Genomic DNA, 56,480 nt, shown 5'->3' with positions numbered 1-56,480 from the left:
AGCCTTCACAAGAGGAGGACTGAATCTGCTGGAATTCCTGCACGTAGCTCACGGCCTTGGCCTGGTCGGTGCTCTTATAAATATCCGCCAGCCTCAGATAAGGGCGGCCGTATTTGACGCGGGGGTTCAGCTCAAGCGCGCGCAGGATGTGCTGCTCACCCTCCTGGATGCGCCCGAGCTTGAGCTTGACGGTACCGAGGTCATCCCAATATTCGGCGGAATCCTCAGACTGGGTTTCGATGGATTCCAGCAGGCGGAGCGCCTCAGGATACTTTTTCCGTTCGATCAGCAGGCGGGCGAGCTCGTGCTTGGAGGAGACATCGCTGGGGCTCATCGTCACGTGGGCTCTCAGCTTGGATATCCGGTTCATCCGTTTAAAGGGCTTGGTCACGCTCGGAAAAATGCCCACAAATTTTCTGTCCAGCAAGTAGACGATGATCAGCAGGACAAGGATGGCCAGGAAGGGGTTTCCGAGCAGCCGGGCCAGTATGAAAAACAGGGCGATTTTAATAAACATAAAGCCTCCTTATGAAAAACGCCGGGCCAGGCTGCAGCGAGCAGCCTATTGGCTCGACAGTGCGCTTCGTACGCTTAAAATGTATTTCGATTGATCCAGCGGATTGACGCCCCGTCTCTGGCGGGCGGCATTGGTTTCCGGCGGGGCTTCCTGATATCCGGCAAAAGAGGAAGCCATCACGCCGCGGCCGCCGGTCATAGACCGCAGCTTCACCGGAAATTCGAGCGAAGTCGCTGCCGGAATGATGCCTTCGACCATAAAGCGTCCGTGCAGGATGGAAGGCGGCTCAAATTCCGCGCGCATCTGCACCAGGTCGCTGAGGATTTTGCCCCCGTATTCCTCAGGGGTGGTGATGCGGAACCGAAGCATCGGCTCCAGCAGGGTCGTGCCCGTCGCGGCCAAGCCGTTCATGATGCCCATCGGCGTGGCGACGACAAAATCGAGCGGGTGCGTATGCCATACATGATGCTCTCCTTCAACGAGGGTTACCCTGAGGTCGGTGACCTCCCAACCCAGCAGCCCCTGCTGCAGGGCCTCCGGCACACGCCGTTCCACCTCGTTCTGGTAGCTCGTCAGCAGATCTTCGCTCCGTACCTGGGAGCTGTATACGAGGCCGCTCCCGCGGGGGAGCGGTTCGATCGTGAACCGGAGCACGGCCCAGCACGGCTTGGGCATCGTATAGGCGATAAAGCCTTCACCGGCTCGGCTCGGCGTTTCCTTATAAATTACGGAAGGCTGACCAAACCGGACCTTCAGGCCGAAACGGCTCTCCAGCTGGCTGGACAAAATTTCGAGCTGGATGGAGCCCATCACTTTAAGATGGAGCTCCCGCTCGCTCGGAAGCCACTGCAGATCAAGCAGCGGATCCTCGTCGGTGAGCTCCTGTAGCGCCTCTACCAAGTCCTGATAGCGCGCTTCTTCCTCGGGCTGCACCTGAACGGTTAGCAGCGGTACGGCGATGGAAGGGGAAGGGGGGATGAGCTCGCTGCTGCCCAGAATATCGCCGATCTTGGATTGGGACAGGCCGTATACCGCGGCGATATCTCCGGCATGAAGCTCTCCCAAATCTGCGAATTTGCGCCCGTCCATTTTCCGGATTTGGGTTACCTTTTCCTGAACGTCCTGCGTCAGATTACGGACGGCGTCTCTGTTTTTCAGAGTGCCGTTATAGAGCCGGACGTAGGCGGCGCGTCCCATCGTTTTGTCCCGTTCGATTTTGAACACGACGCCCGACAGCTCGCCTTCATTATCGCCGGTTGGCCCGGGCAAATATGCTGCGGCATGATCAAGCAGCTCCCGGATGCCGATGCCCCTCTGTGATGAGCCGAAGAGGACGGGGAATAACCGGCCCTGACGGGTCAGCCGGGCGAGCATGCTCCGCAGCTCTTCCGGTGCAACCGGCTCCCCTTCGATAACCCGCAAAAGCAGCTCTTCATCCACATCTGCGCAGGCCTCCACCAACTGTACGTACTCCGGACGTTCAAGCTCCCCATCCTTGGCGGGGTCCAGAATGGAATGCATGCCGGCAAAGTCCTCTGCTTCACCTATCGGAATTTGAAGCGGGACGGCGTGAGGAGAGAGGAGCCGTTTGATTTCATCCAGGACGGAAGCGGCGGACACGCCGGTCCGGTCCATTTTGTTTACGTAAATTAACGTCGGGATGTTTAAGGATTGGAGCGCATGCCACACCGTTTCCGTCTGGGATTGAACGCCCTCGGCCGCAGATACGATGAGGATGGCCCCATCCATAACGCGCATCGACCGCTCCACCTCGGATAGAAAATCGACGTGGCCCGGCGTGTCGATGACGTTGATATGTATGCCTTTCCAATGGAGCGTGGTCGCGGCGGCACGCACGGAGATGCCCCGCTCCCGCTCGACTTCGAGCGAATCGGTCAGCGCCGTTCCTTGATCCACGCTGCCCAATGTGCGGATCGTGCCGCTCTCAAAGAGCATATGCTCGGTCGTGGTCGTTTTACCCGCGTCGATATGGGCAAAAATGCCGATGTTTCTCGTTTCTTTGGTCGTCATAGCGCTGATGCCACCCCGTATGCTTCGGATTATAGTGACTCTATTATAGCATGGGGGGACGATCCGCAGCCTTTTTCGTACGAATTCAAGGACTCCGAAAGATTGCAAACCGTTTTATTTTTTCGAGAGTTGAAAGGTGAATTTCCATACGGCCTGGTTTCCCGAATATCGGCCCCGGTTCTCCGTGACCGTCACTTTCATCTCCACCAGCTGGGTTTTCTTTGTCAGCGTGCTGACTTTAATCGATTTCTGAGCTTTGCCTTCGTCCGGGATCTTGTCCTGTTCTTCGGCGTAGGCGTACAGGTTGATCGAACTCACGTTTTTGACGGTGACGGAACTGCCCTCCTCCACTTCCTTATCGTTCACAGAAGCCGTGTAATACCACTCATTGCCAACATGCTCGTTCTTAACCAACTGAACGCTCACCAGTTTGACATTCCAGCCGGAAGCGGATGCAGCCAAGGCAGGTGTGGCGCCGGCAACCACGATCAACAGAACGGCAGTGATCCATAAGCCTAATTTTTTGATAAATGAATCCATTGTGTACCGCCTTTCGCACTAGTCCATATAGAACTTCTTTTAATAGGTAGACCCCTATCGTACTATAACCTCTTTTGTTAAATTGTTCCATATGCAATTTGGGAAATCAGCGGATAACGGTTTACACGCTGTTTCGTTATAGGCCGCCCTGGTTGGGGTAAGCATAAAAGGATGGAATTCTGCTGCCGCGAGTATGGCATTGGCGGTGTATATGCAAAATGGGAGGAGTGACGAATATGGAACGCACGTGGTGGAAAGAAGCCGTCGTGTATCAGATCTATCCCCGCAGCTTTAAAGACAGTGACGGCGACGGGGTCGGCGATATTCAAGGGATCGTGTCGAAGCTGGACTATTTGCAGGAGCTCGGGGTAGACGTCATCTGGCTCTCTCCGGTCTACAAGTCGCCGAATGACGATAACGGTTATGATATCAGCGACTACTTCGAGATCATGGACGAATTCGGCACGATGCAGGATTGGACGCAGCTGCTGGACGGCTTGCACGAACGCGGAATGAAGCTGCTTATGGATCTGGTCGTCAACCATACCTCGGATGAGCATGCCTGGTTTGCGGAGTCCCGCTCATCCCGGGACAACCCATACCGCGACTATTATATCTGGCGCCCAGGTAAAGGCGGGAATATGCCGCCGAACAACTGGAGGTCCTTTTTCAGCGGGTCGGCCTGGAAATATGATGACACGACCGGAGAATACTATTTGCACCTGTTTTCAAAGAAACAGCCCGACCTGAACTGGGACAATCCGAAGCTCAGGCAGTCGGTGTACGAGATGATGACCTTTTGGCTGGATAAAGGCGTGGATGGCTTCCGCATGGACGTCATCAACCTGATTTCCAAAGTTCCGGGACTTCCAGACGACGGGGAGGACGGACTTGGAGACGGCAGCCCTTATTTTATGAACGGCCCGTATGTGCATGACTATTTGCGGGAGATGAACGAGCAGGTGCTGTCGAAATACGATGTGATGACGGTTGGAGAGACACCGGGCGTATCGGTGGAAGAAGCTCTGAAATATACCGGAGCGGACAGGAAAGAGCTGCAAATGGTGTTTCAATTTGAGCATATGGACGTCGATGCGGGCGACGGCGACAAATGGACCGTGGTCCCATGGACGCTGCAGAAGCTGCGCGGCGTGCTGCATAAATGGCAGACCGGGCTGGCGGAGGACGGGTGGAACAGCTTGTATCTCAACAATCATGACCAGCCGCGGATGGTGTCGAGATTCGGCAATGACGGTGAACACCGGGTTCCATCGGCTAAAATGCTCGCTACGCTGCTGCACACCCTTAAAGGCACGCCTTACATTTATCAAGGTGAGGAGCTCGGCATGACGAACATCCAATTTTCCAGCATTGAAGACTACCGGGATATTGAAATTTTGAACATGTACGAGGAGCGGGTCACGCAGGGGAATGCGGATCCGGGAACGATCATGGAGGCAATCCATGTCAAGGGAAGGGACAATGCGAGAACGCCGATGCAGTGGAACGCCGGGCCCAATGCGGGGTTTACGACAGGTATGCCTTGGATCCGGATTAATCCCAATTACAAGGAAATTAACGCGGAAGCGTCGATGAGCGATCCGGATTCGGTCTTCCGCTATTATCAGCGGCTGATCGCTTTGCGCAAGCAGAATCCCGTGATGGTATACGGGGATTACCGGCTCCTGCTGCAGGATCACGAGCAGATTTATGCGTATACCCGTACTTTGGGCGAGGTGATATGGCTTATCGCTTTGAATTTTTCGGAATCGGCTGCGATCCTTGAACTTGACGACAGGTACAGCGGCATGAAACGGGAGCTGATCATCGGCAACTATCCCGAGGACGGAATGGAACCCGAGCAGCTGCGCCCTTATGAGGCAAGAGTCTACCGGATGTTCACGTAATGTCCGGCTGCTCAAAGAACAGACTTCTCAAAGAACAGACTTCTCAGAACGTACTCTCGCGATGAAGGAAAGCGTCCCGGCCATGGCCGGGAATTTTTTTGTTTAGGGGAGAAAAGAAATGCCGGGGATGCCCGAATTGTGTCCGTTTTGTCATGGGCTGCTGGATATGATATGTTCGTCCTAACGTATAGGAGGTTGTTATTCATGAATGAACGTTTGAACCGGCAGATCGAGTTTATCAGGGAAATCGACAAGCTGAAGACGATCTACCGCCAGTCGTACCTGATGGACAAATCCCGGCACGAAAATGATGCGGAGCACACCTGGCATATTACGCTCATGGCCTGGCTGCTCGAGGAACATCTGGATCAGCGGAAGGTAAATCTGCTTCGCGTCATGAAAATGCTCCTGGTGCACGATTTGGTTGAAATCGATGCAGGTGACACCTTCGCTTATGATGAGAAGGGCCAGGAGGGGAAATTCGAGCGGGAAATGGCTGCGGCCAAGCGGATTTTCGGGCTTCTGCCCGTCGATCAGCGTGATGAAATGCTGGCCCTGTGGCTCGAATTCGAGCAGCGGGAAACCTTGGAATCGCGCTATGCGGCGGCCATGGACCGGATTCAGCCATTGCTTCACAATTATTTTACCGGGGGAAAAGCGTGGCAGGAACACGGAGTTGCGGCAGACCGCGTCCGGGCGCGGATCGTTTTTTTGCAGGAGGACCTCCCGGACCTGTATTCGCTGGTTCAGCACTTGATCGACGACGCGGTCAAACAGGGGTATCTCCGCCCCTGATACCGAACAGAATCAGGGACTTTTCAGTATAGACGGTCCCCGCCAATGTGATAGAATGATAGTAACTGCTAAGCGAACTGCGATCTACATATTACTTGCCTGAACGCAAAAAGGAGAGGGACTAAAGCGATGAAGCTGAGCCAAAATGATACATTACTCTTTATTGGGGATTCCATTACGGATTGCGGCCGCGTCCGGCCGGTCGGGGAAGGCGGCTTCGGCCAGCTGGGCAGCGGTTACGTCGCACAAGTCGACGCGCTGCTGAGCGCGGTATACCCGCAGCTTAACATCCGGGTGCTGAATACGGGAATCAGCGGAAATACCGTCCGCCATTTGAAGGAGCGCTGGGAGAGCGACGTGCTCGACCTGAAGCCGGACTGGCTTTCGATCATGATCGGAACCAACGATGTGTGGCGCCAATTCGACCGTCCGCAGAATCCGGATCAGCATGTGTATTTGGACGAATATGAAGCGACGCTGCGGGAACTGGTACAAGCGACACGGCCGAAGCTGAAGGGGCTCGTTTTGATGACTCCATATTACCTCGATCCGAATGTGAATGACCCGATGCGGGCAACGATGGACGTCTATGGGGCCGTTGTGAAAAAGGTCGCCGAGGAATTCGACGCTATCTTTGTCGATACGCAGGCTGCTTTCGACGCGTTGTCGGAGCATGTCTACCTGTCTTCGCTCGCTACGAACTGGGACCGTGTCCACCCGGCATCCCGCGGACATATGACGCTGGCGAGGGAATTTTTGAAAGCGGTCGGCTTCAGCTGGTAAGTTAATATTGAAAAAGTTGCCCTGCCTTCCGATATATAGGTTGAGGTGATACGGATGGCCAAGAAGGGGCAAGTTTTTAGCTCATACAGCCTGGATACCAAACGGAAGGCCGTACATATGCGTCTTCAGGGGATGACCAAAAAAGAAGTGGCTGCCGCATTAGGCATCGCCGACATCGGCCGGTTAAAGGTATGGATGAGGAAATACCGCGAGCACGGGGAATCCGGGCTCATGGATCAACGAGGCCGCTCAAGGGAAACGCTGACGATCGATCGGCCCTTGGCGGAACCGGTTCAGCATTAAATTTCGGGGAAGAAGCTCTGATTTGACGGGCTTCTTCTTTTTTTTCGCGGGAAGAGGCCGGGCCGGAGCACATTTTGCAAATGGGTCTGGATTGTCCAACCGTTTGTGCATTTATGACATATGGATAAAATAACCTTACAATCAGCACTATATGCCGCAAAGGTAATCCGAATGGAGGTGTTGTCAGTGCAAAGCCGGAGCGCAACCCACGCCAAAGGCATCGATGTGTCGCATTGGCAGGGCATCATCGATTGGAAGAAGGTCCGCGGCGCGGGATATTCGTTTGCCTTTCTTAAAGCGACAGAGGGATCCCGGATCGTAGACGACCGCTTCCGGGCCAACGCGCAGGACGCCAAAAACGCGGGGCTTCTTGTCGGGGCATACCATTTTACCCGTGCGGCCTCACCGGATGATGTCAAGAACGAAGTGGATCATTTCCTTCAGGTGATTGAAAGCGCCGGGGGGCTGTCCGCGTTCAAGCTGCCGTTTGTGCTGGATATCGAAACGAAGGAAGGCCAGACCAAGGCGCGGATCAGCCAGATTGTGAATACGTGGGGAACCCAATTCAAGCAGCGGACTGGTCGTACCCTGATGATCTATACGTTTCCAAGCTTTATCGATTCTTACCTGGATTCGTCGCTCGGCTCTTACCCGCTGTGGTATGCCTATTACGCCAGCGGTACGCCGGCCAACAAGGCCGGCTGGAAAGCTTGGGAATTTATCCAGTATACCAACAAGGGCAAAGTGCCGGGGATCAGCGGCGACGTTGACCTGAACGAGTATAAAGGAAGCGAGGCGGAATTAATGGCAGCATACAGCAATCCAGCGCCGAACACCAGCGAAACTGCTCCGCAGTGGAAGGAGTCGGGAAGACAATGGCTGATCGACCAGGTGGGAATCAGTCCCGACTGGAAGGCCGAAGATCCGGTTGATATCGGGACGCTGGGCAGCATTTTGCTCAAGTATACCCAGAATGTCCTGGGCAAGAAGCAATCCTGATTGGCTTAACGTACCTTTCGCGCAAAATAGGCTGTGCTCTCGCCATGAAAATTGGGTCTTTGACCAGACCATGAGGAGCGGGCTTTCATACCATAAGAGTATGAACCCGGAGGGAGGGAATGAAATGAGCGGAGTCGTTGGAGGTTATGGCTGCGGCGTAAATCCTTTCGCATCGACAGGTGCAATTTTGGTCCTCTTTATTTTGTTGGTCATCATTACCCGTTCTTTCTGGATATAACGACTACAGAAATATAGTTTGCTCACCTGTTTTCGGCGTCCTGCCGGGGACAGGTGGCTTTCTTTGGATGCTATAGCCTGTACATACTTTCGGGCGTGATTCATTTTTGAGCAGCCGGGTATTTGTACTCCAAGAGGTGATGAAACATGGCCAAGGAGTACAAGGACCGGCAGGAGCCCGTGAATCGTGATGAAAACGAAAAACATGCAAGCATGGATCATCCGGAACAGTATGCCACCGAGCGCGAAAGCCTGTTCGACCGCTATGAAAGCGAACGCAACGTGGATCCGATCCCCGTGGAGGATTTAACCGAAAATATGAAGGACGAGCAGAATAAAGAGCACACCAAAGATTCCTCCTCCAGCGAAAAGAAATATCGACCGTAACAGCCCGGCTTTCCTTACGGACAGGATCAGGAAAAGAAAAAGCGCAGGTTTCTCCCTATATGGGACAAGCCTGCGCTTTGCTATGCTCTCGGCTGCAGTCATTTGCTCATGGTGCCTGGTGTTGGCTGATCTGGCTTTTATTTTTTAGTAAGAAGAAACAAGAACTTAAGTTGATTGTAACAAGGGCTGTTCTAAGGTACGCTGATCCGCCGCTTTTCTGCTTCGGGTTTAATCTTTGGCTCCCATCGTGATCAAATTGAGAAGCACCGTTACGGCACCAAGAATAATACTGGTCCATAATGCGCTTGTATCTACGGAATAAACGAAAGGGAATACGATGAACCAAACTCCGGCAAGAAGCGAAATCCAATTTTGCCAGGAGCCCCATCCCGAACTGGAGAACGCCCACAATGAGACGATCAGCTGAACGGCACCGATAATGACGCTGGTCCACAATGCGCCGTTATCGTCAGAGAACCCGAAAATCCAGGGAGCGATAATAAACCAAATGCCAATCAGAGCGACAATCGTGTTGTCTACGCTTCTGAGCTTCATACACACACCTCCGGTTATAAATTGCCAACATCAGGATACGTAAAAATCATATGCAAATAATTCCAGTTCATGACCTGCTGCACAAATTAACATCTGGAGTCAGTTGGATCCTAGAAAAGCGTATCCTCGCCCCGGACTCCGTCATTGGCTGAAAGGCGGGATGAAGTATTCGCCGTCATCCTGCACACTGCCGAATGGTTCGCGATGGCCGCCAGGTCCCCCGCCGTGTCCTCCACCGGGGCTGCCATAACCTCCGCCACCGTGATAACCTCCATGACCTCCAATGCCCGGGTAGCCTCCATGGCCGCCATGCCCGTATCCGCCGTATCCCCCGTATCCGCCAAAATAGGGATATCCGGCATAAGGATAGGGATATGGATAAGGAGAGTAGTATGGATAAGGATAATAAGGATAATAGGGATAGGGATAAGGATAGGGATAAGGATAATAGGAATAAGGGGATCCAGTAGTTAAAGACATTCTAACGCCTCCCATTTTCAACTATGGAAACAGCGTATGCCGGAAGGCGAAAATCGTGATAAGTGCCCTGTAAAAATGGGCGCATGCCCCGTAACCAAACAGACATCAAAAATTAATACTGGCATAATGCTGTTTTAATGTTTCATTCACAATTGGTTTGTATATTTATATATATAACCCCCTTTGATATATATAGTACGGAATGGACCCTGACGGCCTTGGCGCTGTGACAGGGTCATTTTTTTGCGTAAAACGGGAAATACAAAAATATTCCATGGGATGAAATAGATACGGGCTGCGGACTGCATAGGTGATATCTCATTTGGGAAACTTACGATTGAAGTCTTATACCTGGAGGTGAAAATGATGAAGAAGCGTATCGCTGCAGCCCTGCTCACAGCTTGCATTTCCATGAGTGTTGCCGTACCTGCATTTGCGTATGGCAATGGTACTGGTACCGGCACTACAGGAACATACAACACCAACAACACGAACGGAACCTATGGCACCAACGGTATGAACAATACTTACGGCACCTACGGTACCAACAACGGATATAACAACACGATCCGTACCAACGCAGCAAATGACAACAACGACGTGGACTGGGGATGGCTTGGACTTCTTGGCCTGCTTGGATTGATTGGACTCCGCGGAAGAAACCGCGAGCACTCCTAAGCGACTCGGTATCCCATAATCAAGCAAAAGCACCCTTTCGGATTCTGTGATCTGAAGGGTGCTTTTTTTATGATTAGGAACAAACCGTACAAGTGCAGCGCGTTCTGATACAAATACAATCGGATGATAACGAAATAAAATTGGGCGCCCCTTGCGGGACGCCCTCATGGGAGAGGAGAAACCGGACGAAGAGCTTATGGGGAAACGTAAGCTTACTCCGCGGTTGTCTACGACATTCGTTTGATGTCGATAATTTAAGCATTCCCAGGCAGAGATGTTTTATACATTGCTTTTCCAAAAAAGATGAAAAATCCCTCAAGGGCCATTTTTCAAACTTGCGGGGATTGTGGTACGATATCGTCATAATTTCGTATTCCGCAAAATTCGATATCCCTCGCGAAATTTGGGCATGATATGACGCCATAGGATGAAGAATAACGGAATACGGACAGATCAAGTGAAACTGCGGTTTCATCGATAGAATGGGTGAAAAGCAAGTGAGAGTTGTTTCGGGAAGCGCAAAGGGCAGACCGCTGAAGGCGGTGCCGGGCATGGGTACCCGCCCGACGACCGACAAGGTCAAGGAAGCGATTTTCAGCATGATCGGGCCTTATTTTGACGGAGGGACCGTTCTCGATTTATTTGCGGGAACCGGGGGACTGGCGATCGAGGCGCTCAGCCGGGGCATGGAACGGGCGGTGCTCGTCGACATGGACCCGAAGAGCATTGAGACGATTCGGGCGAATCTCAAGGCGACCAAGATGGAGGGACAAGCGGAAGTGTACCGGAACGATGCGGTCCGGGCGCTGAAGGCGTTGGAAAAGCGGGGGCTGGTCCTGGACGCTGTTTTTCTGGATCCGCCGTACCGGATGAAGAACGGTGACGAGCTCATGCTCCTTATGCAGGACAAGCATATGCTGCGGCAAGGCGCGGTCATTGTTCTGGAGCATGAGTCAGGCTACGAATACCCCGCCGAGTTCGGCTCGTTTACCTGCGTCCGGCATGCGGTGTACGGTGAAACGGCCGTATCGATCTATAGATACGAAGAACATACAGCGGATTCGTCAGACGACGATCCGCGGGCAGGAGGGCAAGATGAGCGAAACGAATAGCAAGCAGCGCATTGCCGTATATCCGGGCAGCTTCGATCCGGTAACCATGGGGCATCTCGACATCATCCAGCGGGCTGCGAAGCAGTTTGACGTGCTGATCGTTGCTGTACTCAACAACCGGAGCAAAAACCCGCTGTTTACGGTAGAAGAGCGGATGGATTTGATCCGGCAGGTAACCGGGCATATCCCGAATATCGAAGTGGACAGCTTCCGCGACCTGACGGCCAACTATGTGCGGCAGAAAAATGCCCAGGCTATCATGCGCGGCATTCGCTCCGTCACCGATTTTGAATACGAGATGCAGATGGCGTCGACCAATCATAAGCTGAACCCGGAGGCGGAGACCGTCTTTATGATGACGAATCCGAAGTACTCCTATCTCAGCTCAAGCATCGTCAAGGAGATCGCCGCCTATCACGGAGACGTGACGGATCTGGTTCCGCCGGAAGTGGAGAAGGCGCTGCGCAGTAAATTTTAACGCCGGACCGTTTTGGCGCGACGGGGAACCACAATCAGAAGGACGATCAAGGCGCCGAGGATGGAGGCGAGCAAGAGTCCCTGCCACTTCAGCACCTGGGGCATCAGTACCCACAGATCCTCTATCGGGCCGCGGCTGCCGCTGAACGGGCCGTTCTCGGAATAAACGGGATGAATACGGCCCAACAATGCGGCGAGCGGAGCCCAGGTCAACCATGTCAGGGCAAAGGCATACGCCCCATGAAGAATCCGGGTCCAGACCATGGGCATAAGCGGAGCCCCGGTTTTGCGGATCAGGGACATGGACTGCAGCAGGGCGCTGATGCCGCTGAATCCGAGGAGAGCAGACAGAACGGACCACTGCAGCCCCCCGGAAGCAAACGCGGCGGCACTGATGTCCCGGGCGCCCAAATGAACCTCGAAGAGGCTTGATAATGCGTAATCTGGAATCGGAAGCTGGGCGGTCGTCACCCGGCCGGCAATTTGGATGACAACGGAGAAAATAATGATGTAGCCGCCGATCATCATCAGCACCTGGACGGCATGCGTGACGGAGTCGCCAAGCAGCCGGCCGAAGCTGCGTCCGTCTTTGGCGCGCGCTTCCTCCGCCGCTTGAAGAACGCGGGCAGGCAGCGGGGCAGGCTTGCCCTCCAACCGCTGCTGCCGAGGCTTGTCTGACGCAGGGGCGGCTCCTTTCGTTCTGATGCGCCGGTGGACGGTCAGATAGGCCAGGATGCCGGCGATCCAATGAACGGCGATCAAGCCGTAGCCCAGGGCCGGATCGTGCATCAGACCGGTGGCTACCACGACGAGAATCATCACCGGGTTGCAGAAGTGGGATAAGGCCGCGAGCTTGCCCGCTTCTTCGGCCTGAAGACTGCCCTGGGCATGAAGCTGCTGGACCGCCTGGGCACCGCCCGGAAAACCGGTGGTCAGCCCCATGGCCATGACCCATCCGCCGGTGCCGGGCAGCCGGAACAGCTTCTTCATCAGCGGCTCCAGAAAAGCTCCCAGGGCGCTCACCCAGCCGTACGCGATCAGAATTTCCGACAGGACGAGAAAAGGCAAAAGCCCGGGAAACACGATTTTCCACCATAGGTTCAGGCCTTGAAGGGAAGCCTGAAAAGCGGGGGCAGGGGAACTGACGATACCGGCCACGAGAGCTGCTGCGCACGCTCCCAGCATAAGCGTCATGGCTTTGGGAGAAGGACGCTGCGTCGTTTTTTTCATGATTTTCACCTCTTAAGAGTAAACATAGCTAGTACCCAATCTATGCGGGGAAGACAACCATAAGACCAGGGAGCAGGGATGGGAATGAAAGATGGCAACAATATGAGACGGCCGCGCAGAAGAGAGGGCTTGCGCCTTCTGCTGTACATTTTCGTGGTGGCGGTCATGGTGTACGTGTGCGTATATATGCCGACACCATACATTATTTATCAGCCGGGCAGCGCCAACGAGGTGAAGCCGATGCTGTCGATTGCCAAAGGGGATACGGAGGAGCGCGGAACCTTCATGATGACGACGGTGGCGGCAAGTTACGCCAATATCGCCATGCTCGTCATGTCGGTGTTCAACCCGAACGATGAGGTCGCCAAGAAGCAGGCGAGACTCGGGGATATGAGCGAGGATGAGTATGCGGCGGAGCAGGTCTACATGATGAGCGACTCCCAGTCCTCCGCGATGGAGGCGGCTTACCGGGAAGCCAAAGTGCCGTTCAGCATCGTTCCTGAGTATTTGTTTGTGTTCTCGACGCCGGACGATTCGGTGAACAACAAATACTTCAAGCCCGGCGACCGCATTGAGGAAGTCAACGGCAAGCCGGTCCCGGACAATACGGCGCTCGCCGGCATTCTGAAACCGATGAACGTGGGCGATGAGGTCACCGTCAAGCTGCTTCGGAGCGGCAAAACGCTGGAGCAGAAGCTGAAGCTGATTCCGATCAAGGATCAGAAAACGGGAAGCACCCGGGCCGGCCTCGGGGTCACCATAGCGACGATGCAGGCGGTCAAGACGAAAGATCCGGGCCATCAGGTCCAGTTCAAGGATACGCGGATCGGAGGGCCTTCCGCCGGCCTTATGTTCTCGATGGAAATCGTCAACCAGCTGACGCCCGGGGATCTGACCAAGGGCTACCGGGTTGCAGGCACAGGCACGATCGACAAGAACGGTACGGTCGGGGCGATCGGAGGCGTCCAGCATAAGATTGTGGCGGCGGATCGGGAGAATGCTGATATTTTCTTCGTTCCGAAGGATAACTATAACGAGGCGAAAGCCAAAGCGGATCAGATTAAAACGAAAATGAAGCTGGTTCAGGTCAGCACCCTCGAGCAGGCGATGGACTATATGAACCAGCTGCAGGCTAAATCATGACCGGCGGCTGCATATAGTCGCGGTACCAATCGTCCGGCGACGGCGCGTCGTACGCGTTCGCATATGCCGCCGCCGCCCGGAGGTCCAGGTCCAGCTGGTCATGGGAGAAGGCGGACGGCTTCATTACCACCGGTAAGGAGGCCGTCTTTTTCATCTGCTTGAGCAGAGCCTGTCCCGTCTTGTTGAATCCCAGGATCCTTAAATAGCCGGGGCCTTCCGCAAGACGCGCAGGAGCGAGCTGCTCCTTTGAGTGCCGAAGCAAAATATGCACCAGCATCCGCTGCAGCTTCGTATGAGTATAGCGCTTTGTCTTTAAGGCGTCGAGCAGGCCGGCCACATCGGCTCCCGTGAGGGCCGGCAGCAGCTTGCCCAGGCGATACTCGAGCCCTTCCGTCACTTCGTGCAGGGCCGCGAGCTGCTCGGGAGGCGTGGTGAGCAGCAGGTGCAGAAGCGGCTGCCGGAACGATTCCCAGGTAATCGGCCCGCGTCCGGCGGCAAATTCCCGCTTCAAAATCGCGAGCGTCGTGGCCGGCACATACGGAGCCGCCTCGTCAGGGGCCGGGCCGAGCAGCATGCGGCGCACCGCGGTGGCGCTGGCTATATTCGTATGCCCAGGCACTTCATCGTGATATCCCGCGTGGATGCGCGGGATGGTGTAGGGGCGCATACGGCTGCCAAGGCGCTCGAGCGCGATCAAATAATGCAGGCCGAGCGTATGGTTCGGCTTATGGAGCAGCTGGAGAATATCCTCCTTCCAGCCGCCGCTTCCCGCCAGAGCCTCGGCGGCTGCCGCGTAGGCGGAAGGGTAGCTCATCCCCTGGCCCAAATAGTGCGCGATATGGCCTTGAAGCTCTTCGCTTTCATGAGCCAGCATGCGGGCCAGCGGCTGCAGCACTTCCAGCGTCCCGCTTTCGGTTCCGAAGCAGACGCTGTCGACGACACCGGTGGCGTTCAGCAGCGCGACGGCGCCGTAGGCAAACCATTCGGCAGGCTGAACGGCATATGCGGCCGGCAGCTCGATTACCAGGTCGGCACCCATGGCCAGCGCCATTTCGGCGCGGGCGTATTTGCTGACAAGCCCCGGCTCGCCCCGCTGCAGGAACGGCCCGCTCAGCACCGCGACGGCATGCTCGGCACCCGTCACTTCCTTGGCTCTGGTATAATGGTGGACGTGGCCGTTATGTAAAGGATTATATTCGACAATCAGGCCGACTGCGGACATGGTCTTCAGCTCCATCGTTTCATTTTGGGCACCCGTGGTTAACGGCTGTTATAAAATATATCATAAAACGAATGGCATCCAGTCACAATAAGGGGGAACGTAAAGTCAAGGTGAAACTATTGACAAAGTTCCCCGGAAATCGGTATAATAATTTTTGTTTGTTTGGAGTGATGTATATGCACTTTCAATTCAGGAAAATGGCAGCCAGCAGCGAGCCGCTGCAGCTCCGTCAGCAAGTGGATGTAAGTCCGCTGCTTAAAGGACTGGGTGACATCAAGGCCGACGGACCGCTCACAGCGGAACTTACAGCCTCGTATGTCGGTCCCGATACAGTGGATGTTCAAGGCGAGTTATCCGTACAGCTGGACATGTCCTGTTCACGCTGTCTGACACCGGTGCATGAGCATTTGGATATTCCATTCCACGAGCAGTTCAAGCTTAAGAAGCAGCCTGAGGAAGCCGAGGACGAAGAAGATGAAACCATATATGTGGACAACGAGACTGTGGAGCTCGTCCCTTACGTGGAGGAATCCTTTATCCTGAATCTTCCGATGACCGTCGTGTGCAAGGAATCCTGCAAAGGCCTGTGCCCTACGTGCGGAAGAGACTTGAACGAAGGTGCCTGCGGCTGTAACAATGAAGTGGTAGATCCACGGCTTGCAGCGCTAAAAGACTTTTTCAAATGAGCATGAATGCATTCCTCCGGGCCCTTCGGGACCCCGGTTGATTGAAATAAGGAGGTGGGAACATGGCAGTACCTCAACGGAGAACGTCCAAGACACGTCGTGACAAGCGTCGTACTCACTTTAAACTGGCAGTGCCGGGCATGGTGAAATGTGAACAATGCGGAGAATTGAAGCTTGCTCACCACGTATGCAAAGTGTGCGGAACGTATAAATCAAGAGAAATCATTTCGCAGTAATGCCAAAAACAATCAAGTAGTACTTCATCTTTGGTGAGGTGCTATTTTTTTTGTCACTTTCTTTTTGACCCGTCATGCTTTATACTACATTAGTACCAGGTTCTAATGAAAACTGTCCGGATTGATTCTTTTTTCCTGTGAATTCTATTGACGAACTTCATAGACTGTTTGTGTTCCACATTCATGGACGGACAAGACATGACAGGGAGGTGCCTCACATCGAACGGTTGCCCAAGAAGCAGCGGCATCAGCAGCTTTTGAAGATTATCGAACAAAATCCGTTTGTGACCGACCGCGAACTGACGCGGGAGCTGAAGGTCAGCATTCAGACGATCCGGCTTGACCGGATGGAGCTAGGCATCCCGGAACTGCGGGAACGAATGAAGCAGATGGCAGAGCACTCCTATGATCAAGTTCGCTCCTTGCAGCTTGATGAGGTTGTCGGGGATGTCGTGGATCTGCAGCTGGACAAGAGCGGCATTTCCATTTTTGAAATACGGGAAGAACATGTGTTCACCCGAAACCATATCGCCCGCGGACATTATGTGTTCGCCCAGGCCAACTCGCTGGCAGTTGCTCTCATTAACGACGAGATTGCCTTGACCGCATCGGCAGACATCCGGTTTCTGCGGCAGGTTCATCTGGGAGAGAAGTGCATCGCCAAAGCCTATGTCCGGTCTATGGCCGGCCAGAAGGGGAAGGCCAAGGTTGAGGTGTTCACGTATGTGGGCGAGGAAATGGTGTTCCAGGGGAACTTTCTGATATACAGATCGACGGGCGAGGATAACAGCGAAGGAGGAGTACAGTATGCGGATCGCCATTGATGCCATGGGCGGTGACCATGCGCCGGAGTGCAACGTGGAAGGAGCTTTGGCTGCCGCCGCCGAATGGAAAGATACGCAGATCGTTCTGGTCGGGGACGAGCAGCGGTTGCTGCCGCTCCTGAAGCAAGGCGGAGGGACGGTTCCCTCCAATCTGACGGTCCATCATGCGGGTGAAGTAATCGAAGCCGAGGATGAACCGGTCAAAGCCGTCCGGCGCAAAAAGGATGCTTCCATGGTCGTGGCGGGACGGATGCTGAAGGAGAAGCAGGCGGAAGCCATGATTTCGGCAGGCAACACGGGAGCGCTGATGACGACCGGATTGCTGGTTGTCGGACGGATGGAAGGGATTGAGCGTCCGGCTCTGGCTCCCATGATCCCGACGCTTGACGAAGCCGGCGTGCTGGCCCTGGATCTGGGCGCGAATATGGACGCAAAGCCCGAGCATTTGGCGCAGTATGCGCTGATGGGCAGCCTTTATCGCGAGAAGGTGATGGGCGTGAAGAATCCACGGGTCGGCCTGTTGAACGTGGGCACCGAGCCAGGGAAGGGGAACGAGCTCACCAAGCTGGCGTTCCCGCTCCTGCAGGAGCTTCCGATCAACTTCATCGGCAACGTGGAAGCCCGGGATATTATGCTCGGGAACTGCGACGTCCTCGTGTGCGACGGATTTGCCGGCAACATCTTGCTGAAGGCCGTGGAAGGAACGGCCGGCGCGATGTTCAAGCTGCTGAAGGAGCAGTTCACCCAGAATATGCGCAGCAAGCTTGGGGCCGCCCTGCTTATGCCTCAGCTGCGTAATTTGAAAGGCAAGCTGGACTACAAGGAGCACGGTGGCGCTCCTCTGCTCGGCCTGAGCGGACTTGTCGTCAAAAGTCACGGCTCGGCGGACGGCAACGCCATCAAGAACGCGGTCCGGCAGGCCCGCGTTGCACTGCAGAATCAACTGGTTGAGAGTATATCCAAGGAAATCAGCGGGAAGTGAGTGACAAGAGAATGGAAAAATTACGTTCAGTAGGCATCATCGGCACAGGCAAATACGTTCCTGAGAAAATATTAACCAACAGCGATCTGGAAAAGATGGTAGAGACGAACGACGAATGGATCGTCTCCCGCACCGGGATCCGCGAGCGGCATATCGCTTCTCCGGAACAAGCGACTTCGGACCTGTGTTATGAAGCGGCCCTGAAGGCGCTCGAGTCCGCCGGGATGTCGGCTGAAGAGCTGGACCTGATCGTTGTCGCAACCATCACCCCGGATACGTTCTTTCCGTCAACGGCCTGCATTCTGCAGGACAAGCTCGGCGCCAAGCAAGCCGCCGCGTTCGACCTGTCTGCTGCCTGCTCCGGCTTCGTCTACGGCCTTGCGACGGCGAGCAATTTTATCAAGACCGGCATGTACAACAACGCTTTGGTCATCGGCGCCGACACGCTGTCGCGGATTACGGATTATACCGACCGCAACACCTGCGTGCTGTTCGGTGACGGCGCGGGAGCCGTCATCCTGGGCGAAGTTCCCGAAGGCCGGGGATTTCAGTCCTTTGACCTCGGAGCCGAAGGGGCCGGCGGTACGCTGCTGAAACTGGAAGCTGGCGGTTCCAGACTGCCGGCGTCCCAGGAAACGCTCGAGGGCAAGAAGCACTACATTTATATGAACGGGCGCGAAGTGTTCAAATTTGCGGTCCGCGTCATGAATACGGCCACGGAAGACGTCCTGCGCAAGGCCGGCAAAACGAAGGCCGATATCGACCTGTTCGTGCCGCACCAGGCGAACATCCGTATCATTCAGTCCGCCATGGAGCGCCTGGACCTTTCGCCGGATAAATGCGTCATCAACGTAGATAAGTACGCCAATACGTCGGCGGCTTCCATTCCGCTCGCGCTGGTGGAAGCGGCGGAGGAAGGCCGGATGAAGGAAGGCGACTGCGTGCTGATGGTCGGCTTCGGCGGAGGATTGACCTGGGGCGCATCGGTGCTGATCTGGTAATCATATGATTCATCTTATGTGAATGATCAATCGATAGCTTACGAAGTGAATTGGCTTATTCAAGCAATACAATAGAAGCTTTGCATCAAGAAGTATACGAGAGGAGCCTGAGCAATGGGGAAAGTTGCGTTTGTGTTTCCCGGACAAGGGGCCCAATCCGTCGGAATGGGTAAAGATTTCTATGATGCGGTTCCCGCTTCCCGTCGCATTTTCGAAAGTGCGGACGAGGTGCTGGGATTCCCGATGACGAATATGATTTTTGAAGGTCCGGACAGTGAGCTGAAGAAGACCTTCAATACGCAGCCTGCGCTCCTGACGGCCAGCGTTGCGGCATTCGAGGCGGTTCGCGAACAAGGCGTTACTCCTGACTTTGTCGCCGGACACAGCCTGGGCGAATACAGCGCCCTGGTGGCTTCCGGCGTGCTGAGCTTTGAGGATGCGGTAGGAACGGTCCGGGCGCGCGGCGAATTTATGGAGCAGGCGGTTCCGGGCGGACAAGGGGCCATGGCCGCCGTGCTCGGTGCCGAACGCGAAGCGCTGGCCGAGCTGTGCCGCAGCATCACGGCCGAAGGACATCTCGTGGAGCTGGCCAACCTGAACTGCCCGGGGCAGATCGTCGTCTCCGGCTCGAAGGAGGGCGTCGCTCTTGTGGGTGAGCGCGTGAAAGAAGCCGGAGGAAAAAGAGCGATCCCGCTTGAGGTAAGCGGACCTTTCCATTCCTCGCTGATGAAATCGGCTGCCGAGAAGCTGGGCGGGAAGCTGCAGCCGCTTCACTTCGATGAACCGGCTATTCCCGTGATTGCGAACGTGACGGCCCGTCCGGCCGCGTCTGCGGAGGAAATCCGCGGATTGCTGGTGGAGCAGGTATACTCTCCCGTGCTGTGGGAGGATACGGTGACCTATCTCATCTCCCAAGGGGTGGATACGTTTGTCGAGATCGGTCCCGGAAACGTGCTGACCGGCTTGATCAAAAAGACGGATAAATCCGTCAAGCTGATTAACGTAAGCAGCCTGGACAGCCTGGAGACGCTCAAGGCCAGTCTTGAACAATGATTACGCAGGAATCTTTGGGTATACTCTAGGAAAGGAGGAATGGGCATGTCTAAGCCTTTACAGGGACAGACAGCACTCGTTACCGGCGGCTCCCGCGGGATCGGCCGCAGCATCGCGCTTGCGCTGGCCGAAGCCGGGGCTAACGTAGCCGTCAACTATTCAGGCAGCGAAGCCGCCGCCAAGGAGGTCGCGGAGCAGATCCGTGCGCTTGGCGTGGAGGCGATCACCGTTCAAGGCAATGTCGGTAAAAGCGAACAGGCCGAAGATCTCGTTAAAGAGGTCGTTGCAGCGTGGGGCAAAATCGATATTTTGGTCAACAATGCGGGGATTACCCGGGATAACTTGCTGATGCGCATGAAAGAGGAAGAATTCGATCAGGTGATCGAAACGAATCTGAAGGGCGTGTTCAACTGCCTCAAAGCAGTCAGCCGTCCGATGATGAAGCAGCGCTACGGCCGGATCATCAACATTTCATCGGTCGTCGGTGTTCTGGGCAACGCCGGGCAGGCCAATTACGTCGCCGCCAAAGCGGGGGTAATTGGCCTAACCAAATCGTCTGCGCGTGAGCTCGCCTCGCGTGGCATCACCGTTAACTGTGTCGCACCAGGTTTTATTGATACCGATATGACACGAGAGCTGCCTGAGGATCTCCGGGCGAAGATGCTGGAAGACATTCCGCTCGCCCGCCTCGGACAGCCTGAAGAAATTGCCAAAGTCGTGGTTTTCCTAGCGACGGAAGGGGCATCCTACATGACAGGGCAGACGCTTCATGTGGATGGCGGTATGTACATGTAATACCGGAAATCTAGGAAAAACAGCGAGATAACCGTTTTCATTGCGTCTATGGCATTTTGAAAACTTTTCTCGTATAATACCAAAGAGGAGGTGAACCGGATGTCCGATGTATTGGAGCGTGTAAAACGCATTGTCGTCGATCGCTTGGGTGCTGACGAAGCCGAGGTTACACTGGAAGCATCTTTTAAAGATGATCTTGGTGCTGATTCTCTCGACGTTGTTGAACTGGTGATGGAATTGGAAGATGAATTCGATCTGGAAATCTCTGATGAAGATGCAGAGAAAATTACGACCGTAGGTGAAGTTGTAAACTACATACAATCTCATACCTAAGTCATTTGATAAGTCCCGTACTGCTCTTACAGGCGGGACTTCTCCTCATTTTCCAAGTGAATCGGCTTTACAAATAGGATAATTGATTTTGCAGATGCTGTTTATATAGAGGTGAACTTATTGATGCACAGAGTGGTTGTTACCGGGATGGGTGTTGTTACGTCACTGGGCCACGATTTGGACACTTTCTGGAATAACCTGATGGAAGGCAAATCCGGTGTGTCTCAGATCGAATCCTTTGATGTCAGCGACTACCCTACACAGATTGCCGCTTCGGTGAAAGACTTTAATCCCGAGGCGTTTATGGACCGGAAGGATGCGCGCAAGATGGACCGATTCGTCCAATTTGCCGTTGTCGCCGGCAAAGCGGCCCTTGAGCACAGCGGGCTGGATATTCAGAAGCACTCCGATCCGAACCGGGTGGGCGTATCCATCGGTTCCGGCATCGGCGGCCTCGGAACATGGGAAGACCAGCATAACGTTTTGCTGGAGAAGGGACCGAAGCGGGTCAGCCCGTTCTTCATCCCGATGATGATTGCGAACATGGCCTCCGGCCAATTGTCGATTATGCTGGGCGCCAAAGGCCCGAACACGACGCCTGTGACGGCATGTGCGACCGGATCGCACGCTATCGGCGACTCGTACAAGCTGATCCAGCGCGGCGATGCCGACGTGATGATCTGCGGCGGAGCTGAAGCGACCATCCGGCCGACGGGAATGGCCGGCTTTTGCGCTATGCGCGCCATGTCCACCCGCAATGACGAACCGGAGAAAGCGAGCCGTCCGTTTGACACCGGCCGTGACGGATTCGTCATGGGTGAAGGTGCAGGGATTCTCGTTCTGGAATCGCTGGAGCACGCGCAAAAACGCGGGGCCAACATTATCGCCGAAGTGATCGGCTATGGGCTGAGCGGCGACGCTCACCACATGACCGAGCCCGATCCGGACGGACCGGCGCGCTGCATGTCTATGGCGATGCGCGATGCGGGCATTCAGCCGGAGGACGTGGACTACATCAACGCGCATGGCACGTCGACGCCGGTTGGAGACCGTTCCGAGACGATCGCGATCAAGAAAGCGCTGGGAGACCATGCATACAAGGTTGCGGTAAGCTCGACGAAATCGATGACGGGTCACCTGCTGGGAGCCGCTGGCGGCGTTGAAGCGGTCATTTGCGGCCTGTCGCTGCAGAACCAGATGCTGGCGCCAACCATTAACTTGGACAACCCGGATCCGGAATGCGATCTGGATTATGTTCCGAACGTTGCACGAAAGGCTGATTTGGACGTTGTCATGTCTAACTCTTTTGGATTCGGCGGCCACAACGCCACTGTAATCCTGAAGAAATTCGAGCAGTAAGGGGACGATTTGTTGAGTGGAGATCTGAAGCAGTTACAACAGAAACTTCAAATCCAATTTCACAATCGGCTGCTGTTGAAGCAGGCTTTTACCCACGCTTCCTACGTCAATGAGCACCGTTTCAGCCAGCAGCAGGATAACGAGCGCCTGGAATTTCTGGGCGACGCCGTGCTGGAGCTGACGGTTTCCGAGTATTTGTACAATCTGTTTCCGAACCGGCCCGAAGGAGAGCTGACCAAGCTGCGTGCGGCGATCGTCTGTGAACCGTCGCTGGTGAAATTTGCCGAGCAGCTGGAGTTCGGGCAGTACGTTCTGCTGGGAAAAGGTGAAGAGCTGACCGGCGGGAGAACCCGCCCGGCCCTGCTTGCGGATGTGTTTGAATCGTTTGTAGGAGCGCTGTACCTTGACCAAGGCCTGGAAGCGGCGCGGGCGTTTCTGGACCGCTACGTGTTTCCGCTGCTGGAAGAGGGCGGCAAAGTGCACATGAGCGATTTCAAGACAGAGCTGCAGGAGCTGACGCAGCACCATAACATGGGCGTTCTGGAATACCGGATTGTGGAGGAACGCGGTCCGGCGCATGAACGCGAGTTTGTCTCCGAGGTGTATATGGGGAATGAGCGTGTGGGAAGAGGATCGGGCCGCTCGAAGAAAGAGGCGGAGCAGCAGGCTGCGGCCGAAGCGCTGAAGCAGCTGAAGCTGGCCGGTAACGGCTCCCTGTAAAGCATGGACAAACAAAGAGCAAAGAGCAGTCGCCTTTCGGATGGATGGCAGGAAGAGCCTTCAGACTGCTTTTTGCTCTTTATTCATTGGGAATATGCTTGTCCTCGCAAGCTGCAATGTTGTGGTATTATTAGGTTTAGAGGTGATTGAGGGAATATGTTTTTAAAACGGATCGAATTAGCCGGTTTCAAATCGTTTGCCGACAAAACGGAAATGGAATTTGTCCGCGGAATTACGGCTGTCGTCGGTCCCAACGGCAGTGGCAAGAGCAACATTTCCGACGGCATCCGCTGGGTGCTCGGGGAACAGAGTGCCAAGTCGCTGCGCGGGGGCAAGATGGAGGATATTATCTTTGCGGGAAGCGATGCGCGCAAAGCCGTCAATTTCGGCGAGGTGTCGCTGACCCTGGATAACGAGGATCATGCCCTGTCCCTCGATTTTAACGAGGTGACTGTGACGCGCCGTGTGCACCGCAGCGGAGACAGCGAATATTTTATCAACAAGCAGTCCTGCCGCCTGAAGGACATCACGGAGCTGTTCATGGACACAGGCATCGGCAAAGAGGCATATTCCATTATCGGTCAGGGCCGGATCGAGGAGATTTTGAGCACCCGGTCCGAAGACCGCAGAGGTATTTTTGAAGAGGCATCGGGCATCGTTAAATATAAATCCCGTAAAAAGGACGCCGTCCGCAAGCTGGATGAGACCGAGCAGAATCTGGTTCGGATCCACGACCTGGTCGTTGAGCTGGAGGATCAGATCGGTCCGCTGAAGGAGCAGTCCGAGAAGGCGATCCACTATAAACAGCTGCGAGAGCAGCTGAAGCATAAGGAAATTTCGCTCTACGTGTACCAGATCGAGCAGATTCACGCCTCCTGGAGCGAAGCGAATGCCAAGCTCGCCGTGCTGCAGGAAGAACAGCTTCAGCTGTCCACCGTCGTGTCGGCGCATGACGCCAAGCTCGAGAGCGACCGCGCCCAGCTCCGCAAGCTGGAGGAAGAAGTGGAGACGCTGCAGGGTGAGCTGCTTCAGTACAGCGAAGCTTATGAGAAAAGCGAAGGCTATGCAGAGGTGCTCCGCGAACGCAAGCGGAACCTGGAAGCGAACCGGGAGCAGCTGGCCGGGTCGCTGACAGCAGGGGACGAGAGATTCGAAGACCGCAAAGCGGAAATCGACCTGCTGAAGTCCAAGCTGGATGCTTCGCGGGACGAGCTGAAGGCGCTTCGGGATCAGCTGTCGGCCGAAGAATCGAAGCTGGCCGGCGTGACTGGAGGCATCAGCCAGCAGCAGGAAGAAACGTTAAAGGGGACGCTGCTGGAGCTGATGAACCAGATGGCGCAGACCCGCAACGAGATCCGCTATGCGGATCAGCAGCAGGAGGCGCTCTCCCGCCGGATGAACCGCGCCGCGGAGGAAACCGGCAAGTGGGAAACCCAGAAGGAGGAGCTGCTGAAGCGCAAGCAGCAGCTGGATTCGGCCATCGAGAAGCTGGGCGGGGAAATCCGCGAGCTGCGCGGCGGGTACATAAGCGAGAGCGAGCGGTATCAATCGCTGCAGCGGCTTCTGGACGAGAGCCAGGGCACGCTCCGCAAATGGGAGCAGAAGCGCGAAGCTCAGGTATCCCGCCGGGATACGATGAAAGAGATGGCCGATGATTTTGACGGCTTTATGCTGGGCGTCAAGGAAGTGCTGAAAGCGTCCCGGCGCTCCATCCTGTCCGGCGTGCACGGGGCTGTGGCCGAGCTGATCCGCGTGCCGGAGAAGCTGGAGCTGGCGATGGAAACTGCGCTCGGCGCATCCCTTCAGCATATCGTCATGGATAATGAAGCGGTCTCGCGCCAGGCGATTTCCTTCCTGAAGCAGCGGCAGCTCGGCCGCGCGACCTTCCTGCCGCTCGACGTCATCCGGCCCCGCAACATTTCGGCGGGTGACCGCTCGATGGTGGAAGGCGTGGAAGGCTTCGTCGGCATCGGGGCCGACCTGGTGCAGTTCGACGGCCGGTATGCGCCGGTCGTCGGCAGCCTGCTCGGCAACGTTATCATCGCGGAAAGCCTGGAAGTGGCGAACCGGATTGCCGCCAGATGCCAATACCGCTACCGGGTCGTCACGCTGGAAGGCGACGTCGTCAATGCCGGCGGTTCGATGACAGGCGGCAGCCAGCATAAGAAGAACAGCAGCCTGCTCGGCCGCAAGCGCCAGCTGGACCAGCTCGATCAGGAGATCAACGATACGGAGGTTCAGCTGCGCAAGCTCCGCCAGAGCATTCAGGAGGTCAAGGTTCAGCTGACCGAAACGCAGGCCAAGCTGGACGAGCTGCGCCAGTCCGGCGACGAGAAGCGCATCGAGGAACAGCGCTTGTCCAGCGACCTGAAGCAGCTGGAGCATGAGCTGCGGCATGTGCTGGAGCAGGTGGAAGTGGCCGATCAGGAGAAGACCGGCTTTAACGAGGAGAACAAGGAGCTTGAGGAAGCCCGGGCGAATGCTGTCAAGAAGCTGGCTGAGCTGGAGGAAGAAGAAAAGGCGACGCATCAAGCCATCCAAGCTGCCGAATTTGCCCGCAAAGCGAGCGAATCGGCGAAGGAGGAGCTGCAGAGCCAGCTTACCCAGCTTAAAGTCAGGGAAGGCAAGCTGGATCAGGAATGCTTCTCCTTGGAGGAGCAGTTAAAACGAATGCAGAGCGAATTCAATTCGCATGATAAAGAGCTGCGCCAGACGAAGACGCTGCTCGCTTCGATCGAGGCGGATCTGGAGACCAACGCGAAGGAATCCATTCAGCAGATCGAAGATTTGAACCGGTATCGGCTCAAGAAGGAGCAGGCATCCGAGCAGCTGGACTTCAAGCGGGCGGCCCGGACGCAGCTGTCGAAGAAGCTGGAGCTGGAAGAGAGCGAAACGAAAGAGCAGCGGACGCGCCTCAAGGCGGTGGAGGATCAGCTGCGCCAGACCGAAATCGGCGTGAACCGGCTTGACGTGGAGCTGGAGAACATTCTGAAGAAGCTCAGCGACGATTATGAGCTGAGCTATGAGCTGGCCAAGCAGCGCTATCCGATTCCGGATGACGTGCCTGCGGTTCAGACCGAGGTGCGCGAGCTCAAGCGGGGCATCACCGCGCTGGGCGACGTCAACCTCGGTGCGATCGAGGAATACCAGCGGGTCAACGAGCGGTACGAATTCCTGAATGAGCAGAAGCAGGACCTGGTGGAAGCGAAGACGACGCTCTATGAGGTCATCCGCGAGATGGACGACGAAATGTCGAAGCGGTTCAAGCATACATTTGACGCCATCCGCCGCGAGTTCGGTACGGTCTTCGTGAAGCTGTTTGGCGGCGGCCGGGCGGATCTGGTGCTGCTGGATCCGGAGCATCTGCTCGAGACCGGCATCGACATCGTGGCCCAGCCCCCGGGCAAAAAGCTGCAGAACCTGCAGCTGCTCTCCGGCGGAGAGAGGGCGTTGACGGCGATGGCGCTGCTGTTTGCGATTTTGCAGGTCAAGCCGGTGCCGTTCTGCGTGCTGGACGAGGTCGAAGCCGCGCTCGACGAAGCGAACGTGACACGGTTCGCGCAGTATCTCCGTGAGTTTTCCGAGCAGACCCAGTTTATCGTCGTGACCCACCGCAAGGGAACGATGGAAGAAGCCGACGTCCTGTACGGGGTTACGATGGAAGAGGGCGGCGTATCGAAGCTGGTGTCTGTGCGGCTGGAAGACGACGAAGCGGAAATTGCTTAAGCATATTCAACCTTAGAGATGGAGGAGACCTATGAGCTTTTTCAGAAAGCTGAGAGAGAGCATTTCAAGCAAGACTGAATCCGTAACGAAGCAGTTCCGGGACGGATTGGAAAAAACGCGCAAAGGATTCGTGGAACGGGTCACCGACCTGATGACGCGCCGCAAAAAGATCGACGAGGAGTTCTATGAGGAGCTCGAGGAAATTCTGATCGGCGCGGACGTGGGCGTGAACACGGTCATGGAGCTGATCGACGATCTGCGTACCGAAGTGAAGAAGCAGCGGATTGAGGATGCGGTGGAGCTGCAGCCGATCCTTTCGCAGAAATTGATGGAGCTGCTGCGCGGCGATGACGACAACGCGCTCCGTATGAACGAAGATGGCATTACCGTCATCCTGTTTGTCGGGGTCAACGGCGTCGGCAAGACGACGACGATCGGCAAGCTCGCCCACCGCTTCAAGCAGGAAGGCAAAAAGGTGCTTCTTGCCGCCGGCGATACTTTCCGTGCCGGGGCGATCGAGCAGCTCGAAGTGTGGGGCGAACGCGCAGGCGTAGAGGTCATCAAGCAGCATGCCGGCTCCGATCCGGCCGCGGTCATGTTTGACGCGGTTCAGGCTGCCAAGCAGCGCCAGGCGGATGTGCTGATCTGCGACACGGCGGGACGCCTGCAGAACAAAACGAACCTGATGGAGGAGCTGAACAAAATTTTCCGCGTCATTCAGCGGGAAATTCCGGGCGCTCCGCATGAGGTGCTGATGGTGCTTGACGCAACGACGGGACAGAACGCGCTCAGCCAAGCCAAGCTGTTCGGGGAGAAGAGCGGGGTCACCGGCCTTGTTCTGACGAAGCTTGACGGTACGGCGAAAGGCGGTATCGTCGTGGCGATCCGCCAGGAACTCAACCTTCCGGTGAAGCTCGTAGGCCTTGGTGAGAAAATGGAGGATTTGCAGCCGTTTGATTCCCAGCAGTTTGTTCATGCCCTGTTCGCCGGACTGATCCAGGAGCAGGAGGCGGAAGGCGCAGCGCAGGATGAAACGCAGCACTGATCCGTGTAGGAAGGGATACTTGCATAAAAAACAAACAAAAAGAAGGATGGCATGCAGCCACCCTTCTTTTTTGCGTTGGGCCGAGCAAAATGCCTCCAGCCTCGCCGCATTTTTGGCTTCAAACAGAAGCAATCAGACATCCTAGAGGTCTGACCGTGAAGTGAATCGACGAGCTGCGGGTCGCTGTTCGAACCCGACAAACCCGTCAAACCTGTCATATCCGTTAATCCGTCAGCACTCTGACAAACTCGACCGACCGGAGCGGCACGATGGCCACATCCCCCGGAGGACCGTACATAACCGGCGGAACCTTCAGCATCAATGAAGCGTCGTTAACTGAGATGAGCGTGCCGGTGATCATATCGCCGGGCGTCATGACTTCGACTTCCGAGTTTATGAAGCCGCGAACCAATTCTTTGAAATCCATGGTTGTTCTCCTTTCGAGTGGGATTGATTGTCATTGGTTACTGAACCGAAGTAATCCGGCTGAACGGAATGATCAGCAGGTCACCGCCGCTCTCGCGGAGTTCGACCGCGTCTTCGGCTACCGTCAGCACGACACCCTGCAGGGTAGCACTGGCCGTATCCACCCGGACCTCGCTGCCGATCTTGCCTGCAAAGTAGGCGTGCAGCTCGGGATTGTCCGTAATGCCCGTCATAACTTCTTCTTCCAGTCTCGCAACGCGGTCCGCCAGCGACTCCAACTCCTCGATCCGTCGGGCCAGCCGTCTGATTTCCTCCTTAAGCTCCTTCCATTCCCACAAGTGCTCATTCAGCTTTGTTTCAATCTGACGCACGTCATCCTTCACATGATGCAGCTCATGGCTCAGATGCAGGATCTGATCATGCAGCTGTCGGATCCGGATTTTCCAATGCTTATGATTCCAGAAAAACGTCATGGCTCCCATTCTCCTCCTTTAATTCATTGGCAGTTGCTTTCCCGAAAGGGACTATGATCGGTAAGACTCGATTTCTTCCTTAAGCCGACGCAGCTGATGCAGGCTTTCACGCTCCGCGCGGCGGATCGCCTTTTCCTGCAGCTTTATTTCTTTGGGACTTTCCTCCAGAAACGCGTCGACCCTGTTTTGCAGATCTTCGTAAGGCAGCTTGTAATCGCAGTAGTATTTTTTCATCCCGAACGCATCCAGCAGGCTCTCAACCTTGCGCATCTGGCTCAGGGCGAATACCGGTTTCCCGGCGCGCAGGGCGACCAGGGCGGGGTGGAGCTTGTAGGTGATCAAATAATCGACCGACTGGATATAGCTGTACGTCAGGTCTAATTCCATCAGCATAGGCAGCGTTTCGGCGGATGCCCCCGGGAGGGCCTCCTTGATCCGGGAGAGCATTTGCTGGCAGACCGTAAGGTCCGAGTAAATATTAGTGGGGTGGTTGATCACGGGGATAAACACAAGGTGGTAACCCTGCCGGATCAGGTGGAGCGACAGCTGCAGCATATTTTCAAACGGGAACGAAGGGTAAGCAAACAGGCACAGGCCGATGGTCGGCCGGCTGGAGAATCGTTTGACTGGGTAGTCAGGCTGCCTGTACGCAAATACGATATCGTGGGCCTGCTGAACATGCTGATGGAATCCGGCTCTTTGGGCGATATCGGCCGAACGGCTGTCCCGGAATACGGCCATTTGCGCCGTGCGGATATAATTCCTGTATTTCGCAACCTGGTCCGCAGGCCAGCTGGATTCCGGGTAGTTGTCCACGATGCCGACGCCGTACAGCCATTTGGGGTGGTTCTTGAGCGCATCCGGAAAATAATAAGGGTTAAACGAATACGGCGTGATCAAGTCTCCGCCCCCGATAATGACGTGGTCGGTTTGTGCCGGATCGAGACGGCTGGTCCACGGATACACCACATGGCCTTCGAATACCTGCTGCAGCGTTCTCAGAAAAAGATCGTCACCGAAGTTGCCCATGCCGTAATAACCGCATACTCCAATGTTCAACGATAAACGCCTCCTTTCATTCAGACTTCGGCCCGCTCTTGCGCCGCAGCGTGTCCAAAATGACCTGGTGCGCGGCTTCGCCCCGGTCTTCCCAGCGGTTGCTCCGCGCATATTCGATCCGAGCCAGCCGCTGTTCATGGGAGTCGGGCTCTTCCAGCATCCGGCCCAGCTTGGCGATAAAATCGTCGTGTGTGGTTGCCGTCGTGACATGGGGTTCCATGCGGATGCATTCCGGAAGCGCTGTGGACAGTACAGGCACACCTGATGCCATATATTCATAAGCTTTTACAGGATTGGTTGCCAGGGTAATGGGGTGATACTGAAAAGGGATTAACGCGACGTCGATATGCTGAAGATATTTTTTGAGCTCGGTGTGAGGCTTCTCGCCCAGCACATGAACATTCGGAAGCCTCGCATAGTCGGGGATATCGCCGTAGGCGGCACCGATGGACACGAAATGTACGTCCGGGTAGTACGACGCCATCTTCGCGAACAGATCGTGATCGAGCCAGTAGGCCCAGGCGCCGATATAGGCGGCGACTTTCCCCTGCGGCAGGTCTTGAGGGCGCTGGGACGGGGCGGGATCGAAGAAGGAAGCATCAGCTCCGTTCGGGATCAGCGTTACCGGTTTATTAGGATAGGCCAGCTCCAGGCGCATCCGGATGGATTCGGCTGTGCAGACCAAATGGTCGGAAGCATCCACCATCTTGACTTCATACTTGGCCCAGTGCGGAAACTCATCACAGCAATCATAGATGATGGCATCCGGACGGTAGAGGGAAGTCAGACGTGTGCGCTGTTTGGCCCAGGTGGTCCAGCCCACGACCGCATGGTCTTCGCGAAGCTTCTTCAGCTTCTTCATAAATGCGTGATGGTCGGTGAACAAAAACACGTTCGGCTCCACTTCTATGAATTCACGGTCCAGCGGCGCCAGGTTTTCAAAGAATACGAGGTGGCCCCTGGCCCCTAGCTGAGTCATGAGCTGCTGCGGCCGCTGCTTCATGTACTTCCAGTTCATCGTTTTCGGATAAATAATGATTGCCATAGTTTACATACCTCCTTTCAACCAGCCGCTTACAATATATGCTTTGATAGCTTTATAGAATTGGATGAAAGGACCAATTACAGCCGAAATGGGGAAAGAGCCCGGCCGACACGGATAGCATGTCAGTCCATCATGAGCCCCGCCATGGGATAAGCCCAGGGAAAGTGGAAATGCGGGCGGCTTGGAGGTTATAATGGTGAAAATAAAAGGATTGATGAAGGGGTTGTTTATGGCTAATACACACACTTACACCCGGAAGGAAGAAGTGGCGAACGCCATTACCCACGGCATCGGGGCACTGCTCAGCGTTGCCGCATTGGTGGTGCTGATCGTATTTTCCACCATGAAGGGGACGGCATGGCATATCGCCAGCTTTTCGATCTACGGGACGACGATGCTGATTTTGTACATCAACTCCACCTTGGTACACAGCTTTAAGGAGGGCAGGGTCAAGGATCTGTTCGAAATTTTTGACCATTCCTCGATTTACTTGTTCATTGCGGGCTCGTATACGCCGTTTATGCTGGTTGCGATCCGGGGACCGCTGGGGTGGTCGCTGTTCGCTACCGTATGGGGGATTGCACTGCTCGGCTGCGTGTTCAAGGCATTTTTTACGAAGCGATTTCTGTTTATGTCCACGATTTTCTACATTATTATGGGGTGGATGGTCGTGGTTGCCTGGGGGCCTCTGACGGCTGCCGTGGCTTCGGGAGGCATCTGGCTGCTGGCTGCCGGCGGGATCCTGTACACGCTTGGTACCGTTTTTTACGTGTGGAGGGGCTTTCCGTATCACCATGCGATCTGGCATTTGTTCGTGCTTGGCGGGAGCGTGATGCATTTCTTTGCGGTGCTGATCTATCTGCTTCCTTGGTCGTAGAGATAGAAACAAGAAACTTTTCAAGATGACAAGGATATTTGCTTGACATCTTTCTTTGTTTTCTGTATGATAAGGAACGTTAAAGAACTGTAAAGTGTTTTTCCTTGACGAAGGGAGTGTCCCTCAGTGAGTCAGGAGAATCGGCTCGAGAAGACGAATCGAATCAACCTTTTGTTTGATTTCTATGAACAGCTGCTGACAGAGAAGCAGCAGACGTTCCTTAAATATTACTTTCATGACGATTTCTCCCTCGGGGAGATTGCAGCCGAGTTCGACATCAGCCGTCAGGCCGTCTATGAGCATATCAAGCGGGCTGAGCAGGTGCTGGACATGTATGAAGAGAAGCTGGGACTGCTGCAGAAGCATGAGCAGCGCAGCCAAGAACTTGAGCGGCTGCAGAGCATTACGGAGTCCAGCAGCATGTCTGAATCCGATAAAACGAGAATATATCAAATCATAAATCAATTGCAGCAATTGGAATAAAGCGTTAGAAGGAGGTGGCGGTTCATGGCATTTGAAGGATTGACGAGCCGGCTGCAGAACGTGTTCAGCAAGCTGCGCGGCAAAGGCAAGGTGTCCGAGGATGACGTTAACGAAGCGATGCGCGAGGTGCGTCTTGCGCTCCTGGAAGCTGACGTTAACTTTAAGGTCGTCAAGGATTTCGTCGCCAAGGTGAAAGAGAAGGCCATCGGCACCGAAGTGATGGAGAGCTTCACGCCGGGCATGGTCATCATCGACATCGTTAATAAAGAACTGACCGAGCTGATGGGCGGAAGCCAGGCGAAGCTGGCGAAGGCGAACAAGCCTCCGACCGTCATTATGATGGTAGGTTTGCAAGGGGCCGGTAAGACGACGACTTCAGGCAAGCTGGCGAAGATGCTGCAGAAGCAGAACCACCGTCCGCTGATGGCGGCGGGCGATATTTACCGCCCTGCGGCGATCAAGCAGCTTCAGGTGCTGGGTGACCAGATCGGCGTACCGGTATTTACACTCGGCGACAAGACAAGCCCGGTGGAAATCGCGAAGCAGGCTTATCAGCATGCCAAGGATAACGGGAACGATTATCTGATCATCGATACGGCGGGCCGCCTGCACATCGATGAAGAGCTGATGGAAGAGCTGCGCCAAATCCACAGCGAGGTGAAGCCGGACGAGGTGCTGCTGGTTGTGGACGCGATGACAGGCCAGGATGCCGTCAACGTCGCGGATCATTTCAACAAGCAGCTGGATCTGACGGGCGTCGTGCTGACCAAGCTCGACGGCGATACCCGCGGCGGTGCCGCGCTGTCCGTTAAGGCCGTAACCGGCTGTCCGATCAAGTTTGCGGCGCTCGGCGAGAAGATCGATGCGCTGGAGCCGTTCCATCCGGAACGGATGGCTTCCCGGATCCTCGGCATGGGCGACATGCTCTCGCTGATCGAGAAAGCCCAGTCGAATATCGACACGGAGAAAGCCAAGGAAATGGAACGTAAAATGCGCAACGCCGAGTTTACGTTCGACGATTTCCTGGAGCAGATGGAGCAGGTGAAGAAGCTTGGCCCGATCGACCAGATCATGGACATGATCCCGGGGATGGGCAAGCTGAAGCAGACCAAGGATCTGAAGGTCGACGAGAAGCAGATGGGCCGCATTGAGGCGATCGTCTTTTCGATGACGAAGGCCGAGAAACAGAATCCGGATATCATCAACCACAACCGCCGCAAGCGGATTGCGACCGGCAGCGGCACATCGCTCGCCGAGGTCAACCGGCTGATCAAACAGTTTGACGAGATGCGCCGGATGATGAAGCAGTTCTCGGATATGATGGGTCCGAAGGGTCCGAAGGGCAAGGCTTTAAAGCAGCTGAAAGGATTGGCCGGCAAAGGCGGCATGAAGTTTCCTTTCCGTTAATCACTGCATTTCTATATAGACAGCTTTCCCTCCGCTAAGGCGGGAGACTGTCCCCACTCTTATTTTGTTGAAGGAGGTGAATTTCGTGGCAGTACGTATTCGTCTGAAACGCATGGGTGCTCATAAAGCTCCTTTCTACCGTATCGTGGTATCGGATTCCCGTTCCCCACGTGACGGCCGTTTTATCGAAGAAATCGGTTACTACAATCCGGTCAACCAACCGGCTGACGTAAGAATCGATGAAGATAAAGCACTGGCGTGGCTGCAAAACGGTGCGCAAGCATCCGACACAGTCCGCAACCTGCTGAGCAAAGCAGGCGTGCTTAAAAAGTTCCATGAGCTCAAGCAGCAGAAATAATGACTGATCGTGAGGGTTATCTATGGAAGAATTAGTTGGTGTTATTGCTAAGGCTTTGGTGGATCATCCTGAAGAGGTGGCTGTGAAGACGGTGGAGAAGGATCACCTGATTGTCTATGAACTGACCGTGCATCCCGAGGATGTGGGGAAGGTCATCGGCAAGCAGGGCCGGATCGCCAAGGCGCTTCGAACAGTCGTGACTTCTGCAGCAGTCAAAATGGATAAACGCGTGACCGTGGATATCATATCTTAAAGATATACGAAAGGGGGTTAGGATGCATGTCCTAGCCCTTTTTCGTACATGCTGAAGATTATATAATAGATCCGTGCAATACAAGGCGCGCCGAAGCGCCGGCGCCACGAAGCTAGGAGGAGAACATGCCGGAAACACTTTATAAGGTTGGCAAAATCGTCAACACCCATGGCATCAAGGGAGAAATCAAAGTGTTGTCGTACACGGATTTTCCCGAGGTCCGTTTCGCCAAGGGGAGCGAGCTCATGATCGTTCCGGAGGACGGGGGCAAGCCGGTCGACGTGACCGTTCAATCTGCCCGCCTTCATAAAAATATGTACATCATCAAATTGGACGGCTACGACAATATTAATGATGTGGAGAAATTTAAGGGCAGCATGCTGAAAGTCGGCAAAGAGCATCTCGTGGAGCTGCCGGAAGACGAGTATTACTTCCATGAAATTATCGGCTGCAGCGTCGTGACCGATGAAGACAAGGAGCTTGGGGTTGTAACGGAAATTTTGACGCCCGGCGCGAACGACGTATGGGTAGTCCAGCCAAAGGGCGGCAAGAGCATCCTCATCCCCGTCATTGATGATGTGGTCCTTGATGTAGATATTCCGAACCAAAAAATACTCGTTCATATTATGGAAGGACTGCTGGACTAATGAGAGTGGATGTGCTGACCCTGTTCCCGGAAATGCTGGATGGGGTTTTCCGGACAAGCATTCTCGGCAAGGCCCAGGAGAAAGGAATCATCTCGCTTCATACCGTCAATTTCCGGGATTACTCCGGGAATAAGCACGGTACGGTTGACGATACGCCTTATGGCGGAGGCGGGGGGATGGTTCTGAAGCCGGAGCCGATCTTTGCAGCTGTCGAGGATCTGCTGGAGAAAGCGGGACATCAGGCCAAGCCAAGAGTCATCCTGATGTGCCCGCAGGGAGAAACCTTTTCCCAGAAAAAAGCGGAGGAATTCGCGAAGGAAGAGCATTTGATCTTCATCTGCGGCCACTACGAGGGATACGATGAGCGGATTCGCGAGCACCTCATCACCGATGAGCTGTCGATCGGCGACTACGTCTTGACCGGAGGCGAGCTTCCGGCGGCGGTCGTGATCGATGCAGTCTCCCGGCTGCTGCCCGGCGTGCTGGGCAACGAAACGTCGGCCGTGACGGATTCCTTCAGCACCGGGCTGCTGGAGTACCCGCACTATACCCGCCCGGTGGAGTTCCGGGGCTGGAAAGTGCCGGACATGCTGCTGAGCGGCCACCACGCGAACATCGAGGCTTGGCGCCGGGAGCAGGCGCTGAAGCGGACGCTGGAGCGGCGGCCGGACCTGCTGGATGAGGTGGAGCTGACCGACCGGGATCGCAAGACACTGGAAAAGCTCCGCAGGCAAAAAGATACCGATGGCGGACTTGAATAACCGAGCTGTAAACCACGGCCCCTGGGTTCTGCCAGGGAGTGGTTTTTTAGCGTCAGATGCGTTAGTCTGGATATAAGGTTGTCTGAATGTTGAGCATCAAGAACACGAGCACCAAAGTAAAATTGGTCATGACAGGAGGATATTATGGATTATAAAGCATATTTTCAAACCCATCGCGATCAGCATCTGAACGAACTGAAGGAATGGTTGTCCATTCCTAGCATTTCCGCATTATCCGAGCATAAGCCGGACGTTAAGCGGGCGGCGGAATGGCTGGCGGAGACACTCAAAAAGGCCGGCCTCGAAAACGTGAAAATCCACGAAACAAACGGCCACCCGATCGTCTACGCGGACCATCTGCATGCACCGGGACAGCCGACGGTTCTCGTCTATGGGCACTATGACGTGCAGCCGGTAGACCCGCTGAACTTGTGGGATACACCACCCTTCGAGCCGGCCGAACGCGACGGCAAGCTGTACGCCAGAGGGGCAACGGACGATAAGGGGCAGATCTTTTTACATATTAAGGCGGTGGAAGCGATTCTTCAGCAGGAGAAGCAGCTTCCGGTCAACATCAAGTTTTGCGTGGAGGGCGAGGAGGAAGTCGGAAGCCCGAACCTTCCGAAGTTCCTGGAGGCACAGCAGGAGCTGCTGAAAGCCGATGCGGTTCTGATCTCGGATACGTCCCTGCTGGAAAAAGGAAAACCGGCGATCTGCACCGGTCTTCGCGGTCTGTGCTCACTGGAAGTTCATGTCCATACAGCCAATACAGATCTGCACTCCGGCAGCTACGGCGGCGGCGTGCCGAATGCGCTGCATGCGATGGTCAGCCTGCTCGATTCCCTGCATGATGCCAAGGGCCGCGTGACGGTGGAAGGCTTCTACGAAGGCGTTCCGGAGCTTACGGAGGCCGATCATGCCGAGTTTGCGAAGCAGTCCGGAGACGAGAACAAGCTGAAGCGCGACCTTGGGCTTGACGAGCTGTACGGGGAAGAGGGATACACGTTCGCTGAAAGAACGGGCGCCCGCCCGACCCTAGAGCTGAACGGCGTCTACGGCGGATTCCAGGGCGAAGGCAGCAAAACGGTCATCCCGAAGGAAGCCCATGCGAAGATTACATGCCGTCTGGTGGGACATCAGGATCCGCAGGACATCTTGAACAAAATCGAAAAGCATATCTACAGCCACGTACCGACGGGCGCCAAAGCAACCGTCATCCAGTTCGAGAAGGGCAATGCATTTACGATCGATCCGTCCACGCCGATTCTGCAAAAGGCGGCGGAAGCCTACGAGGAAGTATACGGCACGCGTCCCGTATTTACGAGAGATGGAGGCTCCATCCCGATCGTGGAGACGTTCTCCCGTGTACTGGCCGCTCCGGTCGTATGCATGGGCTTTGGCCTTCCCGACGAAAACCTGCATGCGCCTAACGAGCACTTTAACCTGGAAAACTTCGATCTTGGCCTGCTGACCATCGTCGATTTCCTGAAAAGAGTGTAACGATCTCCTGAATAAGGAGTCCTGAAAAGGATCATAAATGAATGAAATCGCCGGATCGAGAGCTGTCAGCTCGGATCCGGCGATTTTTATATTAGCCCTCAATAAGGAATGGCCTGTAATCCCACATCACTACGGACTGTGAAACCTAATTATTCTCCGTTGAAATTTTATAACACAATCAATATAATTGTTTTGTAATATTATTTTATAGCGAGACGTAGGAGTCTTTTTGCTACAATTCTTATCCGCTTGAAGAGCAGCAGCTAAAGACGGGTCGAGCTGACATGAAATATCCCGATGGACAAGATGTTTTGCAGAACTCGTTTGCACGTACGATCCACTGTAGAAGGAGGAGTTATATTGAAGATCATTCCGATGGATGCCGAATGGCTTGACGCGATGTGTGACCTTTGGAACGGGGAACTGGGCGGCCATTTTCCGATGCGCAGGGAACTGATGAAGCAAAATACTTTTGAAGATGTGAACGTGTATGGCCCCGCTTCCGGGCTGGCTGTAGACGGGGAGGGCCGTCTGCTTGGGTTCGTGATCGCCAAGAAGTGGCAGGAGCCGGCGCGCGAAATGCAGCTGGGTGACGGCGGCGGATGGATTCAGGCCATCGTCGTCCGCCGCGATGCTCAGGGGCAGGGCATAGGGTCAGGGCTGCTCCGTCATGCCGAGAACGCCTTGCGCGAAGCCGGAGCGGTATCGGCCAGCATCGGGCGTGACCCGTGGCACTATTTTCCCGGGGTGCCGCTCGCACTGCCGGAGGTTAAGTCGTGGTTCGCGCGACGCGGGTACGAATACCTGTACGAGGTGTTCGACCTGGTGAACAAAACCTCGGACGATGGCCTAGAGCGGCCCGAGTATCGGGATGGAGCCTTGGCCCGCCTGCTTGTCCCGGGAGACCGGGAAGAGATGCTCCGATTCTTCAAGCGGTGCTTTCCGGGACGCTGGTATTACGAGGCGCAGTGCTATTGGGAACGGGGAGGGCAGGGAAGGGAATTCGTCGGCCTGTTCCTTGGGGACGAAATGATCGGCTTTTGCCGCGTGAACGACGGCGAGTCCCCGCTGATTGCCCAGAATACGTATTGGGCGCCGCTGTTCAGTGAACCGCTTGGCGGCATCGGGCCGCTCGGCGTGGACGACCGGTTCCGCGGGAAAGGCTACGGGCTGGCGATCGTTCAGGACGGGGTCGCGGAGCTGACGGCCAGAGGCGTGAAGCACCTGGTAATCGATTGGACGGAATATGTGGATTTTTATGCCAAACTTGGTTTTCGGACCTGGAAAGGATATAATATCGGCAAAAAAGCACTGATGTAGCTCTCGGAAGGAGGATGATGCATGAATCCGGCAAAAGCAATTTGGAGGTTCTTTTTTCCCAAGGAGCGAATCCTGATCTTCACATCTTTCGACGCAGACAGCTATGCAAGGGCCAAGTCCAGACTGCTGAGCGGAGGGATCCGCCACCGCTCGCGCATCGTGAGCCAGCCGACCGGCCGGGACACCTTTACGGGCCGCGGAATGACGCAGTACGACTTGTACGTGGCCCAGGAGGATGAGCATGCCGCAAGGCAGCTCCTGTAGTCACAAAGCGGATGGTCAGAGCTGCGAAGAAGCGGTAATTGCCATTTTCGCAGCTCGTAGACAACCAGCCCCCGGCAAATGGCCGGGGGCTGGTTGTGGCTGCGGCGTATGGGCGGCTATTCGTCCAACTTGGCAATCGTGGTAAATACGTCGTACAGCTTCTGATCCGGGTGCTGTCGCTCGGTGTGCTTTTCTACAAACTCTGTCAATTTCTCAAAAAACGCTTTGGCTTCCTCTTCCGTCAAATAGACCTCGGAATGGGACAGGTTCCCGGCAGGCTCCTCCTGGTTCTGAGCCTTCAGAAACTTACGCTTGCTCTCCTCATACAAATCCTCCAGCAGCTTTTGCGTTTCGGAACGGAAGATTTTCTGGGCCGCCTCATCAATGTCCTTGCTGCGCTTAATCCGTACGGATCCTTTGAAGGCTTGATAATATTTGGCCGTGATTCCGTTGATTTGCTTGGTGTGCACGAGGACAATTAACCCGATGCTCTCCAGCTTTTTGGCGTGATAGTAGACCTTGGCCGGAACTTCCCCGAGTTTGTCAGCGATATCTTTGATCGTCATTGGCTGGTCGGCCTTCTGAAAGCAGCTTAATATTTTCAAACGGTATGGATCGGAATAAATCCGGATCTCCTCGATCGTGCTCAGTTCTTTGGTCTCCAATGTTGTGCACCTCTACATTTCCCGTATCTTGTTTTCCGGATCGTTTATCCCCATTATAAGCCGAGATGGCTTCCGAGCACAAAATGTTTCCAACGCTTTAGATTTTCATAAATCCTTTCTGGCTCCACAGATAGACCCCCGGTATCAGCATCAGCAGCCCAAAAACGAGGTACAGCACGTGGACCCCGACGAATGCTCCGGCCCAACCGGCCAGCAGGCTTCCGACGGGAATGGCGCAGGTGCAGATCGTGCTCGACAGCGCCCCGACCCGGCCAAGCATCGCTTTGGGGGTGACTTCCATCATATAGGTGGATACCGGCGTGTTGATAAACGAAATGGCGAATCCCATGCCAAAGCAAAAGGCGGCCGCGGCATAGAGAGGATATTCCCTTAGAAGGGCGGGGACGTAGAGAAGGCTGTACGTAACCCCGAGCAGCAAAAATCCGAATACGATCAGACTGCTTTTGCGGTAAGTGGAGCCCTTCTGGCTGATCCAAAGGCCGCTGATAATCATGCCGGTAATCAGGGCGATGCCGATCAAACTGAGGCCGTATGGGCCCGAGTGGAGTATTTGTTTGACATAAACGGGCTCAAGCACGTTTTTGGGCGTGAGGCAAAGATTCACGAATGCGGCCGAAAGCATGGTCATCATCATCAGCTTGTGGCCTTTAACGAACTTCAGGCCGGTTTTAAACTGGCTCCAGTAGGACGGGCTTTCCTCTTCCTGTATCAGATCTGCGTCGTCATTGTTTTCCTGCCCACGATCCCGGTCGATACGGATCCAGACGTACAACAGGGCGGCCAGCAGAAAAGACAAGGCGTCGATCAGCATCGCTCCGGAAATGCCGAGCATGGCGATCAGGCCGCCGGCTGCGGCCAGACCGGCAAGCTCTGCGGTGCGGGAGGCAGACGACGTCAGCGAGTTGCCGCTGAGCAGCAGCTCCTTGGGCAAAATGCGGGGAACGAGAGACATCTCCGCCGGCGTGGAGAAGCATTCGAGCGTAGAGTTGATGAACGTAAAAATAAACAGGTGCCACGGCTGTAAGTCGCCTATGAAATAGAGCAGCGCCGTCACGGTTACGGTGATGCCCCGGCCGGCATTCGTCACGATCACGACCTTTTTCTTGGACCAGCGGTCGACCAGGACGCCGGTAAACATACTGAAAGCAATGCCTGGAACGAAGTTGATGGCGTACAGTGTTCCCATTAGCAGCTCGGAGCCGGTAAGCAGGTAGACCATCCAGCTGTAGGCGATGGAATCCACGGAATCCCCGAACCGCGAAATGATTTTGGCGGTGATCATCATTAGATACAACTTGTGTTTCGCCAGCCTGCGCACACCTTGATTTTGCTGAAGCAATACGGTTTCGCTCATGAAAGGACATCCCCATTCAATTTTTATTAACGTTAAAATTATTTTAATGATAAATTTATTTTAACGTCAATTCCGATTTTGGCAAGAAGTTTTTTGAAATTTTAGAATTAATAAATTTCAGCGAAGCTGAACCATTCTATAACCGCAAGAAAAACTTCCTTTTAAACACGGTCTGTCTTCTTTGAAGGTACGTCGATAAACGTTTTCTTACAATTGGGTCAGCCTTTTTTTCGGTGTGCAGTATCTGTCTTTGGGAGAGCGAGACTTTGCTATTTTTACAACCGGGGGGCAGCGCAACAACTGGAAGATTTATAGTTGCAAAGGATGAAACAAATATGCTACAATAAATGCTGTTGTGTGGAATACGGTGGTCCGCTGCGGATGATGAAGGAAAACAGAGGGTTTTCCGGAAGAGGCAAGAACACCTGTACGGAAGGAGGAGTCCTAAATGAACATCCTACAAGAGATTACCAAAGAACAGCTTCGCACCGACATCCCTAGCTTTCGTCCTGGCGACACTTTGAAAGTGCACGTTAAGGTTATCGAGGGATCCCGCGAGCGTATCCAGTTGTTCGAAGGTGTTGTGATTAAGCGTCGCGGAGGCGGCATCGCTGAGACTTTTACAGTGCGTAAAATCTCTTACGGTGTTGGGGTAGAAAGAACTTTCCCAATCAACTCGCCAAAAATCGAGAAGATCGAAGTGGCTCGTTACGGTAAAGTACGTCGCGCCAAACTGTACTATCTTCGTGAACTGCGCGGTAAAGCAGCAAGAATTAAAGAGATTCGCCGTTAATCAGCGAACAACGCTAAAGGGCTTGATTTCAAGCCCTTTTCGTTTTAGGATAAAAAAGGAATCAATAGATGAACGAACCAAATTGACAGACCGCGAGAAGCGGAGATTTTTCTGGCGATCACGAATGCCTTTTCGCTTCGCTGGTCCAAAGAAAGCATACACGGCTCCGTAATGGGAGCTTTTCTTTTCGGCAAAACTAGGAGAGGGCGGTGGATATATGCAGCAGGACATTCAGAGCGATGCGGTGGAACTGAAGGAAGAAGATCATAAACCACCCAAAAAAGGGAAAAATGAAGTCGTAGAATGGCTGAAAGCGATCATCATTGCCCTGATTTTGGTGGCACTGATCCGCTGGCTTCTCTTCAAACCGTTTATTGTGGACGGACCCTCCATGCAGCCAAACTTTCATACAGGCGAGCGGTTGATCGTTAATGAAATATTGTACGACATCCGGGCTCCGCATCGTGGAGAGGTTATCGTGTTCCATGTTCCGTCCGAAGGCAAGGATTTTATCAAACGCGTGATTGCCGTCGCAGGCGATACCGTCAAGGTGGAAGGCGACACGGTGACCGTCAACGGCAAAAAAGTCAATGAAACCTACATACAGGGTGCCATCGATGCAAGCCATAAAGCGGGCCAGATGTATAATGACAAAGATTTTCCAAACAGCGCGTTTCCGGATGGTAAGGTTCCCGAAGGTCATGTGTTCGTGATGGGGGATAACCGGTCCGACAGTACGGACAGCCGGATGATCGGTTATGTGCCGCTCGGGGATATCGTCGGACGGGCTGACCTCATCTTCTGGCCGGTGAAGGACATCCATTTGATCAACCATTAATGAACGTGGAATGAGGCTGTTTGCGGACAAGAGAATGAGGTGATGACGGTGACGATTCAATGGTTTCCTGGTCATATGACCAAAGCGCGCCGCCAAATACAGGATAAGTTAAAGCTGATTGACGTCGTGATCGAGCTGATCGATTCGCGTCTTCCGCTGTCCAGCCGAAATCCGATGATTGACGAGATTTTGCAGGGGAAGCCCCGGCTGATCATTATGAACAAGGCGGATTTGGCAGACCCTTCGGTTACGAAGCAGTGGCAGGATTATTTTAAAGAGGAAGGCCATACGGCATTTCCGGTCGATGCGGCTACTGGCACGGGCGTGAAAGAAATTCCTGGACAGCTGAAGCTGCTCCTGAAGGAGAAGATCGATCGCCAAATCGCCAAGGGGATGAACCCGCGGGCGATCCGTGCGCTGATCGTCGGCATCCCGAACGTAGGCAAGTCGACGCTGATCAACCGGCTCGCCGGGCGCAGCATTGCTGCAACGGGGGACCGGCCGGGCGTGACGAAGGGCCAGCAGTGGATTAAGGTAGGCGGAGAAATCGAGCTTCTGGATACTCCGGGGATTTTGTGGCCCAAATTTGAGGACGAGAACGTTGGCTACCGCCTCGCGGTAACCGGCGCGATCAAGGAAGAGATCCTGAACGTGGAGGATGTCGCCTTTTTTGCGGTCAAATACCTGGTCCAGTATTACTGGGACGCCTTCCGGGAGCGCTTCGAGATCGATGCGGACATGCCGCACAACCCGGACGAGAGCGACGAAATCGTCGCTATCATGGAAGCGGTGGGGCGTAAGCGCGGCTGCTTGATGAGCGGCGGACGGGTGGATCTTGAGAAAGCGTCGAAGACGCTGCTGCGGGAGCTGCGCGCCGGCAAAATGGGCCGGTTCTCGATGGAAGCCCCTTATTAATCGGAAAAGAACGCCGGATACGATCCATGTGTCCAGCGTGTATCAAAGCGAGATGTACAGTATCATAGTGAACGAACAAGCCCAGTTCCGTTATAGGTACTGGGCTTTTTTTGCGTGTTGATTTATGGGAGAGGAAGGCCGTCATATGAAAAAAAGAATGATGGAAATCATGACGATCATCGCGGGGGCGTTTATTTTTGCGCTCGATATCAATCTGTTTGTCATTCCCCACGACCTGGGCGAAGGCGGTGTGACCGGGATTACGATCATCCTGTACTACCTGTTTGCATGGTCGCCGGGATTGGTTAACCTGATTTTGAACGCCATCCTGCTGATCGTGGGTTATAAGTTTTTGGACAAAATGACGACGGTGTACACCATCGTTGCCGTCGTGTTTAACTCTTTGTTCCTCCATTTGACCGAAAATTGGACACTAACATCGAACGAACCGATCGTCAATGCGATTTTTGGCGGTGTATTGGCCGGTGTCGGCATCGGGCTGATCGTGAGGGCCGGAGGCACCACCGCCGGTACGGTCATTTTGGCGCGGATTGCCCATAAATACTGGGACTGGAACATCAGTTACGCCCTGCTGTTCTTTGATCTGATCGTCGCGTTCTCTTCCTATTTTATCATTGGCGCGGAAAGCCTGATGCTGACGATCATTATGCTGTTCGTCGGTACGAAGGTGATGGAATTCATCATCGAGGGCCTGAACCCGAAGAAGGCGGTGATGATCGTATCGGAGCAGCATGCGGAGATCGCCGAGAAGGTTAACCGGGTTATGGACCGGGGAGTCACCGTGTTTAAAGGGTACGGCTATTACAGCAAGTCGGCCAAGGAAGTGCTGTACATCGTCATCAGCAAGCAGGAGGTGCCTGTCCTGAAAAAGATCGTCAAGGTAGCGGACAAGCAGGCGTTTATTACGATCCATGACGTTCGGGACGTGTTTGGGGAAGGATTTATCGACATATCGAAATAGTGTCGCAGCAGAAAATAGACTTATAATAGAGAAGAGGAAAGCTCATGACCTGGGGTCATGGGCTTTTTTTGTCGGGATCAAGCGTAAGTAGGGCGGCCGCGCATGAAAATACAGCATCGTGGCAAAATAGGTGAAAACGGTTAGAGGAGGAAAAATGTGAGAAGCTGGCGGATTTATTGGGCAATCGTGATGACGTTGATGCTGGCCGTGACGACGGCGTGCGGCGGAAATACGGGAACGAAGCCGCAGGAAGGGCAAACCGGGGGCGCCCAGACGGGGAAAAACCTGCTTGAGACGATCAAGCAAAGCGGCAAGCTGCGCATCGGCACGGAAGGAACGTATGCACCTTTTACCTATCATGATGATAAAGGAACGCTGACCGGTTTTGACGTTGACCTGGGCCGGGAGATTGCCAAAAGGCTCGGCGTGAAGCCGGAGTTTATCGAAACGAAATGGGACGGCATGATCGCCGGCTTGGACGCCAAGCGTTTCGACGTGGTGATGAACGAAGTATCCATTAATGCAGAGCGGAAGGCTAAATACGACTTTTCGGACCCTTACATCGCCTCCAAGGCGGTTTTGATTGTGAAGGACAATAATCAGGACATCAAAAAGCTCGCCGACCTCAAAGGCAAAAAAGCAGGGCAGTCGCTGACGAGCAATCTGAATCAAATAGCTAAGGACAACGGTGCCACGATCGTGCAGGTCGACGGATTCAACCAAGCGATCGACTTGCTGCTGTCCGGGCGCATCGATGCTACGGTGAACGACAAACTATCCTATCTCGACTTCAAAACAAGACGTCCCGACGCGCCGATCAAGGTGGTGGACGAAACCGATACGGGAAGCACCAGCGCCGTACTGATGAACAAAAACAACAACGAGCTGCGGGACGCCATTAACCAGGCGCTGGCCGACATGAAGAAGGATGGAACGTACCTTGCCATCTCCAAAAAATACTTTGGTACGGATGTATCGAAATAAGCGGCAAAAGGGGGTTAACCGATGAATGACAGAACCGCCCATCTCACCGATATTTTTATCGACTCCTTTGTGCCGCTGCTTATGGCGGGGATCAAGTTCACGATTCCCCTGACGATCATTTCCTTCATTCTCGGTTTCGTGCTGGCGTTCCTTACCGCGCTGGCCCGATTGTCGCGCTGGAGCATTCTCCAGCGGGTCGCCTGGTTTTATGTGTGGATCATCCGGGGGACTCCGCTGCTTGTTCAGCTGTTTATCATTTTCTACGGGCTTCCGAGCATCGGTGTTGTCATCGACGCATTCACTGCGGCGGTGATCGGGTTTTCGATCAGTGTCGGAGCCTATGGTTCCGAAATTATGCGCGCCGCGATCCAGTCCATCGCCAAGGGGCAGTGGGAGGCGGCGTACTCGGTCGGGATGACCCGTTCCCAGGCGCTGCGCCGGATTGTTCTGCCGCAGGCGGCAAGGGTATCGCTGCCACCGCTGGCCAACTCTTTTATCAGCCTGCTGAAGGATACGTCGCTGGCTGCGACGGTGACACTCACAGAGTTGTTCCAAAAGGGGCAGCAAATTACGGCGGTCGTGTATGAGCCTTTGCTGCTGTACTGCGAGGTAGCCTTGATCTACCTGATCTTCAGCACCGTTCTGTCGGCGGTCCAGCATCAGCTCGAACACCGGTTTGACCGTTATGCCGCAAGATAGCGAAACGAGGGATGCATCATGATTGAAATCAACGACCTGAGATTAAGCTTTGGCAGCAATGAAGTGCTCAAGGGAATCGACCTGTCGATCGAAAAAGGGCAAGTGACGGTCATCATCGGTCCCTCCGGTTCCGGAAAAACGACGCTGCTCCGTTGCATCAACCTGTTGGAAATCCCGACGGAAGGAACGCTGCGGATCGGAGACTCCGCCTTGTCGTTCAGGGAAGGAAACAAGCCGGGAAGGGGAGATATCCTGGCTTTCCGAAGGAAAACCGGTATGGTTTTTCAATCGTATAATCTGTTTCCCCATATGACGGCTCTGCAGAACGTGATGGAGGCGCAGGTCATCGTGCAGAAAAAGAGCCGAGCGGAGGCTAAGGCGAGATCGCTGGAGCTTCTGGGCAAGGTAGGACTTGTCGGCAAAGCGGACTCCTATCCGCACCAGCTGTCCGGCGGACAGCAGCAGCGGGTCGGTATTGCCCGGGCAATGGGCATCGGTCCGGAGCTGCTTTTATTCGATGAACCGACGTCCGCCCTGGATCCGGAGCTGGTCGGTGAAGTGCTGAAGGTTATCAAAGAGCTGGCTGTAGAAGGCATGACGATGGCCATCGTGACCCATGAGATGAAATTTGCGAGCCAGGTGGCGGACCGGATCGTGTTTATGGACGAAGGAATCATCGTGGAGCAGGGCAGCCCGATTGAGGTGCTAAACCATCCGGCGCAGGAGCGGACAAGGCAGTTTTTGTCGCTGCTCAGCGAGCCGGTGTAAAATACTTGCAGGTGCTTGCGGGCACGGCGACGATAGCTGCATTGATGCAGCTATTTTTTTGTGTGGGGATCGTGGTGCACGGGTGATTAAAGTTGTAGTACCTTCTCAAGCAGCTGAATGGTAGTATTTTATTGGTTATTTATGAAAAATATAGCTGACTGGGATAGTGTCAAAACGCTTGTGCAAGGTAGAAGTTCTTACATAGGATGTGTTGGCTGTGGCTACCCCTCATAGCCCTTGGCACCATCATTCTTCATTGGTTGCATAATGCATGTCAAAGAGTTTAGTCAGTTCACGGTGGACTTCGGGATTGCCAAAAACCACGTATAACCCGTATTCAAACGTTTGATATGTCAACATCCATGTTCACTCTTTGAAGTACATTCTTCCCTTTGCAGTTCATTTCTCACTACAGCACATTTTTCTCTTAGCAGTAGACTTCTTTTTTCTGCACATTCCTCCTCTTTGCAGTACACTCTTCTTTTTAAGCACACTAGCCTCTTTACAGTACATTTTTTTCTTTGCGGCACATTTTACGGCTAACTTCGCGGGGCCAGGTTTTTCACCGGTGAATGCATTCGGACATATCGGTCGGCGCATCTTCTTCACTCCAGCAGTCCGCACCCCGATTTTTGGAAGCATGCCAGATGTCGTTTTTCGTTGGAATCCGCTGCCCGAACATAGTACAATAAAAAGGATAGATTGCGAGTTTGATAGACTTGCCAGGGGAATGGGCGGGAATACCCCTTGGCTCTTGCAGCACGAAGGAGGAAAGACAGCATGGATACGGAAGAGATCGAGCAGTCCCCGAGGGACCTGCTAAAATATGAACGCGAATACATAGAAAGAGATTACCGGTACATAGCGGGTGTGGACGAGGTTGGCAGAGGCTGTTTATTTGGCGACGTGGTGGCGGCGGCCGTGATCCTGCCGGAAGGACTCGTTCTGGAGGGCGTCGACGATTCGAAAAAGCTGAGCGCTAAAAAACGGGACCTTCTGTACGACGTGATTATGGAGCAGGCGCTTGCCGTCAGCGTAGGGTACGTGGATGCCCGAACGATCGATGAAATCAATATTAAGCAGGCGGCCCGCCTGGCGATGAAAAAGGCGGTGCTTGGCCTGACGATCGCCGCGGATTTTTTGCTGGTGGACGCGGAGCATGTGGACGTGCCCGTTCCACAGCTGGCGATCATCAAAGGGGACGCTAACAGCCAATCGATTGCCGCGGCTTCGATCGTGGCCAAGGTTAACCGGGACCGGCTGTGTGAAGGGGAGTGGGAGGCGAAGTATCCCGAGTACGGCATCGCGATTCATAAGGGCTATGCAACCAAATTGCACCGTGAGCAGCTGGCGGCTCTGGGACCGACACCGATGCATCGACGCAGTTTTTTGAAAAATATGGAAGTTGTGCAGCAGACCCTGTTCTAGGGCTGCTGTTTTTTTGCCAGGTAAAATGGAAACTCGGGTGTCGCGATGTAAACTTTTATAAGGAAAAAGTATCAGACTTTTGGAAGGTGCGTTTTCCTGGATAAGCATCTCCAAGCTTTGATTCAGAAAACAGGCCAACCTGAGGTGCAGGGTCGGCATTTCGCGTCATCTCTGTTCCTCGCGGTATTCAGCCAGATTCGTAATTTGTTGGACGGTATTTTACATTTCATGTTTGAAGAGCTGAGCATTTGCAGCAATTATGAAGTTAGGGGACGATCTTTGGGTGAAAAGAAACAACGGGGATCGTGAACGCAGATAGACGGACTACAGCCCGCGGCTGGTTCGGCCGATAAATAAATAAACGAAGGAATACGGAAGGGGGAGAGGGACATTGAATATCGGTTCACTGCTGCGCGGCATGATGGGAGACACCAAAGCGGGCGAGACCAAACAGCTGGATTTGAAGGAAGGGCAAGTCGTCCGCGGTGTTGTGCTGAGCGTCTCTGAGGACGGACAGGAGGCCGTGCTGCAGATCCAAGGCGTCAAAGTACGGGCGGCACTGGAAACGCCGCTTCAGCCTGGCCAGGCAGCGGTCCTGCAGGTACAGCCGGACAATGGCGGCGGCCTTCCGGTATTGAAAGCGATGGAGGGTTCCCCTTATGGGTCCGGGACTCCGTTGTCGCTTGCGGATGTGCTGCAATCGCTCGATCTGCCGGATACGCCGGAGAATCGGACCATGCTGGAGGCGCTGAGGTCTTCGGGCGTATATGTGACAAAAGAAAACGCAGCCGTCTTCAAAGACGCGCTGGCGTTAAAACCTGCCGGGGTCAGCACGGAGCAGTGGCTTGGCGCCGCATCGATTGCCAATCAGCGCGGACTGCCGCTGACGGCCGAAAGCGTTCGCGGGCTGCAGCAGGCGGTATTCGGCCCGCCGGTGCACCAGCTGCTTCACGTGCTGGAGGAACAGCTGAATGCGTTCACCGCGCAGGCTGGAGCGGGTTCAGAGGAAGCGGGGGCTGCAGTCAAAAGCGGACAGGGCGTTATTACGCCTCAGGCTTCGGGGCAGCAGCCGCCGGCTTCGTTACCCGGAGCGGCTGCGCAGCCGGGGGCTGGCAGCATAGCGGCTCCCGAAGCGGGGCCAACGGCCGGTGTCCGCAGCCCAAAGAGCACCGAGGCGGAGGGGGATGCCGGGAAGGCGGCGGGGCGCGCGGCTGACGGCACATCCGCGGCCGGCACGGCTGCCGCGGCGTCCCATCCAGCGGCGGCGCTTCAGCCGCTGGTCGCCAGGCTGCAGGCGCTGATGCAGCAGCTGCGCGCGGCACCGCTCACGGGTGCCGCCGCACCAACGCCCGCCCCGGCTGAGCCGGCGGGCGGGCCTGCGGCCGGCGGCTTCGCCGCGCCGGCCGCGGAACCTGCGCCGCAGCACGCGGCGCAGGGAGGCGAAGGCCCCGCAGGCACGGGGCCTTCGCCGAAGACGCCCCTGGCCCACGGCGCGGAGCCGTGGGTGGGGCGTCTCTTGAAGCTGCTCGGTGCGGAGCACGAGCAGCAGGGTGTGCGCGCGGCGCTGCTGCAGCCCGCGCAGGAGGCCCCGCAGGGGCCGGGTGCCGCGGCGGGGAACGCGCGGCAGCCCTTGGCTGCACCGGCCGCAGGCCAGGGTGCAGCGGCAGTGGCAGGCCCGGCACAGCCGGGGCCTGCGCCGGGAGCGGCGAGCGCGGCAGGGGCCGCCGCCGCTCAGCCCGCTCCCCAAGCCGCGGACGGTCCGGAGCTGACCGTCCGGCCGCATGCGGTTCAGCAGCAGCCTCCCGGCCCGGCGCATCACGCCGTGCGGCCGGAGCAGCTGGCTGAGCCCGCCGCGCGGATGGAGCAGGCGCTGCAGGAAACCGGGCAGCGCGACACGCTGAAGGGGCTCCTCCTTCAGCTCGTCCAGGACGACGCTGCGCCGCCGGCCTTGAAGGAGGCGGCGCAGCAGGTCATCTCGCAGCTGACCGGCCAGCAGCTGCTCCTGAACACGGACCGGACGGCGCCGTTCGCCCAGGTCACGTTGTTCCTGCCCTTGAACGGGCCGGACGGCCAGGAGACGGCGTCGGTGCATGTCCAGTCCAGGCGCGGCCCCAAGGGTGAACTGGATGCATCCAACTGCCGCCTGTGGTTCGACCTTCAGATGAAGCATCTCGGGCAGACGCTGATCGACGTCCAGATCGTCGACCGGATCGTCAGCCTGAAGGTCCATAATGATCAGGAATGGGCTCAGTCCCTGGTGGAAGACAGACGGCCTGAAATCGCTGACGCTCTATCCTCCATCGGCTATCAGCTTCTGACGCTTAAAGCCGCTTCGCTACCGTCTCCGGCCGCTGAACTGCCAGCTGGCTTGAGTGCGGCCATGGGCGGCCACCGCGTGGCGGACTTCGTGCCGCAGAGCTACAAGGGGGTGGATATGAGGGTATGAGCAGCAAGCCGCAGGAGCCGTCCCCAAGTTTGAAAAAGGCCGTCGCCCTCAAATACGCGCCCGGTGACAACGATGCCCCGGTCGTCGTGGCGAAGGGCCGGGGAAAAGTGGCGGATACGATTCTCGAGACGGCGAAGGAACACGGGGTTCCCGTTCAGGAGGACGCCGCGCTGGTGGAGGTTCTCTCCAAGCTGGACCTGGACCAGCAGATTCCGCCGGAGCTGTATCACCTTGTCGCGGAGGTTCTCAGCTATATTTACCGGGCGGACCGGCTCGCTCGGGAAAGGCCGTTCGAATGAACGGACGCCAAGGAAAAATGAAGGATAACCGCCGCCAAAAAGGAGCAGCCGCTGAGCGGGCGGCAGCCGACCTGCTGCTCTCCGCAGGTTACCGCATCCGCGACCGGAACTGGCGCTGCCGCAGCGGCGAACTGGACGTGGTCGCCGAGGACGGCGGCGTCATTGTTTTTGTGGAGGTGCGCAGCCGGACCGCCGGCACCTCCTTCGGCACAGCCGCAGAATCTGTTAATTTCCGCAAAATCCGCCAGGTCCGCAGCACGGCCGAAGTGTATCTTCATGCACACCGGCTGGAGGGCCGCGAGGTACGCTTTGACGTCGTCGCCGTGGAACTGGGGCGCGATCTAAGCATTGCCGCGATTAATCATATACAGGGGGCGTTCTAGGACGAGCCCCTAATCAAAAACTTCCAATACCATGCGATTGGAAGTTTTTTTATTACCCCATTTTCACTGAGCTAGCACGATCCTCTCAATAGACAACTAACAGCGGCAGTGCATCCAGATCGGCCGGCTTTATCCGAGAGGTGGAAAAGTGGACGTATTATTGTAATTATTTACCTTATGGTGAAGGTGATTTGAACTCGTCATAGAATAAGCTAAGTAAGAGGGATGTGTGAACTTGCCTAAAAGAGAATTTTTCCTAGGTATCAACATCAGAGGATGACAGTATCTTTTTTTGAGCTTACTTCAACCCGTTCTTCATCGAAAGGGGAAACGACGATTTCGTGGGAGGTATCATGAGGAATATTCTGAATTTTCTTGTTACCTTTTTGGTGTTCTGGATAGGCAATGAGTACTTTAATCCATATCTTTCGATAACAGATACTAAAACTTTGCTGATTGCATCCCTTTTGATGTTCCTTATTAGTCTTTTATTCAGTTTAGCCATGGTAATGTCGGTGATGCTGATCACTGTAGGGATTGGGTGTTTAACCACTCCGGCTTTAATGTTGGCTTCTATCGTGCTGACTCCCATTAAACTTTGGCTTCTGGACAAATACCTGTACGGATTTGAAATACATGGATTGTGGACATATGTCATTCTTACTTTGGTTCTTAGCCTATTCACAGTGAAAGTAAAAGAGAGGCATGATTGACGATATGGCAAAAAGCCTGTGAGAACATTTACGAATTGAGGAGGAACCTGTGTTTAAAAATAGACACTGGAAAAAGTATCTCATTCTACTTGCCATTACGCTGCCCGTTTTTATTGTTTTTATATTTATGCTGCCACATGATAAACAGCTTATTGCACTAGGTATTTGTCCATCCATATTCTGGATATTGTATTATTCATGGATCGCAATGGAGAATAGAAAAAAAGATAGATAGAACAATTATTGAATTAGATAATGCGAAGTTCTATCCTGCCAATAGGGGCGTTTGGCTGCCCGATGATTTACCTGCCAAGTTTTAAATTTGATCCAGATGTGATGACCGGGTTTTGAAAAGAGAATGGATTGACGGAAATAACCTGCCGCAAATGGCAGGTTATTTTTTGTTGTGAACCCCAGTGTCCAGTTTCTTCAGATGATTTACAATAAGGCGCATTATATCCCTGTAGCGTCTGAGGCTGCGCATCTATCTGCTGATAGAGCTCAACGTTTGTTTTCTGGAGTTTAGATATCGTTGCCTTTATCCCTTCGACTTAGAGCATAGATCATGAAGCCGGAAGGCCGAAGGGGTCGAAGGGCAGCCTGCATCATTTTATTTTCGTAATAGTACGCAAAATATTGACTTAAACCATGAATCACTTTACTAGCGTTTATACCGCAAATTTGCTTCCTTTCACCCCACCCCCGTAATCTGCGGCCGGTCCAAATTCCTGTACTGGATCGCTTCCGCCACATGGTTGAAGGCGATATTCTCCTGGCCGTCGAGGTCGGCGATCGTCCGGGCCAGTTTCAGGATGCGGTCATATGCCCGCATGCTGAGGCCCAGCGTTTCGATCGTCTGATGGAGCATATCGGCTGAAGCGGAGTCGAGCCTGGCGAAACGCCGGAGCGCACTGCCGGTCAGCTCGCTGTTCCAGCCGCCGTAACCGCTGCCGTATCGTTGTTGCTGACGCGCATGGGCTTCGAGCACCTGACTGCGCATTTCAGCCGAGGACAGGCTCGGTGCATCCGTGGACCATTCCTTAGGACGGGGGACCTCGACTTGAAGATCGATCCGGTCGAGCAGCGGACCGGAGATTTTGGCGCGGTATTGGGCGATCCGGCTGAAGCTGCATGTGCATTGATGTTCCGGGTGATCGCTTCCGAGGTACCCGCACGGACACGGATTCATCGAAGCCGCCAGCATGAAGTGCGCCGGGAAGGTGTGCACGGCACGGGCCCTGCTGATCGTCACCGTTTTGTCCTCCAGCGGCTGCCGCAGCACTTCGAGCACTTGGCGGTTGAATTCCGGCAGCTCGTCCAGAAACAGGATACCCCGGTGAGCTAGGCTGACTTCGCCCGGCTTGGGTATCGTTCCTCCACCGATCAGTCCTCCGGAAGAGATGGTGTGGTGCGGGGAACGAAAAGGACGTCTGCGGATCAGTCCTGAGCCGGGTTCCTTCAGTTTTCCGGCTGCGCTGAATATTTTGGTCGTTTCGAGCGCCTCCTGCTCGGTCATGAAGGGCAGGATGGTCGGCAGGCGTTTGATGAGCATCGTTTTGCCGGTTCCGGGCGGTCCGATCAGCATAATGTTGTGCATGCCGGCGGCAGCAATCGTGAGCGCCCTTTTGACATGGAGCTGGCCGAGCACGTCGGCATAATCTTCTGCAGGAAGGTGATCGGATACGGAATTAGCGGCAGTCCCCGGTGCTTTCAGCAGCGGGGACAAGCTTTGAATCCGGAGGGGCTGGTCTTTGCCGGGCACATCAGCAGCCGAGTGTTCTGCGGCCAGCTCTCGCAGCTCGTTTAAATGCCGGATGGCATAAATATTCATTTGATCGATTAAGGCGGCCTCACCGGCATTTTCCACCGGCAGCAGAACGGCGGTGAATCCCTCGCGCTTCGCCCTGTCCACCATGGACAGAACGCCGTTAACGGGCCTCAGGCTGCCGTCGAGCGCCATTTCTCCGATGAGAAGCAGCTTCTCATCCTGCGGCAGCAGAAGCTGTCCGCTCGTTACGAGAATGCCGAGGGCAATGGCCAGATCAAACGCAGAACCTTCCTTTTTCAGATCGGCCGGTGCGAGATTGATCGTGACGCGCTGAAGGGGGAAGGTGAAGCCGCAATTTTTGATGCCCGCCCGGACACGTTCCACCGCTTCCCGGATGGCGGAGTCCGGCAGTCCGATAATGCTCGTCTGCGGCAGTCCGTTGGAAATGTCGACCTCCACCTGAATGATAACCCCGTCAATTCCGTATAAACATGTACTGTGCATTTTTCCATACATACAATAAAGCACCCCTATTCCCCGGCGGTTTCCCTGGACAAACGAGAACGGGATCGCCGTAGTTGACGGAAAAAAGGTGCTTCCTTATTTTCGCTTAAGTTTACAAAAATTGTAGGACCGTAAGCAGTAAAAGTCAAGATGGGAGGCATCGGGGATGGGAAATAGAGGTATGCTTGTAAGGGAGTGATTCAAGACCGATTTGTTGTTTAAAATTTAAAAGTATACAATATAATTGGACGGAATCAGTTGTCTCTGTAGAAGATATCGCGCAATTACTATGATAATGTGACAAAATTATGATAATATTATGACAAGAAGGCAGGTGAAGACGAAAGTGATGAAACCAAGTGAAATGAATCCGCAACTGCAGCTGGAAAATCAGCTGTGCTTTACCATCTATGCCTGTTCGCGAGAAATCACCAAGCTGTATCAGCCCCATCTGGAGAAGCTCGGTGTGACATATTCCCAGTATTTGGTCCTGCTTGTGCTTTGGGAGCGGGGACAGTGTACCGTGAAGGAGCTTGGGGAGGCTCTTTTCCTGGACTCCGGCACCTTGACGCCCCTGCTGAAGAGACTTCAGGCCGCTGGTCTGATTCACCGTGAGCGCTCTGCCCAGGACGAACGGAAGGTCATCATCACGTTGACGGACGAAGGAAACAAGCTGAAGGAGAAGGCGCTGAACGTTCCGGCCGCCATGCAGCAGGAGCTGTGCCTGAACGAGAGCGAATTCGGGCAATTGCTGGGCCAGTTCAAGAGTCTGCTGAACCGTGTCCATCACAACAACGAACAGCAAGAGGGCAAGATGTGAAGTGAAGAGCGATTTTTGCAGACCAACATCTGCAAATTTGTCGCTCTTTTTCCCTGTTATCCATGAAACCATGTTGGAACGATGCAAGGCTCCAGGTGGAATTATATCGGACCTAAGACGTTACTTGGAGGGCGGATTTTACCATCAAATCCCAAATATTCTCTCAAACGGATTAAACCGATATCAAAAAGCTGTCGATGGAAACGCAGTTTCTTAAGGTAAGCGTTTTAAAAACATGTTACAATAGCTTGGGTTTATATTATTTTCCAAGAGATATCAGAACCCGCCTTGTAGCAGTCATGTTGATAGGAGGATACCGTAAATGAATATCCATGAATATCAAGGAAAACAAGTGTTAAAGCAGTACGGCGTTACCGTTCCGAACGGAAAGGTGGCCTACACCGTGGAAGAAGCGGTTGAAGCCGCTAAATCCCTGGGCAGCCAAGTCACGGTTGTCAAAGCGCAAATCCATGCAGGTGGCCGCGGTAAAGCCGGCGGCGTCAAAGTGGCCAAGAACCTGGACGAGGTTCGTGCTTACGCGGAGGAAATCCTCGGCAAAGTGCTCGTTACGCATCAGACAGGCCCGGAAGGTAAAGAAGTCAAGCGGCTTCTGATCGAAGAGGGCTGCGATATCCGCAAGGAATATTACGTCGGCGTCGTTGTTGACCGCGCTACCGGACGTGTCGTGATGATGGCATCGGAAGAAGGCGGAACGGAAATCGAAGAGGTTGCCGCTGCAACGCCTGAGAAAATTTTCAAAGAAGTGGTGGATCCGGCCGTAGGCCTGCAGGTTTTCCAAGCACGCAGACTGGCTTATGCGATCAACATCCCTAACGAACTGGTCAACAAGGCGGTTCAGTTTATGATCGCCCTGTACACCGCTTTTGTTGACAAGGACTGCTCCATTGCAGAAATCAACCCTCTGGTTGTAACGGGTGACGGCAATGTCATGGCACTCGATGCCAAGCTGAACTTTGACTCCAACGCACTGTTCCGGCACAAAGACATTCAAGAGCTTCGCGACCTGGACGAAGAGAATGAAAAAGAAATCGAAGCTTCCAAATACGACCT

At 54.7% G+C, this 56,480-nt stretch carries 61 protein-coding genes (2 of these 61 only partly in view); 47 read left to right on the top strand and 14 right to left on the bottom strand.

The window, feature by feature from the left end; translation table 11 throughout:
• The 3 genes from K2F33_RS29285 to K2F33_RS29275 form a co-directional block, all read right to left on the bottom strand.
• Window positions 1–517, bottom strand: partial view of a tetratricopeptide repeat protein gene (locus tag K2F33_RS29285; RefSeq protein WP_116231291.1) — the 5' portion only. The gene continues 152 nt to the left of window position 1, outside the view; 517 of the gene's 669 nt are visible here — the first part of the coding sequence; it begins with the start codon at window positions 515–517; its stop codon lies off the left edge, out of view.
• A gap of 45 nt (window positions 518–562) precedes the next feature.
• Entirely contained in the window at window positions 563–2,548 is a 1,986-nt protein-coding gene (locus tag K2F33_RS29280; RefSeq protein ID WP_263880278.1) for a GTP-binding protein, read from the bottom strand.
• 114 nt (window positions 2,549–2,662) lie between these two features.
• A complete protein-coding gene (locus K2F33_RS29275) occupies window positions 2,663–3,088 on the bottom strand; it encodes a hypothetical protein (protein ID WP_263880277.1) in 426 nt (141 codons plus the stop codon).
• A gap of 236 nt (window positions 3,089–3,324) precedes the next feature.
• Here K2F33_RS29275 and K2F33_RS29270 point away from each other — a divergent pair, with 236 nt between their 5' ends.
• The 7 genes from K2F33_RS29270 (at window position 3,325) to K2F33_RS29240 (ending at window position 8,499) form a co-directional block, all read left to right on the top strand.
• A complete protein-coding gene (locus tag K2F33_RS29270; protein WP_263880276.1) occupies window positions 3,325–4,995 on the top strand; it encodes a glycoside hydrolase family 13 protein in 1,671 nt (556 codons plus the stop codon).
• A gap of 204 nt (window positions 4,996–5,199) precedes the next feature.
• Window positions 5,200–5,790: an HD domain-containing protein gene (locus K2F33_RS29265; protein WP_076168353.1), complete on the top strand. Its 591-nt coding sequence runs from the start codon at window positions 5,200–5,202 to the stop codon at window positions 5,788–5,790.
• 129 nt (window positions 5,791–5,919) lie between these two features.
• On the top strand, window positions 5,920–6,573 hold the full coding sequence (locus K2F33_RS29260; RefSeq protein ID WP_263880275.1) for an SGNH/GDSL hydrolase family protein: 654 nt from the start codon (window positions 5,920–5,922) through the stop codon (window positions 6,571–6,573).
• Window positions 6,574–6,627: 54 nt separating this feature from the next.
• Window positions 6,628–6,876, top strand: coding sequence for a helix-turn-helix domain-containing protein (locus K2F33_RS29255; protein ID WP_076168349.1), 249 nt, complete (start codon window positions 6,628–6,630; stop codon window positions 6,874–6,876).
• A gap of 186 nt (window positions 6,877–7,062) precedes the next feature.
• Window positions 7,063–7,875, top strand: coding sequence for a glycoside hydrolase family 25 protein (locus K2F33_RS29250; protein ID WP_212983189.1), 813 nt, complete (start codon window positions 7,063–7,065; stop codon window positions 7,873–7,875).
• A gap of 124 nt (window positions 7,876–7,999) precedes the next feature.
• Window positions 8,000–8,113 (top strand): sporulation protein YjcZ, encoded by a 114-nt coding sequence (locus tag K2F33_RS29245; protein ID WP_192714767.1) that lies wholly within the window; start codon window positions 8,000–8,002, stop codon window positions 8,111–8,113.
• A gap of 146 nt (window positions 8,114–8,259) precedes the next feature.
• The gene (locus K2F33_RS29240; RefSeq protein WP_089546513.1) at window positions 8,260–8,499 is read left to right on the top strand and encodes a hypothetical protein; all 240 of its coding nucleotides are present in this window, start codon (window positions 8,260–8,262) and stop codon (window positions 8,497–8,499) included.
• 228 nt (window positions 8,500–8,727) lie between these two features.
• Here K2F33_RS29240 and K2F33_RS29235 read toward each other — a convergent pair whose 3' ends face one another.
• Window positions 8,728–9,054: an SPW repeat protein gene (locus tag K2F33_RS29235; protein ID WP_076168342.1), complete on the bottom strand. Its 327-nt coding sequence runs from the start codon at window positions 9,052–9,054 to the stop codon at window positions 8,728–8,730.
• A gap of 110 nt (window positions 9,055–9,164) precedes the next feature.
• Window positions 9,165–9,398: a hypothetical protein gene (locus K2F33_RS29230; RefSeq protein ID WP_263880274.1), complete on the bottom strand. Its 234-nt coding sequence runs from the start codon at window positions 9,396–9,398 to the stop codon at window positions 9,165–9,167.
• Window positions 9,399–9,897: 499 nt separating this feature from the next.
• Between K2F33_RS29230 and K2F33_RS29225 the strand changes: the two genes are divergently transcribed.
• The 3 genes from K2F33_RS29225 (at window position 9,898) to coaD (ending at window position 11,802) form a co-directional block, all read left to right on the top strand.
• On the top strand, window positions 9,898–10,212 hold the full coding sequence (locus K2F33_RS29225) for a WGxxGxxG family protein (protein ID WP_263880273.1): 315 nt from the start codon (window positions 9,898–9,900) through the stop codon (window positions 10,210–10,212).
• Window positions 10,213–10,709: 497 nt separating this feature from the next.
• The gene (gene rsmD / locus K2F33_RS29220; protein WP_089546516.1) at window positions 10,710–11,324 is read left to right on the top strand and encodes a 16S rRNA (guanine(966)-N(2))-methyltransferase RsmD; all 615 of its coding nucleotides are present in this window, start codon (window positions 10,710–10,712) and stop codon (window positions 11,322–11,324) included.
• Window positions 11,308–11,802 (top strand): pantetheine-phosphate adenylyltransferase, encoded by a 495-nt coding sequence (coaD, locus tag K2F33_RS29215; protein ID WP_076168267.1) that lies wholly within the window; start codon window positions 11,308–11,310, stop codon window positions 11,800–11,802. Before rsmD ends, coaD begins: the two co-directional genes overlap by 17 nt.
• Here coaD and K2F33_RS29210 read toward each other — a convergent pair.
• Window positions 11,799–13,031 (bottom strand): nucleoside recognition domain-containing protein, encoded by a 1,233-nt coding sequence (locus tag K2F33_RS29210; protein ID WP_263880272.1) that lies wholly within the window; start codon window positions 13,029–13,031, stop codon window positions 11,799–11,801. The two genes, coaD and K2F33_RS29210, sit on opposite strands and share 4 nt — an antisense overlap.
• A gap of 102 nt (window positions 13,032–13,133) precedes the next feature.
• Between K2F33_RS29210 and K2F33_RS29205 the strand changes: the two genes are divergently transcribed.
• Complete coding sequence (locus K2F33_RS29205) at window positions 13,134–14,174, top strand: SepM family pheromone-processing serine protease (RefSeq protein ID WP_089550126.1); 1,041 nt, start codon at window positions 13,134–13,136, stop codon at window positions 14,172–14,174.
• On the opposite strand, the gene K2F33_RS29200 is transcribed toward K2F33_RS29205, so the two are convergent.
• On the bottom strand, window positions 14,164–15,396 hold the full coding sequence (locus K2F33_RS29200; protein ID WP_263880271.1) for a nucleotidyltransferase: 1,233 nt from the start codon (window positions 15,394–15,396) through the stop codon (window positions 14,164–14,166). The two genes, K2F33_RS29205 and K2F33_RS29200, sit on opposite strands and share 11 nt — an antisense overlap.
• A gap of 176 nt (window positions 15,397–15,572) precedes the next feature.
• Between K2F33_RS29200 and K2F33_RS29195 the strand changes: the two genes are divergently transcribed.
• The 12 genes from K2F33_RS29195 (at window position 15,573) to ftsY (ending at window position 28,156) form a co-directional block, all read left to right on the top strand.
• A complete protein-coding gene (locus K2F33_RS29195; protein WP_076168259.1) occupies window positions 15,573–16,082 on the top strand; it encodes a YceD family protein in 510 nt (169 codons plus the stop codon).
• 62 nt (window positions 16,083–16,144) lie between these two features.
• Window positions 16,145–16,318 carry a 50S ribosomal protein L32 gene (gene rpmF / locus K2F33_RS29190; RefSeq protein WP_036645943.1) on the top strand — a complete coding sequence of 58 codons (174 nt, stop codon included), beginning with the start codon at window positions 16,145–16,147 and terminating at the stop codon, window positions 16,316–16,318.
• A gap of 227 nt (window positions 16,319–16,545) precedes the next feature.
• Entirely contained in the window at window positions 16,546–17,142 is a 597-nt protein-coding gene (fapR, locus tag K2F33_RS29185) for a transcription factor FapR (protein WP_076168257.1), read from the top strand.
• The gene (gene plsX / locus K2F33_RS29180) at window positions 17,126–18,124 is read left to right on the top strand and encodes a phosphate acyltransferase PlsX (protein WP_076168255.1); all 999 of its coding nucleotides are present in this window, start codon (window positions 17,126–17,128) and stop codon (window positions 18,122–18,124) included. Before fapR ends, plsX begins: the two co-directional genes overlap by 17 nt.
• An 11-nt stretch (window positions 18,125–18,135) precedes the next feature.
• Complete coding sequence (locus K2F33_RS29175; protein WP_144025357.1) at window positions 18,136–19,125, top strand: beta-ketoacyl-ACP synthase III; 990 nt, start codon at window positions 18,136–18,138, stop codon at window positions 19,123–19,125.
• Between the two features lie 114 nt (window positions 19,126–19,239).
• Complete coding sequence (gene fabD, locus K2F33_RS29170; RefSeq protein WP_076168249.1) at window positions 19,240–20,178, top strand: ACP S-malonyltransferase; 939 nt, start codon at window positions 19,240–19,242, stop codon at window positions 20,176–20,178.
• Window positions 20,179–20,223: 45 nt separating this feature from the next.
• On the top strand, window positions 20,224–20,973 hold the full coding sequence (gene fabG, locus K2F33_RS29165) for a 3-oxoacyl-[acyl-carrier-protein] reductase (RefSeq protein ID WP_076168247.1): 750 nt from the start codon (window positions 20,224–20,226) through the stop codon (window positions 20,971–20,973).
• Between the two features lie 99 nt (window positions 20,974–21,072).
• Window positions 21,073–21,306 carry an acyl carrier protein gene (gene acpP, locus K2F33_RS29160; RefSeq protein ID WP_019638123.1) on the top strand — a complete coding sequence of 78 codons (234 nt, stop codon included), beginning with the start codon at window positions 21,073–21,075 and terminating at the stop codon, window positions 21,304–21,306.
• A gap of 120 nt (window positions 21,307–21,426) precedes the next feature.
• Window positions 21,427–22,665 (top strand): beta-ketoacyl-ACP synthase II, encoded by a 1,239-nt coding sequence (gene fabF / locus K2F33_RS29155; protein ID WP_089546522.1) that lies wholly within the window; start codon window positions 21,427–21,429, stop codon window positions 22,663–22,665.
• 12 nt (window positions 22,666–22,677) lie between these two features.
• Window positions 22,678–23,385: a ribonuclease III gene (gene rnc / locus K2F33_RS29150; protein WP_076168242.1), complete on the top strand. Its 708-nt coding sequence runs from the start codon at window positions 22,678–22,680 to the stop codon at window positions 23,383–23,385.
• A 156-nt stretch (window positions 23,386–23,541) separates the two neighbouring features.
• Window positions 23,542–27,111 (top strand): chromosome segregation protein SMC, encoded by a 3,570-nt coding sequence (gene smc / locus K2F33_RS29145; RefSeq protein WP_263880270.1) that lies wholly within the window; start codon window positions 23,542–23,544, stop codon window positions 27,109–27,111.
• A 31-nt stretch (window positions 27,112–27,142) separates the two neighbouring features.
• A complete protein-coding gene (ftsY, locus tag K2F33_RS29140; protein ID WP_076168238.1) occupies window positions 27,143–28,156 on the top strand; it encodes a signal recognition particle-docking protein FtsY in 1,014 nt (337 codons plus the stop codon).
• A 223-nt stretch (window positions 28,157–28,379) separates the two neighbouring features.
• Here the strand turns inward: ftsY and K2F33_RS29135 are convergent, their stop codons facing one another.
• The 4 genes from K2F33_RS29135 to K2F33_RS29120 are packed head-to-tail and all read right to left on the bottom strand — an operon-like array spanning window position 28,380 to window position 31,159.
• Window positions 28,380–28,583 carry a hypothetical protein gene (locus K2F33_RS29135; protein WP_076168236.1) on the bottom strand — a complete coding sequence of 68 codons (204 nt, stop codon included), beginning with the start codon at window positions 28,581–28,583 and terminating at the stop codon, window positions 28,380–28,382.
• A gap of 37 nt (window positions 28,584–28,620) precedes the next feature.
• Entirely contained in the window at window positions 28,621–29,055 is a 435-nt protein-coding gene (locus K2F33_RS29130) for a hypothetical protein (protein WP_244867304.1), read from the bottom strand.
• A gap of 51 nt (window positions 29,056–29,106) precedes the next feature.
• Entirely contained in the window at window positions 29,107–30,114 is a 1,008-nt protein-coding gene (locus K2F33_RS29125) for a polysaccharide pyruvyl transferase family protein (protein WP_192714762.1), read from the bottom strand.
• Window positions 30,115–30,130: 16 nt separating this feature from the next.
• Window positions 30,131–31,159 carry a glycosyltransferase gene (locus tag K2F33_RS29120; RefSeq protein ID WP_263880269.1) on the bottom strand — a complete coding sequence of 343 codons (1,029 nt, stop codon included), beginning with the start codon at window positions 31,157–31,159 and terminating at the stop codon, window positions 30,131–30,133.
• 229 nt (window positions 31,160–31,388) lie between these two features.
• Here K2F33_RS29120 and trhA point away from each other — a divergent pair, with 229 nt between their 5' ends.
• The 10 genes from trhA to K2F33_RS29070 all read left to right on the top strand — a co-directional run bounded on the left by trhA (window position 31,389) and on the right by K2F33_RS29070 (window position 39,029).
• The gene (gene trhA / locus K2F33_RS29115) at window positions 31,389–32,036 is read left to right on the top strand and encodes a PAQR family membrane homeostasis protein TrhA (RefSeq protein ID WP_076169553.1); all 648 of its coding nucleotides are present in this window, start codon (window positions 31,389–31,391) and stop codon (window positions 32,034–32,036) included.
• 126 nt (window positions 32,037–32,162) lie between these two features.
• Window positions 32,163–32,519 carry a putative DNA-binding protein gene (locus K2F33_RS29110; protein WP_089546527.1) on the top strand — a complete coding sequence of 119 codons (357 nt, stop codon included), beginning with the start codon at window positions 32,163–32,165 and terminating at the stop codon, window positions 32,517–32,519.
• Window positions 32,520–32,543: 24 nt separating this feature from the next.
• Entirely contained in the window at window positions 32,544–33,926 is a 1,383-nt protein-coding gene (gene ffh / locus K2F33_RS29105; protein ID WP_076168228.1) for a signal recognition particle protein, read from the top strand.
• An 85-nt stretch (window positions 33,927–34,011) separates the two neighbouring features.
• Entirely contained in the window at window positions 34,012–34,284 is a 273-nt protein-coding gene (gene rpsP / locus K2F33_RS29100; RefSeq protein WP_076168226.1) for a 30S ribosomal protein S16, read from the top strand.
• 22 nt (window positions 34,285–34,306) lie between these two features.
• Entirely contained in the window at window positions 34,307–34,537 is a 231-nt protein-coding gene (locus K2F33_RS29095; RefSeq protein ID WP_076168224.1) for a KH domain-containing protein, read from the top strand.
• Between the two features lie 125 nt (window positions 34,538–34,662).
• Window positions 34,663–35,184: a ribosome maturation factor RimM gene (gene rimM, locus K2F33_RS29090; protein WP_076168221.1), complete on the top strand. Its 522-nt coding sequence runs from the start codon at window positions 34,663–34,665 to the stop codon at window positions 35,182–35,184.
• On the top strand, window positions 35,184–35,945 hold the full coding sequence (gene trmD, locus K2F33_RS29085) for a tRNA (guanosine(37)-N1)-methyltransferase TrmD (protein ID WP_263880268.1): 762 nt from the start codon (window positions 35,184–35,186) through the stop codon (window positions 35,943–35,945). The genes rimM and trmD overlap by 1 nt, the downstream gene beginning before the upstream one ends.
• Before the next feature lie 144 nt (window positions 35,946–36,089).
• Window positions 36,090–37,445, top strand: coding sequence for a dipeptidase (locus K2F33_RS29080; RefSeq protein ID WP_089546530.1), 1,356 nt, complete (start codon window positions 36,090–36,092; stop codon window positions 37,443–37,445).
• Between the two features lie 360 nt (window positions 37,446–37,805).
• Window positions 37,806–38,765 (top strand): GNAT family N-acetyltransferase, encoded by a 960-nt coding sequence (locus K2F33_RS29075; protein WP_263880267.1) that lies wholly within the window; start codon window positions 37,806–37,808, stop codon window positions 38,763–38,765.
• Window positions 38,766–38,786: 21 nt separating this feature from the next.
• A complete protein-coding gene (locus K2F33_RS29070) occupies window positions 38,787–39,029 on the top strand; it encodes a hypothetical protein (protein ID WP_076168215.1) in 243 nt (80 codons plus the stop codon).
• Window positions 39,030–39,145: 116 nt separating this feature from the next.
• On the opposite strand, the gene K2F33_RS29065 is transcribed toward K2F33_RS29070, so the two are convergent.
• Window positions 39,146–39,694 carry a helix-turn-helix domain-containing protein gene (locus tag K2F33_RS29065; RefSeq protein ID WP_076168213.1) on the bottom strand — a complete coding sequence of 183 codons (549 nt, stop codon included), beginning with the start codon at window positions 39,692–39,694 and terminating at the stop codon, window positions 39,146–39,148.
• A 97-nt stretch (window positions 39,695–39,791) separates the two neighbouring features.
• The gene (locus tag K2F33_RS29060; protein ID WP_263880266.1) at window positions 39,792–41,069 is read right to left on the bottom strand and encodes an MFS transporter; all 1,278 of its coding nucleotides are present in this window, start codon (window positions 41,067–41,069) and stop codon (window positions 39,792–39,794) included.
• 448 nt (window positions 41,070–41,517) lie between these two features.
• Between K2F33_RS29060 and rplS the strand changes: the two genes are divergently transcribed.
• From rplS to K2F33_RS29000, 12 genes are all read left to right on the top strand, one after another.
• Window positions 41,518–41,862, top strand: coding sequence for a 50S ribosomal protein L19 (gene rplS, locus K2F33_RS29055; protein WP_076168209.1), 345 nt, complete (start codon window positions 41,518–41,520; stop codon window positions 41,860–41,862).
• A gap of 217 nt (window positions 41,863–42,079) precedes the next feature.
• Entirely contained in the window at window positions 42,080–42,700 is a 621-nt protein-coding gene (gene lepB / locus K2F33_RS29050) for a signal peptidase I (protein WP_076168207.1), read from the top strand.
• A 48-nt stretch (window positions 42,701–42,748) separates the two neighbouring features.
• Window positions 42,749–43,615 carry a ribosome biogenesis GTPase YlqF gene (ylqF, locus tag K2F33_RS29045; protein WP_076169548.1) on the top strand — a complete coding sequence of 289 codons (867 nt, stop codon included), beginning with the start codon at window positions 42,749–42,751 and terminating at the stop codon, window positions 43,613–43,615.
• Window positions 43,616–43,760: 145 nt separating this feature from the next.
• The gene (locus K2F33_RS29040) at window positions 43,761–44,597 is read left to right on the top strand and encodes a YitT family protein (protein ID WP_076168205.1); all 837 of its coding nucleotides are present in this window, start codon (window positions 43,761–43,763) and stop codon (window positions 44,595–44,597) included.
• A gap of 189 nt (window positions 44,598–44,786) precedes the next feature.
• Window positions 44,787–45,581 (top strand): amino acid ABC transporter substrate-binding protein, encoded by a 795-nt coding sequence (locus K2F33_RS29035; protein WP_084203851.1) that lies wholly within the window; start codon window positions 44,787–44,789, stop codon window positions 45,579–45,581.
• A 21-nt stretch (window positions 45,582–45,602) separates the two neighbouring features.
• Window positions 45,603–46,280: an amino acid ABC transporter permease gene (locus K2F33_RS29030; RefSeq protein WP_076168201.1), complete on the top strand. Its 678-nt coding sequence runs from the start codon at window positions 45,603–45,605 to the stop codon at window positions 46,278–46,280.
• An 18-nt stretch (window positions 46,281–46,298) separates the two neighbouring features.
• Window positions 46,299–47,048, top strand: coding sequence for an amino acid ABC transporter ATP-binding protein (locus tag K2F33_RS29025; protein ID WP_263880265.1), 750 nt, complete (start codon window positions 46,299–46,301; stop codon window positions 47,046–47,048).
• 747 nt (window positions 47,049–47,795) lie between these two features.
• Window positions 47,796–48,476: a ribonuclease HII gene (locus K2F33_RS29020; RefSeq protein WP_256993124.1), complete on the top strand. Its 681-nt coding sequence runs from the start codon at window positions 47,796–47,798 to the stop codon at window positions 48,474–48,476.
• A gap of 391 nt (window positions 48,477–48,867) precedes the next feature.
• A complete protein-coding gene (locus tag K2F33_RS29015; protein ID WP_263880264.1) occupies window positions 48,868–50,922 on the top strand; it encodes a hypothetical protein in 2,055 nt (684 codons plus the stop codon).
• The gene (locus tag K2F33_RS29010) at window positions 50,919–51,221 is read left to right on the top strand and encodes an EscU/YscU/HrcU family type III secretion system export apparatus switch protein (protein WP_076168193.1); all 303 of its coding nucleotides are present in this window, start codon (window positions 50,919–50,921) and stop codon (window positions 51,219–51,221) included. The genes K2F33_RS29015 and K2F33_RS29010 overlap by 4 nt, the downstream gene beginning before the upstream one ends.
• Entirely contained in the window at window positions 51,218–51,604 is a 387-nt protein-coding gene (locus K2F33_RS29005; RefSeq protein ID WP_263880263.1) for a YraN family protein, read from the top strand. Before K2F33_RS29010 ends, K2F33_RS29005 begins: the two co-directional genes overlap by 4 nt.
• Window positions 51,605–51,957: 353 nt before the next feature.
• A complete protein-coding gene (locus K2F33_RS29000) occupies window positions 51,958–52,317 on the top strand; it encodes a phage holin family protein (protein ID WP_076168189.1) in 360 nt (119 codons plus the stop codon).
• A gap of 691 nt (window positions 52,318–53,008) precedes the next feature.
• On the opposite strand, the gene K2F33_RS28995 is transcribed toward K2F33_RS29000, so the two are convergent.
• Window positions 53,009–54,601, bottom strand: coding sequence for a YifB family Mg chelatase-like AAA ATPase (locus K2F33_RS28995; RefSeq protein ID WP_076168184.1), 1,593 nt, complete (start codon window positions 54,599–54,601; stop codon window positions 53,009–53,011).
• A 337-nt stretch (window positions 54,602–54,938) separates the two neighbouring features.
• Here K2F33_RS28995 and K2F33_RS28990 point away from each other — a divergent pair, with 337 nt between their 5' ends.
• Together K2F33_RS28990 and sucC are read left to right on the top strand one after the other, a co-directional pair.
• Complete coding sequence (locus K2F33_RS28990) at window positions 54,939–55,409, top strand: MarR family winged helix-turn-helix transcriptional regulator (protein WP_076168181.1); 471 nt, start codon at window positions 54,939–54,941, stop codon at window positions 55,407–55,409.
• A gap of 322 nt (window positions 55,410–55,731) precedes the next feature.
• A protein-coding gene (gene sucC / locus K2F33_RS28985; protein ID WP_076168179.1) for an ADP-forming succinate--CoA ligase subunit beta crosses the window boundary here: on the top strand, window positions 55,732–56,480 show its 5' portion. 412 nt of this gene lie beyond the right edge of the window; 749 of the gene's 1,161 nt are visible here — the first part of the coding sequence; it begins with the start codon at window positions 55,732–55,734; the stop codon falls past the right edge of the window.

The organism is Paenibacillus sp. PSB04 (assembly GCF_025809195.1).
In the GTDB taxonomy this organism is placed as follows: domain Bacteria; phylum Bacillota; class Bacilli; order Paenibacillales; family Paenibacillaceae; genus Paenibacillus_AQ; species Paenibacillus_AQ favisporus.
The sequence above is the reverse complement of the archived record's forward strand: the minus strand, read 5'-3'. Positions and strand labels throughout refer to the sequence as shown.

Excerpts from the sequence above, each read along its gene's own strand:
- K2F33_RS29280 (WP_263880278.1), bottom strand. The coding sequence starts at position 2,548 with ATGACGACCAAAGAAACGAGAAACATCGGCATTTTTGCCCATATCGAC.
- K2F33_RS29275 (WP_263880277.1), bottom strand. The coding sequence starts at position 3,088 with ATGGATTCATTTATCAAAAAATTAGGCTTATGGATCACTGCCGTTCTG.
- K2F33_RS29270 (WP_263880276.1), top strand. The coding sequence starts at position 3,325 with ATGGAACGCACGTGGTGGAAAGAAGCCGTCGTGTATCAGATCTATCCC.
- K2F33_RS29265 (WP_076168353.1), top strand. The coding sequence starts at position 5,200 with ATGAATGAACGTTTGAACCGGCAGATCGAGTTTATCAGGGAAATCGAC.
- K2F33_RS29260 (WP_263880275.1), top strand. The coding sequence starts at position 5,920 with ATGAAGCTGAGCCAAAATGATACATTACTCTTTATTGGGGATTCCATT.
- K2F33_RS29255 (WP_076168349.1), top strand. The coding sequence starts at position 6,628 with ATGGCCAAGAAGGGGCAAGTTTTTAGCTCATACAGCCTGGATACCAAA.
- K2F33_RS29245 (WP_192714767.1), top strand. The coding sequence starts at position 8,000 with ATGAGCGGAGTCGTTGGAGGTTATGGCTGCGGCGTAAATCCTTTCGCA.
- K2F33_RS29240 (WP_089546513.1), top strand. The coding sequence starts at position 8,260 with ATGGCCAAGGAGTACAAGGACCGGCAGGAGCCCGTGAATCGTGATGAA.
- K2F33_RS29235 (WP_076168342.1), bottom strand. The coding sequence starts at position 9,054 with ATGAAGCTCAGAAGCGTAGACAACACGATTGTCGCTCTGATTGGCATT.
- K2F33_RS29225 (WP_263880273.1), top strand. The coding sequence starts at position 9,898 with ATGATGAAGAAGCGTATCGCTGCAGCCCTGCTCACAGCTTGCATTTCC.
- coaD (WP_076168267.1), top strand. The coding sequence starts at position 11,308 with ATGAGCGAAACGAATAGCAAGCAGCGCATTGCCGTATATCCGGGCAGC.
- K2F33_RS29210 (WP_263880272.1), bottom strand. The coding sequence starts at position 13,031 with ATGAAAAAAACGACGCAGCGTCCTTCTCCCAAAGCCATGACGCTTATG.
- K2F33_RS29205 (WP_089550126.1), top strand. The coding sequence starts at position 13,134 with ATGAGACGGCCGCGCAGAAGAGAGGGCTTGCGCCTTCTGCTGTACATT.
- K2F33_RS29200 (WP_263880271.1), bottom strand. The coding sequence starts at position 15,396 with ATGTCCGCAGTCGGCCTGATTGTCGAATATAATCCTTTACATAACGGC.
- K2F33_RS29195 (WP_076168259.1), top strand. The coding sequence starts at position 15,573 with ATGCACTTTCAATTCAGGAAAATGGCAGCCAGCAGCGAGCCGCTGCAG.
- rpmF (WP_036645943.1), top strand. The coding sequence starts at position 16,145 with ATGGCAGTACCTCAACGGAGAACGTCCAAGACACGTCGTGACAAGCGT.
- plsX (WP_076168255.1), top strand. The coding sequence starts at position 17,126 with ATGCGGATCGCCATTGATGCCATGGGCGGTGACCATGCGCCGGAGTGC.
- K2F33_RS29175 (WP_144025357.1), top strand. The coding sequence starts at position 18,136 with ATGGAAAAATTACGTTCAGTAGGCATCATCGGCACAGGCAAATACGTT.
- fabD (WP_076168249.1), top strand. The coding sequence starts at position 19,240 with ATGGGGAAAGTTGCGTTTGTGTTTCCCGGACAAGGGGCCCAATCCGTC.
- fabG (WP_076168247.1), top strand. The coding sequence starts at position 20,224 with ATGTCTAAGCCTTTACAGGGACAGACAGCACTCGTTACCGGCGGCTCC.
- acpP (WP_019638123.1), top strand. The coding sequence starts at position 21,073 with ATGTCCGATGTATTGGAGCGTGTAAAACGCATTGTCGTCGATCGCTTG.
- smc (WP_263880270.1), top strand. The coding sequence starts at position 23,542 with ATGTTTTTAAAACGGATCGAATTAGCCGGTTTCAAATCGTTTGCCGAC.
- ftsY (WP_076168238.1), top strand. The coding sequence starts at position 27,143 with ATGAGCTTTTTCAGAAAGCTGAGAGAGAGCATTTCAAGCAAGACTGAA.
- K2F33_RS29135 (WP_076168236.1), bottom strand. The coding sequence starts at position 28,583 with ATGGATTTCAAAGAATTGGTTCGCGGCTTCATAAACTCGGAAGTCGAA.
- K2F33_RS29130 (WP_244867304.1), bottom strand. The coding sequence starts at position 29,055 with ATGACGTTTTTCTGGAATCATAAGCATTGGAAAATCCGGATCCGACAG.
- K2F33_RS29120 (WP_263880269.1), bottom strand. The coding sequence starts at position 31,159 with ATGGCAATCATTATTTATCCGAAAACGATGAACTGGAAGTACATGAAG.
- trhA (WP_076169553.1), top strand. The coding sequence starts at position 31,389 with ATGGCTAATACACACACTTACACCCGGAAGGAAGAAGTGGCGAACGCC.
- ffh (WP_076168228.1), top strand. The coding sequence starts at position 32,544 with ATGGCATTTGAAGGATTGACGAGCCGGCTGCAGAACGTGTTCAGCAAG.
- K2F33_RS29095 (WP_076168224.1), top strand. The coding sequence starts at position 34,307 with ATGGAAGAATTAGTTGGTGTTATTGCTAAGGCTTTGGTGGATCATCCT.
- rimM (WP_076168221.1), top strand. The coding sequence starts at position 34,663 with ATGCCGGAAACACTTTATAAGGTTGGCAAAATCGTCAACACCCATGGC.
- trmD (WP_263880268.1), top strand. The coding sequence starts at position 35,184 with ATGAGAGTGGATGTGCTGACCCTGTTCCCGGAAATGCTGGATGGGGTT.
- K2F33_RS29080 (WP_089546530.1), top strand. The coding sequence starts at position 36,090 with ATGGATTATAAAGCATATTTTCAAACCCATCGCGATCAGCATCTGAAC.
- K2F33_RS29070 (WP_076168215.1), top strand. The coding sequence starts at position 38,787 with ATGAATCCGGCAAAAGCAATTTGGAGGTTCTTTTTTCCCAAGGAGCGA.
- K2F33_RS29060 (WP_263880266.1), bottom strand. The coding sequence starts at position 41,069 with ATGAGCGAAACCGTATTGCTTCAGCAAAATCAAGGTGTGCGCAGGCTG.
- rplS (WP_076168209.1), top strand. The coding sequence starts at position 41,518 with ATGAACATCCTACAAGAGATTACCAAAGAACAGCTTCGCACCGACATC.
- lepB (WP_076168207.1), top strand. The coding sequence starts at position 42,080 with ATGCAGCAGGACATTCAGAGCGATGCGGTGGAACTGAAGGAAGAAGAT.
- K2F33_RS29040 (WP_076168205.1), top strand. The coding sequence starts at position 43,761 with ATGAAAAAAAGAATGATGGAAATCATGACGATCATCGCGGGGGCGTTT.
- K2F33_RS29035 (WP_084203851.1), top strand. The coding sequence starts at position 44,787 with ATGACGTTGATGCTGGCCGTGACGACGGCGTGCGGCGGAAATACGGGA.
- K2F33_RS29030 (WP_076168201.1), top strand. The coding sequence starts at position 45,603 with ATGAATGACAGAACCGCCCATCTCACCGATATTTTTATCGACTCCTTT.
- K2F33_RS29025 (WP_263880265.1), top strand. The coding sequence starts at position 46,299 with ATGATTGAAATCAACGACCTGAGATTAAGCTTTGGCAGCAATGAAGTG.
- K2F33_RS29010 (WP_076168193.1), top strand. The coding sequence starts at position 50,919 with ATGAGCAGCAAGCCGCAGGAGCCGTCCCCAAGTTTGAAAAAGGCCGTC.
- K2F33_RS29005 (WP_263880263.1), top strand. The coding sequence starts at position 51,218 with ATGAACGGACGCCAAGGAAAAATGAAGGATAACCGCCGCCAAAAAGGA.
- K2F33_RS29000 (WP_076168189.1), top strand. The coding sequence starts at position 51,958 with ATGAGGAATATTCTGAATTTTCTTGTTACCTTTTTGGTGTTCTGGATA.
- K2F33_RS28995 (WP_076168184.1), bottom strand. The coding sequence starts at position 54,601 with ATGTATGGAAAAATGCACAGTACATGTTTATACGGAATTGACGGGGTT.
- K2F33_RS28990 (WP_076168181.1), top strand. The coding sequence starts at position 54,939 with ATGAAACCAAGTGAAATGAATCCGCAACTGCAGCTGGAAAATCAGCTG.